This window comes from Pseudomonas sp. SbOxS1 (genome assembly GCF_013416725.1).
Classification (GTDB): domain Bacteria; phylum Pseudomonadota; class Gammaproteobacteria; order Pseudomonadales; family Pseudomonadaceae; genus Aquipseudomonas.
On the sequence record NZ_JAAVXC010000004.1, the window covers coordinates 681,891 to 739,561 of the forward strand.

At 61.6% G+C, this 57,671-nt stretch carries 51 protein-coding genes (2 of these 51 cut by a window edge); 22 read left to right on the top strand and 29 right to left on the bottom strand.

Annotation, left to right across the window (positions count from 1 at the left end):
- Positions 1 to 2,205 carry the 3' portion of a [protein-PII] uridylyltransferase gene (locus tag HFK74_RS09475; RefSeq protein ID WP_180203261.1) on the top strand. Its footprint begins 498 nt before the window's first position, so 2,205 of the gene's 2,703 nt are visible here — the last part of the coding sequence; the start codon falls outside the window, past its left edge; it ends in the stop codon at positions 2,203 to 2,205.
- Between the two features lie 211 nt (positions 2,206 to 2,416).
- Positions 2,417 to 3,616 carry a succinyldiaminopimelate transaminase gene (gene dapC, locus HFK74_RS09480; RefSeq protein ID WP_180203262.1) on the top strand — a complete coding sequence of 400 codons (1,200 nt, stop codon included), beginning with the start codon at positions 2,417 to 2,419 and terminating at the stop codon, positions 3,614 to 3,616.
- Positions 3,617 to 3,623: 7 nt separating this feature from the next.
- On the opposite strand, the gene HFK74_RS09485 is transcribed toward dapC, so the two are convergent.
- The gene (locus tag HFK74_RS09485) at positions 3,624 to 5,255 is read right to left on the bottom strand and encodes a Na+/H+ antiporter (protein WP_180203263.1); all 1,632 of its coding nucleotides are present in this window, start codon (positions 5,253 to 5,255) and stop codon (positions 3,624 to 3,626) included.
- A 216-nt stretch (positions 5,256 to 5,471) separates the two neighbouring features.
- On the opposite strand from HFK74_RS09485, the gene HFK74_RS09490 reads away from it, so the two are divergent.
- The 4 genes from HFK74_RS09490 (at position 5,472) to HFK74_RS09505 (ending at position 8,658) form a co-directional block, all read left to right on the top strand.
- A complete protein-coding gene (locus HFK74_RS09490) occupies positions 5,472 to 5,834 on the top strand; it encodes an ArsC family reductase (protein ID WP_180203264.1) in 363 nt (120 codons plus the stop codon).
- Between the two features lie 32 nt (positions 5,835 to 5,866).
- Positions 5,867 to 6,901, top strand: coding sequence for a 2,3,4,5-tetrahydropyridine-2,6-dicarboxylate N-succinyltransferase (gene dapD, locus HFK74_RS09495; protein WP_180203265.1), 1,035 nt, complete (start codon positions 5,867 to 5,869; stop codon positions 6,899 to 6,901).
- A gap of 150 nt (positions 6,902 to 7,051) precedes the next feature.
- Positions 7,052 to 8,257, top strand: a complete 1,206-nt coding sequence (locus tag HFK74_RS09500) for an aminotransferase class V-fold PLP-dependent enzyme (protein ID WP_180203266.1) — start codon at positions 7,052 to 7,054, stop codon at positions 8,255 to 8,257.
- The gene (locus HFK74_RS09505; RefSeq protein ID WP_180203267.1) at positions 8,254 to 8,658 is read left to right on the top strand and encodes a SufE family protein; all 405 of its coding nucleotides are present in this window, start codon (positions 8,254 to 8,256) and stop codon (positions 8,656 to 8,658) included. Before HFK74_RS09500 ends, HFK74_RS09505 begins: the two co-directional genes overlap by 4 nt.
- Positions 8,659 to 8,747: 89 nt before the next feature.
- On the opposite strand, the gene tcdA is transcribed toward HFK74_RS09505, so the two are convergent.
- Positions 8,748 to 9,566: a tRNA cyclic N6-threonylcarbamoyladenosine(37) synthase TcdA gene (gene tcdA / locus HFK74_RS09510; protein WP_180203268.1), complete on the bottom strand. Its 819-nt coding sequence runs from the start codon at positions 9,564 to 9,566 to the stop codon at positions 8,748 to 8,750.
- A gap of 210 nt (positions 9,567 to 9,776) precedes the next feature.
- On the opposite strand from tcdA, the gene HFK74_RS09515 reads away from it, so the two are divergent.
- The 4 genes from HFK74_RS09515 (at position 9,777) to HFK74_RS09530 (ending at position 15,004) form a co-directional block, all read left to right on the top strand.
- On the top strand, positions 9,777 to 12,368 hold the full coding sequence (locus tag HFK74_RS09515) for a glycosyltransferase (protein WP_180203269.1): 2,592 nt from the start codon (positions 9,777 to 9,779) through the stop codon (positions 12,366 to 12,368).
- Between the two features lie 213 nt (positions 12,369 to 12,581).
- On the top strand, positions 12,582 to 13,733 hold the full coding sequence (gene dapE / locus HFK74_RS09520; RefSeq protein ID WP_160106794.1) for a succinyl-diaminopimelate desuccinylase: 1,152 nt from the start codon (positions 12,582 to 12,584) through the stop codon (positions 13,731 to 13,733).
- Positions 13,733 to 14,542, top strand: a complete 810-nt coding sequence (locus HFK74_RS09525; protein WP_180203270.1) for a putative RNA methyltransferase — start codon at positions 13,733 to 13,735, stop codon at positions 14,540 to 14,542. The genes dapE and HFK74_RS09525 overlap by 1 nt, the downstream gene beginning before the upstream one ends.
- A gap of 84 nt (positions 14,543 to 14,626) precedes the next feature.
- Positions 14,627 to 15,004, top strand: coding sequence for a hypothetical protein (locus HFK74_RS09530; RefSeq protein ID WP_090316897.1), 378 nt, complete (start codon positions 14,627 to 14,629; stop codon positions 15,002 to 15,004).
- Between the two features lie 135 nt (positions 15,005 to 15,139).
- Here HFK74_RS09530 and HFK74_RS09535 read toward each other — a convergent pair whose 3' ends face one another.
- Complete coding sequence (locus HFK74_RS09535) at positions 15,140 to 15,349, bottom strand: cold-shock protein (protein WP_008035470.1); 210 nt, start codon at positions 15,347 to 15,349, stop codon at positions 15,140 to 15,142.
- Positions 15,350 to 15,513: 164 nt separating this feature from the next.
- Between HFK74_RS09535 and plsB the strand changes: the two genes are divergently transcribed.
- From plsB to HFK74_RS09550, 3 genes are read left to right on the top strand one after another with little or no spacing between them, the layout of a single operon-like run.
- Positions 15,514 to 18,018 (top strand): glycerol-3-phosphate 1-O-acyltransferase PlsB, encoded by a 2,505-nt coding sequence (plsB, locus tag HFK74_RS09540; protein ID WP_180203271.1) that lies wholly within the window; start codon positions 15,514 to 15,516, stop codon positions 18,016 to 18,018.
- A 51-nt stretch (positions 18,019 to 18,069) separates the two neighbouring features.
- On the top strand, positions 18,070 to 18,468 hold the full coding sequence (locus tag HFK74_RS09545; protein ID WP_008058778.1) for a YbaY family lipoprotein: 399 nt from the start codon (positions 18,070 to 18,072) through the stop codon (positions 18,466 to 18,468).
- A 22-nt stretch (positions 18,469 to 18,490) separates the two neighbouring features.
- Positions 18,491 to 19,180, top strand: coding sequence for a DUF4197 domain-containing protein (locus HFK74_RS09550; RefSeq protein WP_008058776.1), 690 nt, complete (start codon positions 18,491 to 18,493; stop codon positions 19,178 to 19,180).
- Positions 19,181 to 19,246: 66 nt separating this feature from the next.
- On the opposite strand, the gene HFK74_RS09555 is transcribed toward HFK74_RS09550, so the two are convergent.
- The 3 genes from HFK74_RS09555 to HFK74_RS09565 form a co-directional block, all read right to left on the bottom strand.
- Complete coding sequence (locus HFK74_RS09555) at positions 19,247 to 19,528, bottom strand: DUF6124 family protein (protein WP_180203272.1); 282 nt, start codon at positions 19,526 to 19,528, stop codon at positions 19,247 to 19,249.
- Positions 19,529 to 20,374: 846 nt separating this feature from the next.
- Positions 20,375 to 23,440: an efflux RND transporter permease subunit gene (locus HFK74_RS09560; protein WP_180203273.1), complete on the bottom strand. Its 3,066-nt coding sequence runs from the start codon at positions 23,438 to 23,440 to the stop codon at positions 20,375 to 20,377.
- Between the two features lie 6 nt (positions 23,441 to 23,446).
- Positions 23,447 to 24,547, bottom strand: coding sequence for an efflux RND transporter periplasmic adaptor subunit (locus HFK74_RS09565; RefSeq protein WP_180203274.1), 1,101 nt, complete (start codon positions 24,545 to 24,547; stop codon positions 23,447 to 23,449).
- 93 nt (positions 24,548 to 24,640) lie between these two features.
- On the opposite strand from HFK74_RS09565, the gene HFK74_RS09570 reads away from it, so the two are divergent.
- Entirely contained in the window at positions 24,641 to 25,279 is a 639-nt protein-coding gene (locus tag HFK74_RS09570) for a TetR/AcrR family transcriptional regulator (protein ID WP_180203275.1), read from the top strand.
- A 129-nt stretch (positions 25,280 to 25,408) separates the two neighbouring features.
- On the opposite strand, the gene HFK74_RS09575 is transcribed toward HFK74_RS09570, so the two are convergent.
- Positions 25,409 to 26,188: a class I SAM-dependent methyltransferase gene (locus HFK74_RS09575; RefSeq protein WP_177325073.1), complete on the bottom strand. Its 780-nt coding sequence runs from the start codon at positions 26,186 to 26,188 to the stop codon at positions 25,409 to 25,411.
- 96 nt (positions 26,189 to 26,284) lie between these two features.
- Here HFK74_RS09575 and HFK74_RS09580 point away from each other — a divergent pair, with 96 nt between their 5' ends.
- A complete protein-coding gene (locus tag HFK74_RS09580) occupies positions 26,285 to 26,905 on the top strand; it encodes an energy transducer TonB (protein WP_180203276.1) in 621 nt (206 codons plus the stop codon).
- A gap of 3 nt (positions 26,906 to 26,908) precedes the next feature.
- On the opposite strand, the gene HFK74_RS09585 is transcribed toward HFK74_RS09580, so the two are convergent.
- The 7 genes from HFK74_RS09585 to ppc form a co-directional block, all read right to left on the bottom strand.
- Positions 26,909 to 27,604, bottom strand: coding sequence for an extensin family protein (locus HFK74_RS09585; RefSeq protein WP_180203277.1), 696 nt, complete (start codon positions 27,602 to 27,604; stop codon positions 26,909 to 26,911).
- A gap of 2 nt (positions 27,605 to 27,606) precedes the next feature.
- A complete protein-coding gene (locus HFK74_RS09590; protein WP_180203278.1) occupies positions 27,607 to 28,428 on the bottom strand; it encodes an oxaloacetate decarboxylase in 822 nt (273 codons plus the stop codon).
- A gap of 32 nt (positions 28,429 to 28,460) precedes the next feature.
- On the bottom strand, positions 28,461 to 29,321 hold the full coding sequence (locus tag HFK74_RS09595; RefSeq protein WP_180203320.1) for a DUF72 domain-containing protein: 861 nt from the start codon (positions 29,319 to 29,321) through the stop codon (positions 28,461 to 28,463).
- The gene (locus HFK74_RS09600) at positions 29,318 to 29,623 is read right to left on the bottom strand and encodes a hypothetical protein (protein WP_180203279.1); all 306 of its coding nucleotides are present in this window, start codon (positions 29,621 to 29,623) and stop codon (positions 29,318 to 29,320) included. Before HFK74_RS09600 ends, HFK74_RS09595 begins: the two co-directional genes overlap by 4 nt.
- 259 nt (positions 29,624 to 29,882) lie before the next feature.
- A complete protein-coding gene (gene tsaB, locus HFK74_RS09605; protein WP_008058754.1) occupies positions 29,883 to 30,557 on the bottom strand; it encodes a tRNA (adenosine(37)-N6)-threonylcarbamoyltransferase complex dimerization subunit type 1 TsaB in 675 nt (224 codons plus the stop codon).
- An 87-nt stretch (positions 30,558 to 30,644) separates the two neighbouring features.
- On the bottom strand, positions 30,645 to 31,292 hold the full coding sequence (gene adk, locus HFK74_RS09610; RefSeq protein WP_008058753.1) for an adenylate kinase: 648 nt from the start codon (positions 31,290 to 31,292) through the stop codon (positions 30,645 to 30,647).
- A gap of 288 nt (positions 31,293 to 31,580) precedes the next feature.
- A complete protein-coding gene (gene ppc / locus HFK74_RS09615; RefSeq protein ID WP_180203280.1) occupies positions 31,581 to 34,211 on the bottom strand; it encodes a phosphoenolpyruvate carboxylase in 2,631 nt (876 codons plus the stop codon).
- Between the two features lie 200 nt (positions 34,212 to 34,411).
- Here ppc and HFK74_RS09620 point away from each other — a divergent pair, with 200 nt between their 5' ends.
- The 3 genes from HFK74_RS09620 to HFK74_RS09630 all read left to right on the top strand — a co-directional run bounded on the left by HFK74_RS09620 (position 34,412) and on the right by HFK74_RS09630 (position 36,325).
- Entirely contained in the window at positions 34,412 to 34,756 is a 345-nt protein-coding gene (locus tag HFK74_RS09620; RefSeq protein WP_008058751.1) for a hypothetical protein, read from the top strand.
- A 318-nt stretch (positions 34,757 to 35,074) separates the two neighbouring features.
- Entirely contained in the window at positions 35,075 to 35,482 is a 408-nt protein-coding gene (locus HFK74_RS09625) for a DUF4398 domain-containing protein (protein ID WP_180203281.1), read from the top strand.
- A gap of 45 nt (positions 35,483 to 35,527) precedes the next feature.
- A complete protein-coding gene (locus HFK74_RS09630; RefSeq protein ID WP_180203282.1) occupies positions 35,528 to 36,325 on the top strand; it encodes an OmpA family protein in 798 nt (265 codons plus the stop codon).
- Between the two features lie 120 nt (positions 36,326 to 36,445).
- On the opposite strand, the gene HFK74_RS09635 is transcribed toward HFK74_RS09630, so the two are convergent.
- The 15 genes from HFK74_RS09635 to HFK74_RS09705 all read right to left on the bottom strand — a co-directional run bounded on the left by HFK74_RS09635 (position 36,446) and on the right by HFK74_RS09705 (position 52,838).
- Positions 36,446 to 36,775, bottom strand: coding sequence for a hypothetical protein (locus tag HFK74_RS09635; protein ID WP_180203283.1), 330 nt, complete (start codon positions 36,773 to 36,775; stop codon positions 36,446 to 36,448).
- Complete coding sequence (locus tag HFK74_RS09640; RefSeq protein WP_180203284.1) at positions 36,772 to 37,686, bottom strand: alpha/beta hydrolase; 915 nt, start codon at positions 37,684 to 37,686, stop codon at positions 36,772 to 36,774. The genes HFK74_RS09635 and HFK74_RS09640 overlap by 4 nt, the downstream gene beginning before the upstream one ends.
- Positions 37,687 to 37,814: 128 nt before the next feature.
- Complete coding sequence (locus HFK74_RS09645; protein WP_008058745.1) at positions 37,815 to 39,092, bottom strand: flavohemoglobin expression-modulating QEGLA motif protein; 1,278 nt, start codon at positions 39,090 to 39,092, stop codon at positions 37,815 to 37,817.
- A gap of 26 nt (positions 39,093 to 39,118) precedes the next feature.
- Positions 39,119 to 39,673 (bottom strand): hypothetical protein, encoded by a 555-nt coding sequence (locus HFK74_RS09650; RefSeq protein ID WP_180203285.1) that lies wholly within the window; start codon positions 39,671 to 39,673, stop codon positions 39,119 to 39,121.
- 158 nt (positions 39,674 to 39,831) lie between these two features.
- Positions 39,832 to 40,548 carry a TetR family transcriptional regulator gene (locus HFK74_RS09655; RefSeq protein ID WP_180203286.1) on the bottom strand — a complete coding sequence of 239 codons (717 nt, stop codon included), beginning with the start codon at positions 40,546 to 40,548 and terminating at the stop codon, positions 39,832 to 39,834.
- 99 nt (positions 40,549 to 40,647) lie between these two features.
- The gene (gene lysS, locus HFK74_RS09660; RefSeq protein ID WP_180203287.1) at positions 40,648 to 42,150 is read right to left on the bottom strand and encodes a lysine--tRNA ligase; all 1,503 of its coding nucleotides are present in this window, start codon (positions 42,148 to 42,150) and stop codon (positions 40,648 to 40,650) included.
- A 76-nt stretch (positions 42,151 to 42,226) separates the two neighbouring features.
- A protein-coding gene (gene prfB, locus HFK74_RS09665; protein WP_157295629.1) for a peptide chain release factor 2 occupies positions 42,227 to 43,322 on the bottom strand; the annotation gives its coding sequence in 2 pieces (ribosomal slippage) (positions 42,227 to 43,249 and positions 43,251 to 43,322; 1,095 coding nt in all).
- A 92-nt stretch (positions 43,323 to 43,414) separates the two neighbouring features.
- The gene (locus HFK74_RS09670) at positions 43,415 to 44,416 is read right to left on the bottom strand and encodes a PleD family two-component system response regulator (protein ID WP_180203288.1); all 1,002 of its coding nucleotides are present in this window, start codon (positions 44,414 to 44,416) and stop codon (positions 43,415 to 43,417) included.
- 46 nt (positions 44,417 to 44,462) lie between these two features.
- Complete coding sequence (locus tag HFK74_RS09675) at positions 44,463 to 45,473, bottom strand: chemotaxis response regulator protein-glutamate methylesterase (protein WP_180203289.1); 1,011 nt, start codon at positions 45,471 to 45,473, stop codon at positions 44,463 to 44,465.
- Positions 45,470 to 47,755 carry a hybrid sensor histidine kinase/response regulator gene (locus tag HFK74_RS09680; protein WP_180203290.1) on the bottom strand — a complete coding sequence of 762 codons (2,286 nt, stop codon included), beginning with the start codon at positions 47,753 to 47,755 and terminating at the stop codon, positions 45,470 to 45,472. Before HFK74_RS09680 ends, HFK74_RS09675 begins: the two co-directional genes overlap by 4 nt.
- Entirely contained in the window at positions 47,752 to 48,435 is a 684-nt protein-coding gene (locus HFK74_RS09685) for a chemotaxis protein CheW (RefSeq protein WP_180203291.1), read from the bottom strand. Before HFK74_RS09685 ends, HFK74_RS09680 begins: the two co-directional genes overlap by 4 nt.
- On the bottom strand, positions 48,432 to 49,703 hold the full coding sequence (locus HFK74_RS09690; protein ID WP_180203292.1) for a protein-glutamate O-methyltransferase CheR: 1,272 nt from the start codon (positions 49,701 to 49,703) through the stop codon (positions 48,432 to 48,434). The genes HFK74_RS09685 and HFK74_RS09690 overlap by 4 nt, the downstream gene beginning before the upstream one ends.
- Positions 49,700 to 50,236 (bottom strand): chemotaxis protein CheW, encoded by a 537-nt coding sequence (locus HFK74_RS09695; RefSeq protein ID WP_180203293.1) that lies wholly within the window; start codon positions 50,234 to 50,236, stop codon positions 49,700 to 49,702. Before HFK74_RS09695 ends, HFK74_RS09690 begins: the two co-directional genes overlap by 4 nt.
- Positions 50,236 to 51,858 (bottom strand): methyl-accepting chemotaxis protein, encoded by a 1,623-nt coding sequence (locus HFK74_RS09700; RefSeq protein ID WP_180203294.1) that lies wholly within the window; start codon positions 51,856 to 51,858, stop codon positions 50,236 to 50,238. The genes HFK74_RS09695 and HFK74_RS09700 overlap by 1 nt, the downstream gene beginning before the upstream one ends.
- A gap of 296 nt (positions 51,859 to 52,154) precedes the next feature.
- Positions 52,155 to 52,838, bottom strand: a complete 684-nt coding sequence (locus HFK74_RS09705) for a tellurite resistance TerB family protein (protein ID WP_180203295.1) — start codon at positions 52,836 to 52,838, stop codon at positions 52,155 to 52,157.
- 640 nt (positions 52,839 to 53,478) lie between these two features.
- Between HFK74_RS09705 and HFK74_RS09710 the strand changes: the two genes are divergently transcribed.
- The 4 genes from HFK74_RS09710 to HFK74_RS09725 form a co-directional block, all read left to right on the top strand.
- Entirely contained in the window at positions 53,479 to 54,393 is a 915-nt protein-coding gene (locus HFK74_RS09710; RefSeq protein ID WP_020799666.1) for a LysR family transcriptional regulator, read from the top strand.
- A 131-nt stretch (positions 54,394 to 54,524) separates the two neighbouring features.
- Complete coding sequence (locus HFK74_RS09715) at positions 54,525 to 55,982, top strand: gamma-aminobutyraldehyde dehydrogenase (RefSeq protein ID WP_180203296.1); 1,458 nt, start codon at positions 54,525 to 54,527, stop codon at positions 55,980 to 55,982.
- An 83-nt stretch (positions 55,983 to 56,065) separates the two neighbouring features.
- Positions 56,066 to 57,217, top strand: a complete 1,152-nt coding sequence (gene ydcS / locus HFK74_RS09720; protein ID WP_180203297.1) for a putative ABC transporter substrate-binding protein YdcS — start codon at positions 56,066 to 56,068, stop codon at positions 57,215 to 57,217.
- 192 nt (positions 57,218 to 57,409) lie between these two features.
- Positions 57,410 to 57,671 carry the 5' portion of an ABC transporter ATP-binding protein gene (locus HFK74_RS09725; protein ID WP_180203298.1) on the top strand. The gene runs 776 nt beyond the window's last position, so the window shows 262 of its 1,038 coding nt (coding positions 1-262); the start codon lies at positions 57,410 to 57,412; the stop codon falls past the right edge of the window.

The following is a 57,671-nucleotide window of genomic DNA, read 5'->3' on the forward strand; positions in this document are numbered from 1 at the left end:
CGCCAGCGCATGCTGGATGTCACCAGCACCGCGCACATGTGGCCGAGCAAGGACTTTTTCCTGGCCAAGCGCGCCGAGCAGAAAGCCCGGCACCACAAGTACAACGACACCGAGTACAACCTGGAACCCAACGTCAAGGGCTCGCCCGGCGGCCTGCGGGATATCCAGACGATTCTCTGGGTAGCCCGTCGCGAGTACGGCACCCTGAACCTGCGGGCTCTGGCCGGCGAAGGCTTCCTGGTCGAAAGCGAGAACGCCCTGCTGGCCTCCTCCCAGGAGTTCCTGTGGAAGGTGCGTTACGCGCTGCACATGCTCGCCGGACGCTCCGAAGACCGCCTGCTGTTCGATCACCAGCGCACCATTGCCGGGCTGCTGGGATTCCAGGGCGACGACGCCAAGCAAGCCGTCGAAAACTTCATGCAGCAGTATTTCCGCGTGGTAATGAGCATTGCCCAGCTCAGCGACCTGATCATCCAGCACTTCGAGGAAGTCATCCTCGCGCCGGAGGATGCCGCGCCGCCACAACCGGTCAACTCGCGATTCCAGTTGCACGACGGCTACATCGAGGCGCGCAACGACAACGTGTTCCGCCGCACGCCGTTCGCCATGCTCGAGATCTTCGTGCTGATGGCCCAGCAACCGGAAATCAAGGGGGTGCGGGCCGATACCATTCGTCTGCTGCGCGAGAATCGGCACCTGATCAACGACGACTTCCGCAACGACATACGCAACACCAGCCTGTTCATCGAGCTGTTCAAATGCAAGATCGGCATCCACCGCAACCTGCGCCGGATGAACCGCTACGGCATTCTCGGGCGTTATCTGCCGGAATTCGGCTTCATCGTCGGCCAGATGCAGCACGACCTGTTCCACATCTATACGGTGGACGCCCACACCCTGAACCTGATCAAGCACCTGCGTAAGCTGCAGTACACCCAGGTCTCGGAAAAATTCCCGCTGGCCAGCAAGCTCATGGCCAAGCTGCCCAAGCCTGAACTGATCTACCTGGCGGGCCTGTACCACGACATTGGCAAGGGCCGGCATGGCGATCACTCGGAAATCGGCGCGGTCGATGCCGAGGCCTTTTGCCAACGCCATCAACTGCCGGTGTGGGACAGCCGCCTGATCGTCTGGCTGGTGCAAAACCACCTGGTGATGTCGACCACGGCCCAGCGCAAGGATTTGTCCGACCCGCAGGTGATCCATGATTTCGCCCAGACCGTGGGCGATGAAACCCGCCTCGACTACCTGTACGTGCTGACGGTCGCCGACATCAATGCCACCAACCCGACCCTGTGGAACTCCTGGCGGGCCAGCCTGCTGCGCCAGCTCTACACCGAAACCAAGCGCGCCCTGCGTCGCGGCCTGGAAAACCCGGTGGACCGCGAAGAGCAGATCCGCCAGACCCAGAGCGCCGCGCTGGACATCCTGGTGCGCGGTGGTACCGATCCGGACGACGTCGAGCAATTGTGGGCGCAACTGGGGGATGACTATTTCCTGCGCCACACCGCCGGCGACGTCGCCTGGCACAGCGATGCGATCCTCCAGCAGCCAGCCGACGGCGGACCGCTGGTGCTGATCAAGGAAACCACCCAACGCGAGTTCGAGGGCGGCACGCAGATCTTCATCTACGCACCGGACCAGCACGATTTCTTCGCCGTGACCGTGGCCGCGATGGACCAGCTCAACCTGAACATCCATGACGCCCGGGTCATCACCTCCAGCAGCCAGTTCACCCTCGACACCTACATTGTGCTCGACACCGACGGCGACTCGATCGGCGACAATCCGGCGCGGGTCAAGCAGATCCGTGACGGCCTTACCGAAGCCCTGCGCAATCCGGACGACTACCCGACCATCATCCAGCGTCGAGTGCCGCGCCAGCTCAAGCACTTCGCCTTTGCGCCACAGGTGACGATCCACAACGACGCCCAGCGTCCGGTGACCGTGCTGGAACTGACCGCCCCCGATCGCCCTGGCCTGCTGGCACGGGTCGGGACGATCTTCCTGGAGTTCGACCTGTCGCTGCAGAACGCTAAGATCGCCACCCTTGGCGAGCGCGTGGAAGACGTGTTCTTCATCACCGACGCGAACAACCAGCCGCTGTCGGACCCGTTGCTGTGCAGTCGCTTGCAGGACGCAATCGTCGAACAATTGAGCGTCAACCAGGAACCCGATATCAAACTGTCGCGCATCAGTATCTGAATCTACCAATATCCCCCTGTTGGAGCGGATGACTGTGGCGAGGGGATTTAGCGAAACGTCGCACCGCCCCGTTGGGTCGCGAAGCGGCCCCAAAACTAGCCAACCGCATGCTCCAGATACATCTGGCTGGCTGGTTTTACGACTGCTTCGCAGCCGAACGGGGATAAATCCCCTCGCCACAGAGCTCGCTCCCACATTGAAAGAGGCCCCCATGAACAACGCTCTGTCCCAGCTCCAGCCCTACCCGTTCGAGAAACTCCGCGCCCTGCTCGGCAGCGTCACGCCCAACCCGGACAAGCGCCCTATCGCGCTGTCGATCGGCGAACCGAAACACCGTTCGCCGAGCTTCGTCGCCGAAGCGCTGGCCAGTAATCTGGAAAAGATGGCGGTGTACCCGACCACACTCGGTATCCCGGAGCTGCGCGAGGCCATCGCTGCCTGGTGTGAACGTCGTTTCAACGTTCCGAACGGCTGGATCGACCCGGCGCGCAACGTGCTGCCGGTCAACGGTACCCGTGAAGCGCTGTTCGCGTTCACCCAGACCGTGGTCAACCGTGGCGACGACGCACTGGTGGTCAGCCCGAACCCCTTCTATCAAATCTACGAAGGCGCCGCGTTCCTCGCCGGAGCCAAGCCGCACTACCTGCCGTGCCTCGATGAAAACGGCTTCAACCCGGATTTCGATGCCGTTTCCCCGGACATCTGGAAACGCTGCCAGATCCTGTTCCTGTGCTCGCCGGGTAACCCGACCGGCGCGCTGATTCCGGTCGAGACCCTGAAAAAGCTGATCGCCCTGGCCGATGAATACGACTTCGTGATCGCGGCGGACGAGTGCTACAGCGAACTGTACTTCGACGAACAAACCCCACCGCCAGGCCTGCTCAGCGCCTGCGCGGAACTGGGCCGCAAGGACTTCAAGCGCTGCGTGGTATTCCACAGCCTGTCCAAGCGCTCCAACCTGCCGGGCCTGCGTTCCGGTTTTGTTGCCGGTGACGCGGACATCCTCAAGGGCTTCCTGCTCTATCGCACCTACCACGGCTGCGCGATGCCGGTTCAGACCCAACTGGCCAGCGTTGCTGCGTGGAATGACGAAGTGCATGTACGTGCCAACCGTGCGCTGTATCGCGAGAAGTTCGACGCCGTACTGGAAATCCTCAGCCCGGTCCTGGACGTACAACGCCCCGATGGCAGTTTCTACCTGTGGCCGAATGTGGCTGGCGACGACGCAGCCTTTTGCCGCGACCTGTTCGAGCAGGAGCATGTGACCGTGGTGCCGGGCTCCTACCTGTCGCGGGATGTCGATGGCGTCAATCCGGGTGCCGGGCGTGTGCGCATGGCGCTGGTAGCGCCATTGGCCGAGTGTGTGGAAGCGGCCGAGCGGATTCGCGATTTCATCCAGCGTCGCGGGTAACCGCCCGTCACTTCACCTGACCGAGCTTGGCTTCACTCAAGTCAAGCTCCCCCAGGACCTCGCGCAACACGTCATCGCCGATCTGGTGCTGACGACTCAGGCTGTACAACTCCAGGCGCTGCGCCCGCAGCGCCTTCAAGCGCAAACGCCGCTCCAGCAAATCCATCTGAAACGCCAGTGCCTGGGCTTCGGCCGAGTCATTAAATACCTCCAGCTGATGCCGATACTCGGACATGATCCGCGCCTTGAGTTCTGCCGCCAGCGCCGCTTGAGCGGCGTCTTGCGGGTTGACCTCTTCGGTTTCAAGGGCATGAATGGCCGCTTCGGCGGTCTTGCGCCAGGCCTCGTGCACCTCATTGCGGCGTTTGTCGTCCGGGCTTTTCTCGACGCCACGCAGCAGCAGGGGCAAGGCCACGCATGCGGCGATCAACGACAGCAGGATCACCCCGGCAGCAATGAAGATCAGCAGGTCACGCTCGGGAAACGCGTCGGCCCCCATCAGCATCGGCACCGACATCACACCGGCCAGCGTCACCGCCCCGCGCACGCCACCCACGGTCAGCAACCAGCAGGAACGCGCACTCGGCACCCGGGTGATCTCGTCCTTGCCGCGCCAGCGCCGCAACAGAATGGACAGGCGCCAGATGCTCTGCACCCAGACGAACCGCAGCACCAGCAGCACCAGGAAAATCGCCAGCACATCGACGCAGCGATAGAGCAGCGTCGGCCACAGCGAGGCCTCATGACTGGCCACGGCCTTGATGATGTCCGGCAACTGCAAGCCCAGCAGCAGGAAAATCAAGCCATTGAAGGCAAATTCAAGCAATGACCAGACACTGCGATTGAGCAGCCGCGTATTGGTCTGGCGCGGCAGCAGATCGAGCCAGCTTTGCATCATCCCCGCCGCTACCGCCGACAGGATGCCCGACGCCCCCACGCGCTCGGCGAGCACATAGGCGGCAAACGGCAGCAACAACATGAAGACGACGTGGGTGGCCGGGTCATCCCAGCCACGGGCAATCATCCACGAGCGCAGGCGTCCCACCAGCCAGCTCAAGGCCACGCCAATGGCCAGGCCACCGACCGCCACCAGGACAAAGGTGACACTGGCGTTGGCCAGCGAAAACGCCCCGGTCACAGCGGCCACCAGGGCGAACTTGAATGTCACCAGGCCCGAGGCATCGTTCATCAAGGCCTCGCCCTGCAGGATGTGCATCAAGGGCGTTGGCAAGCGATTCTGGGAGATCGCCGACACCGCCACGGCGTCCGTGGGCGACAGCACCGCAGCCAGCGCAAACGCCACCGGCAGCGGGATACTCGGCAGCAACCAGTGAATGAAATACCCGGCACCGACCACGGTAAACAGCACCAAACCCACGGCCAGGGTCAGGATCGGTCCGCGCAGGCGCCAGAACTCTCGCTTGGGCATGCGCCAACCGTCGGAAAACAACAAGGGCGGCAGGAACAGGAACAGAAACAATTCCGGGTCCAGCGCCACATGCAGGCCGAGGGTCGGCCACGCGAGCAAGGCACCCGCGGCAATTTGCACCAACGGCAATGGCAACGGAATCACCCGCCCGAGCAAGCGCGAAACGCCCACCAGCATCAACAGGATCAGAACGGTGTAGGCGGTTTGCATAAAACGTGTTTCCCGGACAATCGACAGCATTGAAGTGCCATATTAGACGCTTAGACTGAGCGTGACCCTTGCACCAATGTCGCACGCCGCCACGCCAGGGGCTCTGGTGTCATGCCATGGCACAAAGACAAACCTGACCACAGCCGCCGCGAAACCGTCCGGTCATGGCATAATCCGGCACCTTTTATTTCCGACACCTGTAAAGGGGGCGATTCCTTGACCGTTTCAAGTAAAACGTTGCACCTTTTCGGCATCAAAGCCTGCGACACCATGAAAAAGGCGCGCACCTGGCTCGATGAACACGCTGTCAGCTATGACTTTCATGATTACAAGGCGGTCGGTATCGACCGTGAACACCTGACCCAATGGTGCAACGAGCACGGCTGGGAAGTGGTGTTGAACCGTGCAGGCACGACCTTTCGCAAGCTCGACGACGAACGCAAAGCCGATCTCGACCAGTCGAAAGCCATCGAACTGATGCTCGCACAACCTTCGATGATCAAGCGCCCGGTGCTCGATCTCGGTGACCGAACCCTGATTGGCTTCAAGCCAGATATCTACGCGGCCGCGCTCAATTAAGCAGCCCGTTTCAATTTGCTAGAGGTATCAACATGTCCACTACCCCGTTCAGCCTGGCCTTTGGTGTCGGCACTCAAAACCGTCAAGGCGCCTGGCTGGAAGTGTTCTACGCACAGCCACTGCTCAACCCGTCGGCCGAACTGGTCGCTGCCATTGCGCCGATCCTGGGCTACACCGAAGGCAACCAGGCCATCACCTTCACCACCGCGCAAGCTTCGCAACTGGCTGAAGCGGTAAAAGGCGTCGACGCTGCCCAGGCGGCCCTGCTGACCCGCCTGGCCGAAAGCCACAAGCCGCTGGTCGCCACCATCCTGGCCGAAGACGCGCAACTGACCTCCACGCCTGAGGCCTACCTCAAGCTGCACCTGCTGTCCCATCGCCTGGTCAAGCCACACGGCCTGAACCTGGCTGGCGTGTTCCCGCTGCTGCCAAACGTAGCCTGGACCAGCCAAGGCGCCATCGACCTGTCCGAACTGGCCGAACATCAACTCGAAGCCCGCCTGCGCGGCGAGCTGCTGGAAGTGTTCTCGGTGGACAAGTTCCCGAAAATGACCGACTACGTGGTACCGGCTGGCGTGCGTATCGCTGACGCCGCGCGCCTGCGCCTGGGCGCCTACGTGGGCGAAGGCACCACCGTGATGCACGAAGGCTTCATCAACTTCAACGCCGGCACCGAAGGCCCGGGCATGATCGAAGGCCGCGTCTCTGCTGGCGTATTCGTCGGCAAGGGTTCGGACCTGGGCGGCGGTTGCTCGACCATGGGCACCCTGTCGGGTGGTGGCAACATCGTGATCAAGGTTGGCGAAGGCTGCCTGATCGGCGCCAACGCCGGTATCGGCATCCCGTTGGGCGACCGCAACACCGTTGAGTCGGGCCTGTACGTGACGGCCGGCACCAAGGTGGCGCTGCTGGACGAGAACAACGAGCTGGTCAAAGTCGTGAAGGCCCGTGAACTGGCTGGCCAGACCGACCTGCTGTTCCGTCGCAATTCGCAAACCGGTGCCGTGGAATGCAAAACCCACAAATCGGCCATCGAACTGAACGAAGCGCTGCACGCTCACAACTAAGCGTCGCACGATCACCTCTAATCCCGTAGGAGCGAGGCTTGCCCGCGAAGCTTTTGGCGGCTTCAAGGGCCCCTTCGCGAGCAAGCTTCGCTCCTACAGGGTCAGCAGGGTCAGGCGTACACCCGCCCATGTTCACCAGGGCCGAACAGCATGATGATTCTCTCCCCGTGGCGCGCCGATTTCCCGGCCATCGCCGCCCTGCAACGGCAAGGCCAGACCTATCTGGACAACGCCGCCACCACGCAAAAACCTCAAGCGCTCCTCGATGCCCTGGCGCATTACTACGCCAATGGCGCGGCCAACGTGCATCGGGCGCAACACCTGCCCGGCGCCCACGCCACCCAGGCGTTCGAGGACAGCCGCCGCAAAGCCGCGCAGTGGCTCAACGCCAGTGACAGTGGGCAGATCATCTTCACCCACGGCGCGACCTCTGCGCTGAACCTCCTGGCCTATGGCCTGGAACCTCTTTTCAATCCAGGCGATGAAATTGTCATCAGCGCCCTGGAACACCACGCCAACCTGCTGCCATGGCAACAACTGGCGCACCGTCGCAACCTGAAACTGGTGATCCTGCCACTGGATGCCGACGGCGTGATCGACCTCCAGGCCGCCACGAATTTGATCGGCCCGCGCACGCGGCTGCTGGCGGTCAGCCAGTTGTCCAACGTGATCGGCGCCTGGCAACCGCTGCCTGCGCTGCTGGCAATGGCCAAGGCGCACAACGCGTTGACCGTGATCGACGGCGCCCAGGGCGTGGTCCATGGCCGGCATGACGTGCAGGCACTGGGGTGCGATTTTTACGTTTTTTCCAGCCACAAGCTCTATGGTCCCGATGGCCTGGGTGTGTTGTTCGGACGCAACGAAGCCCTGCAACAACTACGCCCCTGGCAATTCGGCGGTGAGATGGTGTTGGACGCCAACTACCACGACGCACGCTTTCGCCCGGCCCCGCTGGGTTTCGAGGCGGGTACACCGCCGGTTTCCAGCGTCATTGGCCTGGGGGCAACCCTGGATTACCTTGCCGGGCTCGACCAGCAGGCCGTATCCGCCCACGAATCGGCGCTGCATGACTGCTTGCTCAAGGGCCTCGATGCGCGCAACGGCATCCGCCTGCTGGGCAAGCCGCAAGTGGCCCTGGCGAGTTTTACCATCGAGGGTGTACATAACTCGGATCTGGCGCACCTGCTGACCGAACAAGGCATTGCGGTGCGCGCCGGTCATCACTGCGCCATGCCGCTGCTGAAAAGCCTGCACCTGGCCGGAGCGATCCGGGTGTCGTTGGCGCTGTACAACGATTCCGAAGACCTGGAGCGGTTCTTTGAAGCGCTGGATCAGGCGCTGGAGCTACTGCGATGAACCTTCCCGCTGAAGCCGTGGCCGCGCTGCAAGCCTTTCAAGATCTGCCGGGCTGGGAACAACGGGCGCGCCTGCTGATGCAGTGGGGCGAACGCCTGCCGACACTGAGCGAAGTGGAAATGTGTGACACCAACCGCGTGCATGGCTGTGAAAGCCAGGTGTGGCTGGTGGGCGAGTTGAAGGATGGCCACTGGCTGTTCAAGGCCAACAGTGATGCACGCTTGATTCGCGGCTTGGTGGCGTTGCTGTTGGCGCGGGTCAACGGGTTGTCGGCGGCTGAGCTGAAGCAGGTGGATTTGGCAGACTGGTTCAATCAGCTGGGGTTGGGTCGCCAGTTGTCGCAGTCGCGCAGCAATGGCCTCAATGCCGTATTACAACGAATGAATGAGTTGGCGGGTTGATCGCCTTCGCGAGCAGGCTCGCTCCCACATTGGAATGCATTCCCCTGTGGGAGCGAGCCTGCTCGCGATGAGGCCATCAGCAACAACCCTCAAACCTGAGGTTTAACCCGCTCCGCCGGCCGCCGCACCCCCGCCACAATCTTGTCCACCGCCTTGGTCGCCGCGACCATGCCAAAGGTCGCCGTCACCATCATCACCGCGCCAAAGCCACCGGCGCAGTCAAGCTTCACACCATCGCCGACAAAACTCTTCTGCAAACAAATGCTGCCATCGGGTTTCGGGTAGCGCAGTTGCTCGGTGGAGAACACGCACGGCACGCTGTAATGACGGGTCACGGTGCGCGAGAAGCCGTAGTCGCGGCGCAAGGTGGAGCGCACTTTCGAAGCCAGCGGATCATTGAACGTGCGGTTGAGGTCGCAGACCTGGATCAGCGTCGGGTCGATCTGCCCGCCCGCGCCGCCGGTGGTGATGATCTGGATCTTGCGCCGCTTGCACCAGGCAATCAGCGCCGCCTTGGCGTTGACGCTGTCGATGCAGTCGATCACGCAATCGATGTTCGGGGTGATGTATTCGGCCATGGTCTCGCGGGTGACGAAATCCGGCACCGCGTGCACTGTGCAATCCGGGTTGATCCCGCGCAGGCGCTCGGCCATCACTTCGACCTTGGGTTTGCCGACGGTGCTGTCCAGCGCGTGCAACTGACGGTTGGCGTTGCTGACGCAAACATCGTCCAGGTCGAACAGGGAAATCTCGCCAACACCGCAACGGGCCATGGCTTCCGCCGCCCAGGAGCCGACGCCACCGACGCCGACAATCGCCACGTGCGCCGCGCGCAAGCGTTCAAGGCCCTCGATGCCATACAAACGGGCGATGCCTGCAAACCGCGGATCTTCTGTACTCATGACCATCACCTCAAAAACCGGCGCGCAGTATAGGGCTTCGCGGCACTAAATTTTAGGCTTCAAGCGGTAAGTGTAAGAACTTATGTGAAATCAAATTGCCCAATGTCGGGTAATTCCCTGTCCGCTATAGGCTCAGAGAATGCCTAGTGTAGGATTCGCGCCCCTTGGCGGTCCGACCGTTCCTTCGTTCCACAGTCTTTGGAACCCGAAATAACTATGTCATCGCGTAAATTTGGACTCAACCTGGTGGTGGTGCTCGCCATCGCTGCCTTGTTTACCGGCTTCTGGGCGTTGATCAATCGCCCGGTGACCGCTCCCAACTGGCCTGAGCAGATCTCCGGCTTCTCGTACTCGCCATTCCAGCAGGGTCAATTCCCTCAGAAGGAACAGTATCCGACCGACGATCAGATGCGTCGCGACCTGGAGATCATGAGCAAGCTGACGGACAACATCCGTACTTACTCGGTCGACGGCACGCTGGAGAACATCCCCAAATTGGCGGAAGAGTTCGGCCTGCGGGTGACACTGGGGATCTGGATCAGCCCGGACCAGGAACGCAACGAACGGGAAATCACCCGCGCCATCGAAATTGCCAATTCTTCGCGCAGCGTCGTGCGCGTCGTTGTAGGCAACGAAGCGATTTTCCGTAAGGAAATCACCGCTGCCGAACTGAGCGTGATCCTTGATCGCGTCCGCGCAGCAGTGAAGGTGCCGGTGACCACATCCGAACAGTGGCACGTATGGGAAGAACACCCGGAACTGGCCAAGCACGTCGACCTGATCGCCGCCCACGTGCTGCCCTACTGGGAATTCATCCCGATGGACAAGGCCGGGCAGTTCGTCCTCGACCGCGCCCGGGACCTGAAAAAGATGTTCCCGAAAAAACCGCTGCTGCTGTCCGAAGTGGGCTGGCCGAGCAATGGCCGTATGCGCGGGGGCGCCGATGCGTCGCCAGCAGACCAGGCGATCTATCTGCGCACCCTGGTCAACAAGCTCAACCGCCAGGGCTTCAACTATTTCGTGATCGAAGCCTTCGACCAGCCGTGGAAGGCCAGTGACGAAGGTTCGGTAGGCGCTTACTGGGGTGTGTTCAACGCCGCGCGCCAGCAGAAATTCAACTTCGAAGGCCCGGTGGTCGCCATTCCGCAATGGCGCGTGCTGGCCATCGGTTCGGTGGTATTGGCGCTGCTGTCGCTGACCCTGCTGATGATCGACGGCTCGGCCCTGCGCCAGCGTGGCCGCACCTTCCTGACCTTTATCGCGTTCCTCTGCGGTTCGGTGCTGGTGTGGATCGGCTATGACTACAGCCAGCAATACAGCACCTGGTTCAGCCTGACGGTGGGGTTCCTGCTCGCCCTCGGCGCGCTCGGGGTGTTCATCGTGTTGCTGACCGAGGCCCATGAACTGGCCGAAGCGGTGTGGATCCACAAGCGGCGCCGGGAATTCCTGCCGGTGGTCGGCGATTCCAGCTATCGCCCGAAAGTCTCGATCCATGTGCCGTGCTACAACGAGCCACCGGAGATGGTCAAACAGACCCTCAACGCCCTGGCCAACCTCGATTATCCGGACTTCGAAGTCCTGATTATCGACAACAACACCAAGGACCCGGCGGTCTGGGAACCGGTGCGCGACTACTGCGAAACCCTCGGCCCGCGCTTCAAGTTCTTCCACGTCGCGCCGTTGGCCGGCTTCAAGGGCGGCGCGCTGAACTACCTGATCCCGCACACCGCCAAGGATGCCGAAGTGATCGCGGTGATCGACTCCGATTACTGCGTGCACCCCCACTGGCTCAAGCACATGGTGCCGCACTTTGCCGATCCGAAGATCGCCGTGGTGCAGTCGCCGCAGGATTACCGCGACCAGAACGAAAGCACCTTCAAGAAGCTCTGCTACGCGGAATACAAGGGCTTCTTCCATATCGGCATGGTTACCCGTAACGACCGTGACGCGATCATCCAGCACGGCACCATGACCATGACCCGGCGCTCGGTACTCGAAGAACTGGGCTGGGCCGACTGGTGCATCTGCGAAGACGCCGAACTGGGCCTGCGGGTGTTCGAAAAAGGCCTGTCGGCGGCGTACTACCACGACAGCTACGGCAAGGGCCTGATGCCCGATACCTTCATCGACTTCAAGAAACAGCGGTTCCGCTGGGCCTATGGCGCGATCCAGATCATCAAGCGTCACACCGGCAGCCTGCTGCGCGGCAAGGACACCGAGCTGACCCGCGGCCAGCGCTACCACTTCCTCGCGGGCTGGTTGCCGTGGGTCGCGGATGGCATGAACATATTCTTCACCGTCGGCGCGCTGTTATGGTCGGCGGCGATGATCATCGTGCCGCAGCGGGTCGATCCGCCGCTGCTGATTTTCGCGATCCCGCCGTTGGCGCTGTTCGTGTTCAAGGTCGGCAAGATCATCTTCCTCTACCGTCGCGCCGTCGGCGTGAACCTCAAGGATGCGTTCTGCGCGGCGCTGGCGGGACTCGCGTTGTCGCACACCATTGCCAAAGCGGTGCTGTACGGTTTCTTCACCAGCAGCATTCCGTTCTTCCGCACACCGAAGCACGCCGATAACCACGGCTTCTGGGTGGCGATTTCGGAGGCCCGCGAAGAGGTGTTCATCATGCTGTTGCTGTGGGGTGCGGCGCTGGGGATCTTCCTGGTGAACGGTATGCCGAGCAACGACATGCGCTTCTGGGTGACCATGTTGCTGGTGCAGTCGCTGCCGTACCTGGCGGCGCTGATCATGGCGTTCCTTTCGTCGCTGCCCAAACCGGCCGCCGAAACCGAAACGGTGCCAGCGGTCTAAATCTTCACCGATGCACTAAACGGCGGCCAATGGTCGCCGTTTTGCTTTAAGATAACCGCCATTTTGCAGGGCCTCGCCCCATTGGCCTGCCCCAATACCTGTGGGAGCGAGCCTGCTCGCGATGAGGCCGTCACATTCAACATTTATGTTGACTGAGATTGCGCCTTCGCGAGCAGGCTCGCTCCCACATATACAGCTTCCGGAGTTTTTTCCATGACGGCCCACGCCGACCTTTCGCCGACCCTTCAACTCGCCATCGACCTGATCCGCCGTCCGTCCGTGACGCCGGTCGACGCCGATTGCCAGAAGCAGATGATGCAGCGCCTGGGCGATGCCGGTTTCATGCTGGAACCGATGCGCATCGAAGATGTGGATAACTTCTGGGCCACCCACGGCAAACACGATGGCCCGGTGCTGTGCTTCGCCGGTCACACCGACGTGGTGCCGACAGGTCCCGTGACCGCCTGGCAGATCGACCCGTTCAACGCGGTGATCGACGAACACGGCATGCTCTGCGGCCGTGGCGCGGCCGACATGAAAGGCAGCCTGGCCTCCATGACCGTAGCCGCCGAACGCTTCGTCGCCGACTACCCGGATCACAAGGGCAAGGTCGCGTTCCTGATCACCAGCGACGAAGAAGGCCCGGCGCACCACGGCACCAAGGCCGTGATTGAACGCCTCGTCGCGCGCAAGGAGCGTCTGGACTGGTGCATCGTCGGCGAACCGTCGAGCACCACCCTGGTCGGTGACGTGGTCAAAAATGGCCGTCGCGGCTCCCTTGGCGCCAAGCTGACCGTGCGCGGCGTGCAGGGCCACGTGGCCTATCCGCACCTGGCGAAGAACCCGATCCACCTCGCCGCTCCAGCCCTGGCGGAACTTGCCGCCGAGCATTGGGATCACGGCAACGATTTCTTCCCGCCGACCAGCTTCCAGATTTCCAACGTCAACTCCGGCACCGGCGCGACCAACGTCATCCCGGGCGACCTGGTTGCCGTGTTCAACTTCCGCTTCTCCACCGAGTCGACCGTCGAAGGCCTGCAAAAGCGCGTCGCCGACATCCTCGACAAGCATGGCCTGGACTGGCACATCGACTGGGCGCTGTCCGGCCTGCCGTTCCTCACCGAACCGGGTGCGCTGCTCGACGCCGTGTCGTCGAGCATCAAGGACATCACCGGTCGTGAAACCAAGGCCTCAACCAGTGGCGGCACCTCCGACGGTCGTTTCATCGCGACCATGGGCACGCAAGTGGTCGAGCTGGGTCCGGTCAACGCGACCATCCACCAGGTCAACGAGCGCGTGCTGGCGGCCGACCTCGATGTGTTGACCGAGATCTACTACCAGACCCTCGTCAAGTTGCTCGCCTGATGCTCGCTTGCCCGATCTGCAGCGAACCGCTCAACGCGGTGGACAACGGCGTGGCCTGCCCCGCCGGGCATCGTTTCGACCGTGCGCGCCAGGGTTACCTGAACCTGTTGCCGGTACAGCACAAGAACAGCCGCGACCCTGGGGATAACCAGGCGATGGTCGAAGCCCGCCGCGACTTCCTCAACGCCGGCCATTACGCGCCGGTGGCCAAGCGCCTGGCGCAGCTGGCGGCAGGTTACGCGCCACAGCGCTGGGTCGATATCGGTTGTGGCGAGGGCTATTACACCGCGCAAATCGCCGACGCCTTGCCGGACGCCGACGGCTACGCCTTGGACATTTCCCGGGAAGCGGTCAAGCGCGCCTGCAAACGCAACCCCAAGCTCACCTGGTTGATCGCCAGCATGGCCCGCGTGCCGCTGGCGTCGGGCAGCTGTCAGTTCCTGGCCAGCGTTTTCAGCCCGCTGGATTGGGAAGAAGCCAAGCGCCTGCTCAGCCCCGGCGGCGGCCTGATGAAAGTCGGACCGACCAGCGGCCACCTGATGGAGCTACGTGAGCGGCTGTACGACGAAGTCCGCGAGTACATCGACGACAAGCACCTGGATCTGGTGCCCGAAGGCATGGCACTGGCGCACAGCGAAACCCTGACATTCAAACTGACGCTTGCCAGTGGCCAGGACCGGGCGAACCTGCTGGCCATGACCCCCCACGGCTGGCGCGCCAGTGCCGAACGCCGGGCAGCGGTCATCGAGCAGGCCGAGCCTTTCGAGGTCACCGTGTCGATGCGCTACGATTATTTCGTACTTCAATAACTTCAACCCTTTTTGGCCTTGGGCAATGGCCCGAGGCCGGCTAAATCCGCGAATGGATTTTTCAGACACGCAGTGAGGACATCCATGCGCCAGCCCGATATCGAGATTTACCTGAAAGACGCCGACGTCGACCACAAGGCCATCTCGGCCTGGCTCGGCACGGCATTGGGCCCGTGCACCGACTGGGTGCAGAAAGGCCAGACCTACAAGTGCAAGGCCGGCAACGTGCCCGTGACCTGGTTGCCCAAGGCCGTAGGAAAGTGGAACAGCCTGTACCTGGAAAGCGACCAGACGCCGTGGGAAGACGACATCGCCTGCGCCCGCGCCGCCTTTGCCGCGCTGAACGTCGAAGTACGTTGCGCACCGGGTAGCTGGGTCGAGGAAGAGGGTGAGGAAACGGCAGATCGCTGGATTCGCATCAGTGCCGATGGTGAAGAAGAAATCACCTGGAAAACTGCTTAAAAGCTATACGCAAAACCTGTGGGAGCGAGCCTGCTCGCGATTGCGGTGGATCAGTCAACATTGATGTCGACTGACACGGCCTCATCGCGAGCAGGCTCGCTCCCACAGTGTTTTTGTGTGGTCTGAAGAATGGGTTTACAGCCCCACCACATCCTCAGCCTGCAACCCCTTCTCGCCGGTCACCACCCCGTACTCGACCTGCTGGCCTTCGGTCAGCGAGCGGTGCCCCTCACCGCGAATCGCGCGGTAGTGCACGAACACGTCCACCCCGTCCTCGCGTTGAATGAAGCCGTAGCCCTTGGCGTCGTTGAACCACTTCACATTGCCGGTTTCACGCGTTGCCATCTCAGTACCCCCTTGTTTTTATTTTGAGCGGCCGAGTATATGACAGGCACAGAAACTCTCAACTACAGATTGGTTGACTGCTTTTTTGCCGATTTTCGATGAATCCGGCACACTAACGCCCACCCGAGCAATTGCTCGGTTTTATCCACTCAAGCAGATGCCGTATGACCCGCTCCCCGCTCCGCCGTCTTGTGTTTGGCGCCCTGCGCCGACTGTTGTACCTCTGGGTTCGCTCGGAGACGATCAACCAGTCGTCGTTCACCCTCAACCTCGACCGCAGTCGTCCGGTGTTCTACGTCCTGCAAAATCCTTCGCTGACCGACCTCGCCGTGGTCGACACCGAATGCACCAAGGCCGGCCTGCCGCGTCCGGTGCTGCCCGTCTCGGTGGGCAACCTGCTGGAGCCGGCCGCGTTCTTCTACCTGACACCGGACCCGGACTGGCTCGGCCGCCAGGACAAGCGCGGCGCACCGCCCACCTTGACCCGCCTGGTCAGCGCCCTGAGCCAGAACGCCGCCGAAGACGCGCAGATCATTCCAGTCAGCGTGTTCTGGGGCCAGTCGCCGGACAGCGAAAACAGCCCGTGGAAACTACTGTTCGCCGATAGCTGGGCAGTCACCGGGCGCCTGCGCCGCCTGCTCAGCATCATCGTGCTAGGGCGCAAGACCCGCGTGCAATTCTCCGCCCCCATCCACCTGCGCGAACTGATCGAGCACAACAAGGGTCACGAGCGCACCGTGCGCATGGCCCAACGCATCCTGCGGGTGCATTTCCGCAACCTGAAGGCGGCGGTGATCGGCCCGGACATTTCCCACCGGCGCAACCTGGTCAAGGGCCTGGTCAACCAGCCACTGGTCAAGCAAGCGATCCTCGACGAAGCCGAGCGCGAGAACATCTCCCCGGAAAAAGCCAAGGCCCAGGCCCTGCGCTACGGTAACGAGATCGCCTCGGACTACACCTACACCGCGATCCGCTTCATGGAAGTAGTGCTGAGCTGGTTCTGGAACAAGATCTACGACGGCATCAAGGTCAACAACATCGAAGGCGTGCAGAAGGTGGCCCCGGGTTACGAAGTGATCTACGTACCCTGCCACCGCAGCCACATCGACTACCTGCTGCTGTCCTACCTGCTGTTTCGCAATGGCCTGACCCCGCCGCACATCGCCGCCGGGATCAACCTCAACATGCCCGGGATCGGCGGCCTGCTGCGGCGCGGCGGCGCGTTTTTCATGCGCCGTACCTTCAAGGGCAACCCGCTGTACACCTCGGTGTTCAACGAATACCTGCACACTCTGTTCACCAAGGGCTTCCCGGTGGAGTACTTCGTCGAAGGCGGCCGTTCGCGCACCGGGCGCATGCTGCAACCAAAGACCGGGATGCTGGCGATCACCTTGCGCAGCTTCCTGCGTTCGTCGCGCGTGCCCATCGTCTTCGTGCCGGTGTACATCGGCTACGAGCGCGTGCTGGAAGGCCGGACCTACCTGGGCGAACTGCGTGGCGCGAGCAAGAAGAAAGAATCGATCTTCGACATCTTCAAGGTCATCGGTGCGCTCAAGCAGCGCTTCGGTCAAGTCGCCGTGAACTTCGGTGAGCCGATCAAACTGGCGCAGTTCCTCGACAGTGAGCAGCCGGACTGGAGCGAACAGGAACTGGGGCCGCAGTTCAAACCGGCTTGGCTGAACGAAACCACCAACCGCCTCGGTGAAAAAGTCGCGCAGCACCTGAACGAAGCGGCGGCGATCAACCCGGTCAACCTGGTCGCGTTGGCGTTGCTGTCTACCAGTCGCCTGGCCCTGGACGATCGCGCCATGGCGCGGGTGCTTGATCTGTATCTGGCACTGTTGCGCAAGGTCCCGTATTCGCCACACACCACCCTGCCGGAAGGTGATGGCCGAGCGTTGATCGAGCACGTGAAGGACATGGACCTGCTGTCCGAACAGAGCGATGCGCTGGGCAAGATCCTGTATCTGGACGAGCAGAACGCCGTCCTGATGACCTACTACCGCAACAACGTGCTGCACATCTTCGCCCTGCCGGCACTACTGGCGAGTTTCTTCCAGAGCGCCTCGCGCATGAGCCGCGAACAGATCCTGCGCTACACCCGCGCGCTGTACCCCTACCTGCAAGCGGAGCTGTTCATTCGCTGGTCGCTGGACGAGCTGGACGCGGTGATCGACCAATGGCTGCAAGCATTCGTCGAGCAAGGCCTGCTGCGTTTCGAGAACGACGTCTACCTGCGTCCGGCGCCGAGTTCACGGCATTTCGTGCTGTTGACGCTGCTGTCGAAAAGCATCGCCCAGACCTTGCAGCGCTTCTACATGACCGTTTCCCTGCTGCTCAACAGCGGCCAGAACAGCATCAGCGCCGAAGAACTGGAAGACCTGTGCACGGTCATGGCCCAGCGCCTGTCGATCCTGCATGGCCTGAACGCCCCGGAATTCTTCGACAAGAGCCTGTTCCGCCACTTCATCCAGACCCTGCTCGACCTTGAAGTGCTCAAGCGCGATGAGGCAGGCAAGCTGGGTTATCACGAGCTACTCGGCGAACTGGCAGAAGGCGCGGCCAAGCGGGTATTGCCGGCGGAGATTCGTCTGTCGATCCGCCAGGTGGCGTTGCACCGCAGTGAAGATGCCGCCGACCAACCCGCAACGCCCGAACAAACCGTCTAGATTGATCAAGGCGCCAGTCGGTTCTGGCGCCCTCGATACGGAGATCTCCCGATGAAAAAACTATCCCTGATCGCTGCCGCCGTACTGCTTACAGCCTGCCAGCACCCGACTCCGGCGCCCAAGGCTTCCCTCGATGGAGAAGTGTTCTACCTGCAACGCATCGCGCTGCCACCGACGGCAATCCTCAGCGTCAGCCTGCAAGACATCTCACTCGCCGACGCCCCGGCGAAGGTCATTGACGAACAACGTGGCCCGGTCAAAGGCCAGGTGCCCCTGCCGTTCCACCTGAGCTACGACCCGCTGAAGATCGAGCCCAATCACCGTTACTCGATCAACGCACGCATCGAAGTCGATGGCAAACTGCTGTTCATCACCACCGAGAATCACGCCGTGCGCCTGGACGGGTCCGATCCACAGCCCGTGAAGGTCCGCGTTGACGCGGCCCGTTAAGTCTTTGAAAAAGGAAGTTGCCATGCTCCGCCCTACCCTACGTTTTGCCGGCCTGTGCGCAGGCTTGATGATCTCTGCCAGCGCACTGGCGCTGTCCCTGAGCGACCTGTCGCAGAAAGACGCCACCGGCGGACTCAAGGACGCCCTGACCCAAGGCGCGCAACTGGCCGTCAAACAACTCGGCACCCCGGGCGGCTTCAGCAACAACCCGGACGTGAAGATCGAACTGCCGGGCAAACTGGGCAAAGTGGCCAGCAAAATGAAACAGTTCGGCATGGGTGATCAGGTCGATCAACTGGAAGCCAGCATGAACAAAGCGGCGGAAACCGCCGTGGTCCAGGCCCAGCCGATCCTCGTCGACGCCGTGAAGAAGATGACGGTCGACGATGCCAAGGGCATCCTCAGTGGCGGCAATGACTCGGCCACCCAGTACCTGAACAAGACCAGTCGCGAACAGATCCGCGCCAAGTTCCTGCCAATCGTCAAGCAAGCCACCGACCAGGTCGGCCTGGCCCAGCAGTACAACTCGTTCGCCGGGCAAGCGGCGACCATGGGCGTGATCGATGCGAAGAGTGCCAACGTCGAAAACTATGTGACCGAACAGGCATTGAACGGCTTGTTCGAGATGATCGGCAAACAGGAAGAAACCATCCGCCAGAACCCGGCGGCGGCGGCGACCAGTTTGGCGAAGAAGGTGTTTGGTACTTTGTAATTTTTAGCTGACGCCAACACCACAAAAGCCCGCTGAGCCTGTGAAGGTCAGCGGGCTTTTCGTTATCTATTGCTGCGGATCAAGGTGATCCAGCACCTCGCTCACCGATAGCTGCGCCAGGACAATCATCTGTTGAATTCCAAGCACCAGATTGCACGTCGGACCAGTCAGGCAGGACGACAATTCCGTCGCCATCACATTCGCCGAAGTGAGGGTTTCAAAGGCATGGACTAGAAGGGTTTCGGAGTTTACGCCAGGGCGGATGGTGAAAATTGGGCAGAGACGGCTATAGGTTTTCTCCAGCAGTTCGGGATTTGCTTCGGGGGGATTTGGGCTGTGTTTGATCATTGTGAAGCTCCTAACAAAAGTCGGAGCGGCCAGCATCACTTGCAGATGATGGGTGGCAGCTGTATGCGGGTCTGCAAGACCGAGTCGTTAGGCAACCTCGGCAGACTCGAAGGTCTCCCGCACACAGCCACCATAAATCGGTGGTCGCTAAAAAGTGCCACGATTATAGGTGCGCCTGTAGGCGCCTAACAAACTATCGGCGGGCTTGCAGTCCCGATCGCTGAATTGGCAGCGACGGACAAAGGCTAGAGATCGAGGTTCTGAGGGACAACCTGAAAAGCGTGACGGATGTTTCCGATGGATTTGAGGGATCCTGCTCGACATGGATTGGCTGTCAGGCCGCCTTCGCGGGCAAGCCTCGCTCCTACAGTGGATCCAGTACATCCGCCAGATGCAGGTCGGCTGTCAGGCCGCCATCGCGAGCAGGCTCGCTCCTACAGTGATCGGCGTACATCCACCCGCTCTTCACCACTCATCAGGCCGAGCGTTAGCTCGCCTTCCGCTTTTGATCTTGATCTGCCCGCCCCTTCGGGAGGCTGAGTGGAGGTGTTCATCCGGGGAGTGGCGCGCAGCGCCGTTCGACGCAGTCGAACACGCTGCATGTAGGTGCAGCGAAGCCAACCGGAGGGCAGTGTCCCCGGATGGATACCGGAGCGAAGGAACGCCGAGCCTTAGCGAGGGGCCGGACGCTGGGGCGAGCGTTTTTTTGCTTACTTTTTTTTGGCGCTTGTAAAAAAAGTGAGTCGCCGTAAGGGCGAAACCGCCAGCCGCCGTTACCGCAGCAACGGATATGTACTCGGTCAATCAAGAACCTGGTCAGCCCAAAGGCCGCCAAGTCCAACGAACTCAGGCCGATTCTTTCTTAACCCTGAACCAAGCCGCATACAACGCAGGCAGGAACAACAACGTCAACGCCGTCGCCACAATCAGCCCCCCCATGATCGCCACCGCCATCGGCCCGAAGAACACACTGCGCGACAACGGAATCATCGCCAGCACCGCCGCCAGCGCCGTCAACACAATCGGCCGGAACCGTCGCACCGTGGCCTCGATGATGGCCTGCCAGGGTTTCAACCCGGCCGCGATATCCTGCTCGATCTGATCCACCAGGATCACCGAGTTGCGCATGATCATCCCGGACAGGGCAATGGTCCCCAACATGGCGACAAAGCCAAATGGTTGGCGGAATACCATCAGGAACAGCGTCACCCCGATCAACCCCAAGGGCGCCGTCAGGAACACCATCGCCGTGCGGGAGAAACTGCGCAACTGCAGCATCAGCAACGTCAACACCACCACGATGAACAACGGCACGCCAGCCTTCACCGAGTTCTGCCCGCGAGCCGAATCCTCGACCGTACCACCGACATCCAGCAAATAGCCGTCAGGCAGTTCAGCGCGGATCGGATCAAGGGTCGGCATGATCTGCTGCACCAGGGTCGCCGGTTGTTCCTTGCCATAGATGTCGGCGCGAACCGTCACGTTGGGCAGGCGATTGCGGTGCCAGATCACGCCCTCTTCAAAGCCGTATTCCAGGGTCGCGATCTGCGACAGGGCGACGCTGCGACCGTTGTCGGTCGGCACCGCCAGGCTTGGCAGCAGCGACAGCTCGGTGCGCTCATGCAAGGTGCCGCGCAACAGGATCTCGATCAACTCATTGTCTTCGCGGTACTGGCTGACGCTGGAACCGGTCAGCGAGCTCTGCAAAAACTTCGACAGGTTCGCCGTGCTCACCCCCAGTGCCCGCGCACGGTCCTGGTCGATGTTCAGATAGACGACCTTGCTCGGCTCCTCCCAATCCAGGTGGACGTTGACCACATGGGGGTTTTCGCGAACTTTGGCCGCCACTTTGCGGGCCAGTGCGCGGACTTCCTCGATGTGCTCGCCAGTCACCCGGAACTGCACCGGATAGCCAACCGGCGGGCCGTTTTCCAGACGCGTGACCCGCGAGCGCAAGGCCGGGAACTGTTCGTTGAGGGTCGTGATCAACCAGGTGCGCAGGGATTCGCGCTCTTCGATGGTTTTCGCCAGGACGACGAACTGGGCGAAGCTCGCCGCCGGCAATTGCTGATCCAGGGGCAGGTAAAAACGCGGCGAGCCGGTACCGACGTAGGCCACGTAGTTGTCGATTCCGGCCTTGTCCTTGAGCAACGCTTCGAGGCGCTTGACCTCCTCGGCCGTATTGCTCAGGGACGCGCCTTCGGCCAGCTTCAGGTCGACCATCAACTCCAGCCGGCCCGACGCCGGGAAAAATTGCTGGGGCACAAAACGGAACAGCACGATGGAAGCAATAAACAGCACCACCGTCGCTGTGATCACGGTTTTACGCCAGCGCACACACCACTCCACCAGACGCCTGACGCGCTGGTAAAACGGCGTGCCATAGGGGTCGGGTTGGTCAGCGCCGTGTTTGGCCGCGTGCATCTTCGCCAGGTCCGGCAGGAGTTTTTCCCCCAGATAAGGCACGAAGAGCACCGCCGCCACCCAGGACGCCAGCAGTGCAATGGTCACCACTTCGAAGATCGAACGGGTGTATTCACCGGTGCCCGATTGCGCGGTCGCGATCGGCAGGAAGCCGGCGGCGGTGATCAGCGTGCCGGTGAGCATCGGGAAGGCGGTGCTGGTCCAGGCATAGCTTGCCGCCTTGATGCGGTCGAAGCCCTGCTCCATCTTGATCGCCATCATTTCCACGGCGATGATGGCGTCGTCCACCAGCAAGCCCAGCGCCAGCACCAGGGCGCCGAGGGAGATCTTGTGCAGGCCTATCCCCAGGTAATACATGCAGGCGAAGGTCATCGCCAGCACCAGCGGAATGGCCAGGGCTACGACCATGCCGGTGCGCACGCCGAGGGAGAAAAAACTCACCAGCAACACGATGGCCAGCGCTTCGACCAACACCTGGACGAACTCGCCAACCCCGGTTTTCACGGCGGCCGGTTGGTCGGAGACCTTGCGCAGCTGCATACCAGCCGGGAGATTCTTCTGGATGCGGGCAAACTCGATTTCCAGGGCCTTGCCCAGCACCAGAATGTCGCCACCGTCCTTCATGGCCACGGCCAGGCCGATGGCGTCTTCACCCATGAAGCGCATGCGCGGTGCCGGAGGATCGTTGAAACCGCGGCGCACATCGGCGACATCGGAGATGCGGAACGTACGATCGCCGACGCGGATCGGGAAGTTCTTGATCTCATCGACCGTCTGGAAATTCCCCGAGACCCGTAGCTGCAATCGCTCACTGGTGGTTTCGAAGAAGCCGGCGGTGGACACCGCATTCTGTTCTTCAAGGGCTTGCTGCACCGCCGCCAACGGCAATCCGAGGGTGGCGAGCTTGACGTTGGACAGCTCGATCCAGATCTTTTCGTCCTGCAAACCGAGCAGGTCGACCTTGCCCACATCCTTGACCCGCTGCAGCTGGATCTGGATGCGGTCGGCGTAGTCCTTGAGCACGGCGTAGTCGAAACCCTCGCCGGTCAGGGCGTAGATATTGCCGAAGGTGGTACCGAATTCATCGTTGAAGAAGGGTCCCTGAATGCCCGGCGGCAAGGTGTGGCGGATGTCGCTGACCTTCTTGCGCACCTGATACCAGAGTTCCGGTATATCCACCGAGTGCATGGAGTCACGGGCGATGAATGTCACCTGGGATTCACCCGGGCGGGAGAACGACACGATGCGCTCGTACTCGCCGGTTTCCATCAGCTTCTTTTCAATGCGTTCGGTGACCTGGCGCGAGACTTCCTGTGCGGTCGCCCCTGGCCAGTTGGTACGGATCACCATGGCCTTGAAGGTGAACGGCGGGTCCTCGCTTTGCCCCAGCTTGGTGTAGGACAGAGCGCCGACGATCGCCAGCAAGAGCATCAGGAACAGGACGATCTGGCGATTGCGCAGCGCCCAGGCGGAAAGATTGAAACCCATCGGGGATTACTCCTTGTCCGCCAGATTGACCACGCGGTTGGAGCGATCCACCGGGCGCACGGGCTGCCCGTCGAGAAGCACATGGACGCCGGCGGCCACCACCCAGTCGCTGGCATTGAGGCCTTCGAGGACCGGGACGGTTTTCTCACCGAAGGCGCCGACCCGCACCGGGGTCTTCTTCAAGGTGTTGTTGGCGCTGACCACCCACACGTAGGTCACGCCGTTTTCCGCGGTCAACGCCGACAGTGGCACTGACAACGGAACGGCTTGGGCGCTCTGCACGAAGACACGGGCGCTCTGGCCGAGTTCGACCGGCACCTTGCCCGCATTGAAGGCGATACGCGCAGCGAAAGTGCGCGACTTTGGATCGGCGGCCGGCGACAGTTCGCGGATGTGTCCGGCGAAGCGCTGATCCGGTTGCGTCCAGAGTTCGACCGAAACCGGCTGACCAACCTTGAAGCGGCCGAAGCTTGCCTCCGGCAGGCTGATCAACACTTCACGCTCGCCATCGGTGGCCAGCGTAAACACCGTTTGCCCGGCCGCGACCACTTGCCCGACTTCCACCGCTCGCTTGGCGACTACGCCATCCTGCGGCGCACGCAGCACCGCGTAACTGGCCTGATTGGTGGAGACGTTGAACTCGGCCTTGATCTGTTTAAGACGCGCTTCACCGGACCGGTACAGGTTTTCGTGATTGTCGAACTGCGAGCGGCTGACCAGCTGGCGCTCCATCAGCGTTTTATAGCGATCACGCTCGGCACGCACCATGTTCAGGTTGGCCTCGGCGGCCGCGACCTGGGCGCGGGTGGCCTCCAGTTGCAGGCGCACGTCCTGGGGATCGAGTTCCGCCAGCGGTTGATCGGCCTTGACCCGCTGCCCTTCGTCGACCAGTCGTCGGCTGACTTTCCCGCCAATGCGGAACGCCAGGTCCGGCTCAAAGCGGGCGCGAACTTCACCGGGGTAACTTTCCATCGCCTGGGTCGAAGGCTCTGGCTGGACCACCATGGCCGGTCGAATGCTGACGACAGGCGCCTCTTCGTGACCGCACGCGGTCAATAAAAACGCCAGGGTGACTGGCAACGCGAGGGGCAAGGCATAGCGGAACATGGTGAAGGACCTTTCGCCAATGGTGCTTGGAATAATTATACTGACGAGTATGTTATTAATAGCAAACTCACCAGTCCAGTAATAAAAGCGAATATGCCGAACAATCTTTCAGCACCCAATGGCCCAGGCCGCCCCAAGGATCTGGCCAAGCGCCAGGCGATCCTCGATGCAGCGAAAACGCTGTTTCTGACCAAGGGATATGCCAACACCAGCATGGATGCTGTCGCTGCGCAGGCCGGCGTATCGAAGCTCACGGTCTACAGCCACTTCAACGACAAGGAGACGCTGTTCTCCGCTGCCGTGGTGGCCAAGTGCGAGGAGCAATTGCCGGCGCTGTTCTTTGAACTGCCGGAAGGCGTGGCAGTGGAAACCGTGCTGCTGAACATCGCCCGCGGTTTTCACCAATTGATCAACAGCGACGAGTCGGTGAACCTGCACCGGTTGATCATGGCCCTGGGCAGCCAGGACCCGAAACTCTCGCTGATCTTCTTCGAAGCCGGGCCACAGCGCATGCTGCACGGCATGGAGCGGTTGCTGAGCAAGATCGATCAGAGCGGCGCGCTGAGCATCGACAAACCACACAATGCGGCTGAGCACTTCTTCTGCCTGCTCAAGGGCGCGGCGAACTTTCGGTTGTTGTATGGCTGTGGTGAGCCCCTGACCGGGGACGCGGCGGAGAGCCATGTGCGGGAGGTTGTGGGGTTGTTTATGCGGGCTTATCGGCCGGAGTGAGCCAGATGATCGTTCCCACGCTCTGCGTGGGAATGCCTCAAGGGACGCTCCGCGTTCCAGCTCTCGAAGGGGACGCGGAGCGTCCCGGGCTGCATTCCCACGCAGAGCGTGGGAACGATCAGCTTCAACTTACGGCTTGAGCGCTTTCTTCGGATAAATGTCATACCGGCTGGATTTGCCATCCAGCGCATGGCTCGGTTTTGGCCCCTCAATGCACGGCGCCTTGCGCGGACGCTTGACCACCACCCGGTGGCTGGCCAAAGCCAATGCCGCGGCGAGCAATGCCGGCGCATCCGGATCATCCCCTACCAGCGGGCGGAACAGGCGCATTTCCTTCTTCACCAACGCAGTTTTCTCGCGATGGGGGAACATCGGGTCGAGGTAGATCACCTGCGGCGGCTCCCCCTCCCAATTGCGCATCACCTCGATCGAGTTGCCCTTGAGCAGGCGCATGCGCGCCACGATGGGCGCGACGTCGAAATCTTCCGCGCCCCGGGCCAGGCCATCTTCGAGCAAGGCACCGATCAATGGCTGGCGCTCGATCAGGCTCATCTCGCAGCCCAGGCTGGCCAGCACGAACGCATCCTTGCCCAGCCCCGCGGTGGCATCCAGCACACGCGGGCGCACACCTTGGGCAATGCCGACGGCCTTGGCGATCATCTGCCCGCTGCCGCCACCGTACAACCGGCGATGGGCCGCGCCACCCTCGACGAAATCCACCCGCACCGGCCCGGGCGCATCCGGCCCCAGCTGTTGCAGTTGCAAACCCTGGTCACCCACCTGCAACGCGAACTCGCCATCAGCCACTTGCAGCGGCAGACCCAGGCGCTCGGCCCATTGCTCGGCCTGGGGCTCGAAGGCCGCGCTCAGCGCCTCGACATGGATGCGGCAGGCCGCAGGTTGATCAATCATCGGAAAACACGCTCAAAAAATTAATGATCGGCAAAAACGGCCGATAACAAAACTATCGAGCATTTTGCCAGAGCTGAGCGTCGACCGAGAGAAATGTCAGACATTCAACCCACAATCACAGGTTTTATCTCGCCCTACGGCGATTACAACCTGCGAAATACCCAGGTACTGGGCGGCGTCAGTCACATCTGGCAGGATTTCTTTGCCCGTGCACTGGCCGAACAGTCGGGTGAAGTGCTGCCGCAATCGCTGAATTTTCCACCGGTTGATCTGCAAAGCCCGGTCGAACCCACCGTTGGCAGTGACCTGCTGGCGCACATCGTTTCCCAGCGCGAATGCGACGTGAAGGACAACGAAGTTCGCCCGCCCGAGCCGCTGTTCCTGCCAATTGCCGAGTTCGAAATGGACCTGGCCGACAAACCATTCCCGCCGTTCCCCGCCGAAGAAATCGTTGCCCAGCAGCAACAGCAGGACTTCGAGAGCGGCTGGGTGCGCCCGATCGTGCTCGCCGCCGGTCAACCGTTGCCAGAGGCCGCTCCGGCGCCGCAACCGCGCCCGCTGCACCTGCCCATCGCCGAGTTCGAACTCGACCTGCTGGACAAGCCATTCCCGCCGTTCTCGCCCGAAGAGCTGGTGGAGCAGCAGAAACAACTCGATTTCGATAATGGTTGGGCACGTCCGATCATCCTGCAGAACCTGCGTCTGGCCGCATAAGCCTCAACGACAGACCCACCACGGCCCGACATCCAGATGAAAGTGATTGCGGTGGGCGGCGTTGTAGTCCGGGCTCAACACCACGCTGAACAGGCCGCAGGCGCCATCGCGGACCTGCCGCAAAAATCTGCCATCCTGATTATCCTTCGGCCAATCCTTGAGCACGCTGATGGTCCGGCCGTCAGCCAGGCGAAAGCCGGCGATATCCAGGGCATTGGCCGACGCATGCTGGCTGAGCCTGCCATTCTCGCGACTGTAGACATTGCGGCAGGCAAAACTGCCGAGGTGATCGACCCGCGTTACCGCTTGGCTATAAACCGCCTGCGCCGCCGGTTGCAGCGCGTGATGCTCGAACAGGGCAAATGCCACGGCCAGTCGGCAGCTGGCGAGGAAACTGCTGCTCAGGGCCACGTCACTGCCCTGCACACGTAGGGCATTGGTCAGCGGACATTTGGCGTCCGGGCTGTCGGCCTGATGGCTCACGCGCAACCCGGAGCTGCTCAACGCCTGGTCGCACAGCTGCGGATCAGCGCGCAGTCGCATCAGCTTGTAGCGGGTCAGCAGGTTGGGCTGCGCCTTGACGTCCAGCGGCGCCCAGGGATTCCACTGCGGCGGCAGGGAGATCCAGCCGCGCCAGATGCCCCCTCCTGCCGCTGCAATGATCAACAGTACCAGCAGCAGCCAACCGCGAAACCGCACCGTCAGCCTTTGAACAACTGATTGGCCTGGGCGTACGGCATGGAGCGCGACGTGAAACCGAACGTGCCCGCCGTCTTGATCTCTTCGGCGGCGCGATAGAACTCGCCCAGCGCCGCCAGGGCCAGCGCCGAGCCGACACTGATGCGCTTGACGCCCATTTCACTCAATTGCTCGACCGTCAGCTTCAAACCGCCGGACATCAACACGTTGACCGGCTTCGGCGCCACGGCGCGAACCACCGCCAGTACCTCTTCAGCGCTGCGCAACCCCGGCGCATACAACACGTCGGCACCGGCTTCGGCGAACGCCTGCAAGCGGCGGATCGTGTCGGCCAGATCCGGATTGCCATGCAGATAGTTCTCGGCCCGGGCTGTCAGCGTGAACGCGAAAGGCAAGCTGCGAGCAGCAGCGACCGCGGCCTCGATGCGCGCCACGGCATGTTCGAAGCAGTAAATCGGAGCGTCCGGACGGCCCGTGAAGTCTTCGATCGAACCGCCAACAGCACCGGCGTCTGCGGCCGCCAGAATGCTTTGCGCGCATTCGGCGGGATCATCGGCAAAGCCGTTTTCCAGATCGACCGCTACCGGCAGGTCGGTGGCGGCGACAATCGCCCGGACGTTGACCAAGGTGTCGTCCAGCGTCAGGCCGCCATCGGGGCGCCCCTGGGAAAAAGCGTAACCGGCACTGGTGGTCGCCAGCGCCTCGAAACCCAGGCTGGCGAGCATCTTTGCCGAACCTGCATCCCACGGATTGGGAATCACGAAGGCCCCGTCGCGTTCGTGCAAGGCTCTGAACGCTTGGGCTCGAAGGGTTTGCGCATCCATTGGCAGGCTCCTCTGAAGGGAAACGAGTCGCTTCAGAGCAAGCCAAGTTGCTCCGCCGCGGGCTCTCTGTATAGCTCAGGCAGCGCCGGCAAGCCAGGCAGACGCAGCATCAGGCGCGCGTGAAAACGTTGTGCCAGCTTGGCCGCGAGCACATTGTCGGCGGTGTGCAGGAAGATATAGGGCGTACGGCCCTCTTCGATCCACAGGGCGATCTTCTCCACCCACGGCCCCAGAAACGGTTCATTGGCCTCAAGCTGCGGATGGCCGATGAAACGCACCTGCGGGAACTGTGTGAACGCCGCCGGGCGCGGTGGCACTCGGGGTTTCTTCGATTGGGCGTGCAGCACCGAGGGCTCGGTCGATGTACAGCTGAACAATGCACGGGGATCAAGACAGATGCGCTCGACACCCCGATCGAGCAACAGGCGATTGAGCGTCCGCTCGTTCTCGCCCTTGGCAAAGAAGTCGTCATGCCGCACTTCCACCGCCAGTGGCCGCTGCAGCGCATCGATGAAGCCGGCCAGTTCGGGCAAGCGTTGTGGCGTGAACCCCTTGGATAACTGCAGCCACAAAGGCGCTACCCGCTCACCCAGCGGGCCGAGCAAGCGGGTGAAGGTGTCGGCGGCGGTCAGTTGTTCGCGCAGGTCACCGCCGTGGCTAATCTCGCGGGGAAACTTGGCGGTGAAGCGAAAATGTGCGGGCATGACCTCGGCCCAACGCTGCACGGTACTGGCAGCGGGACTGGCGTAGAAGGTCGTATTGCCTTCCACGGCGTTGAACACTTGGGAATAGAGATTCAGAAAATCGGCGGGCCTGGCTGCTGGCGGGTAGAGGTAATCACGCCAGGCGTTTTCGCTCCAGGACGGGCATCCAAGGTAGTAAGGCAACATCAGATGTACAGGTCGAGGCCCAGCACTTGCGCATCCCAATCGACGAAACTGGCGGTGCTCAGGTAACTGGCCAACGCCGTTGCCACGCTTTTGCTCATCGCACGGTGATAAAGCATGTCCTGCTGACGGGCGGGAAGGTTACTCAGCTTTTGCGCAGCGGCTTTGGCGATACGGGCAGCCAGTTGTTCTTCGGTCGCGAATTCCAGCTCGCCTTCGATATCGACGGCCTCGTCTTCCACCCGCTGGCCTTTGCGAGGCTTGCGATTGATGGGGTAGGACTGAGATGAAACGCCGTCTATACGCATAGGTGCATGCTCGGTATCAGTAATGGCAGTCTAGTGGCACACAACCCACATCGCAAACTGCCGAGTGATAACTAGAACACATAAAAGGCAAAAGGTTTAAAAGCTGGGGTTACAAACTGACGATTGGCTGAAGTTCGCCTTTGTGGCGAGGGGATTTAGCGAAACGTCGCACCGCCCCGCTGGGCTGCGAAGCGGCCCCAAAGAAATGGGACTGCTGCGCAGTCCAACGGGGATAAATCCCCTCGCCACAGGAAAATACTTAACGCGCTTTCGGCGTCGCCACTTTATCGCGTAGATAAACCGGCTGCGCCTCATCCGCCACAATCGCCTCGCCACGCTCCCAGGCAAACCGCGCCAGGGTCAGCAGGTCTTCAGCGTGAGGCAACATGCCCGCGTCCTGCCCGCACAGGCTGACGCCAATACGCTCGGCATAGCCCCAACCAGTGCCCGCACCGAACCACTCACCGCTGGCATCGGCCGGCAATGCAGCGACCTCCGGTGGCAACACCGCTTCAGCGCCGACCAGGCGCATCTCCCCTGCCGTTTCGCGGTAGCAGCCCCAATACACCTCGTCCATCCGCGCATCGATGGCCGCCGCGACCTGGCGGGCACCGTGTTCGCGATAGGCGCGTTGGGCCAGCACCGCCAGGTTCGACACCGGCAATACCGGGCGATCGAGTGCAAACGCCAAGCCTTGCACCACGCCGATGGCAATCCGCACGCCGGTGAACGCACCCGGCCCGCGACCGAAGGCGATGGCGTCGACCGCTTGCAGGGTGGTGCCGGCATCGGCGAGCAACTGCTGGATCATCGGCAGCAGCTTCTGTGCATGCAGGCGCGGAATCACCTCGTAATGGCTCGTCACTTTGCCGTCATGCAGCAAGGCAACGGAGCAAGCTTCAGTCGCGGTGTCCAGGGCCAGCAAGGTGCTCATCGATGTTTCCACAAGAGAGATCAGAAAAAAGTCCGTCAGTATAAACAACTACGGCCCGCAAGCGGGCCGTAGAAGATCAAGCTGTTTTCAGCTCAGGGCAGCCATCACCTTGGTGGTGATTGCTTCAACCGAACCAACGCCTTCGATATGGCTGTATTTCGGCTTGCCGTTGGCGGCAGACAGCTTCTGGTAGAAGTCCACCAGCGGTTTGGTCTGCGAGTGGTAGACCGACAGGCGATGACGCACGGTTTCTTCGGTGTCGTCCTTGCGCTGTACCAGCTCTTCGCCGGTGATGTCGTCTTTGCCGGCGATTTTCGGCGGGTTGTAGACGATGTGGTAAACGCGGCCGCTGGCCTCGTGAACACGGCGACCGGCGATACGCTGCACGATCTCTTCGTCTTCAACGGCGATTTCAACCACGGCATCCAGCTCGACACCGGCAGTCACCAGGGCTTCAGCCTGGGGAATGGTGCGCGGGAAACCGTCGAACAGGAAACCGTTGGCGCAGTCGGACTGGGCGATACGGTCCTTGACCAGGGCGATGATCAGGTCGTCGGAGACCAGGCCGCCGGCATCCATGATGCTCTTGGCCTTGATGCCCAGCTCGGTGCCGGCCTTGACCGCGGCACGCAGCATGTCGCCGGTGGAGATTTGCGGAATACCGAATTTTTCGGTGATGAACTTAGCCTGAGTACCTTTACCGGCCCCGGGAGCTCCCAGCAGAATGACGCGCATCGATGTGCTCCTCAATTTTTATATGGATAACGTCAGATTCGCCTCGTGGGGCCAATCTCAAAAATAGGGTCGTGACCGCCCAAACGGCCAAAGGCTGCTCAAGATACACAGCAGGCTGCGCCCACACAAGCCGCCAAAAGTCGGAGAAACCGCTGCCTGTGATGACCGCGCAACCCGGTTCCCCAAGTCGCAACCCCTACATTAACTGTCGCCTGGCAGCACTTTCGCACCTGCCATTGAACCGCATCCGGCGCCCACGCCGGATGCCCAAAAGCACGACAAAAATCCTCAGCCGGTGTTGCGCAAACCGGCGGCAATCCCCGCCACAGACACCAGCAACGCCTGTTCTACCGGGCTGTCCTGCGCCACATCCGGTTGCCGCGATCGTGCCAGCAACTCGGCCTGCAATAGATGAAGCGGGTCGAGGTAAGTGTTGCGCAAACGGATGAATTCAAGGGTGGCCGGGCTATGAGCCAGCAGCTGTGACTGACCGGTCAGCCCGAGAACGATGGCGCATGCCTGCGACAATAGGTCGCGTAAGTGCGCACCCAAAGGTAGCAAGTCCGGTTCGACCAGACGCTCGTCGTAAGACCGGGCAATATCCGCGTCAGCCTTGGCCAGGACCATCTCCAGCATGTCGATGCGGGTGCGGAAAAACGGCCATTGCTCGCGCATCTGCTGCAGCAGTTCGCCTTCACCACGCTCCAGCGCCTTGCTCAGGGCCGCTTCCCAGCCCAGCCATGCCGGCAGCATCAGGCGTGTCTGGGTCCAGCCGAAGATCCACGGGATGGCGCGCAGGCTTTCGATCCCGCCGGCACGACGCTTGGCCGGGCGACTGCCCAGCGGCAGGCGTCCCAGTTCCTGTTCCGGCGTGGACTGGCGGAAATATTCCACGAACTGTGGATTTTCCCGCACCACGGCACGGTAGGCACTGACCCCATCGGCGGCCAGTTCGTCCATCAAGTGGCGCCACTGCGGCGTTGGGGGTGGTGGTGGCAGCAAGGTCGCTTCGAGCACCGCAGCCAGGTACAGATTGAGGTTCTGCTCGGCGATGTCCGGTAGGCCGAATTTGAAACGAATCATTTCTCCCTGCTCGGTGGTGCGGAAACGTCCGGCGACCGAACCCGGCGGCTGCGACAGGATCGCCGCGTGAGCCGGGCCGCCCCCCCGCCCCACGGTGCCACCGCGACCATGGAACAACAGCAGTTCCACGTCATGTGAGCGGCAGATATCCACCAGTTGCTCCTGTGCCCGGTACTGGGCCCAGGCGGCGGCCGTGGTCCCTGCGTCCTTGGCCGAGTCGGAATAACCGATCATGACCTCCTGCGGGCCTTGCAGGCGCGAGCGATAGCCCGGCAGCAACAAGAGCTTCTCGATCACCGGGCCGGCGTTGTCGAGGTCGGCGAGGGTTTCGAACAGCGGCACCACGCGCATCGGCCGCAATACCCCGGACTCCTTGAGCAGCAGTTGCACGGCCAGCACATCGGAAGCGGCACCGGCCATGGAAATCACGTAGGAGCCCAGCGACGCCCCTGGCGCGGCAGCGATTTCCCGGCAGGTCGCCAGCACTTCGGCGGTGTCGGCCGAGGGCTTGTAGTGCGGTGGCAGCAATGGCCTACGGTTGTTCTGTTCGCGCGTCAGGAAGGTAATGCGCTCTTCTTCGCTCCAGTCTTCGTAGCGACCGAGGCCCAGGTAATCGGTGATTTCGGTCATGGCCGCGGTATGGCGCGACGAGTCCTGACGCACATCGAGGCGCACCAGGAACAGGCCGAAGGTTACAGCCCGGCGCAGGCAATCAAGTAACGGACCGTCGGCGATCACGCCCATGCCGCACTCATGCAGCGAGTGGTAGCACAGCTCCAGCGGGTCGAGCAGTTCGCGGTTGTTTTGCAACACATCGGCCGATGCAGGCGTTGGCGTCGACAACGCGGTGTGCGCCCAGTTTCTCGTCGCACGCAGGCGTTCGCGCAGTTGCTTGAGCACCGCGCGATAGGGTTCGGCGCTGTCGCCAGCCTTGGCCTTCAACGCTTCACTGGCCTGCTGCATCGACAACTCGGCAGCGAGGTGATCGACATCGCGCAGGTACAAATCGGCCGCCATCCAGCGCGCCAGCAGCAGCACTTCACGGGTCACCGCCGCCGTCACGTTCGGGTTGCCATCTCGGTCGCCGCCCATCCACGAGGCAAAGCGGATCGGTGCTGCCTGCAGTGGCAAACGCAGGCCGGTGGCGGCGTGCAGGGCCTGATCGGCCTTGCGCAGGTAATTGGGGATCGCTTGCCACAGCGAATGCTCGATCACCGCGAAGCCCCATTTGGCTTCGTCGACCGGCGTCGGGCGCGTGCGGCGGATTTCTTCGGTGTGCCAGGCTTCGGCGATCAGGCGTTGCAACGTCGACTTGATTTGCTCGCGCTCGGCGCCGGTCAGGTCGCGATGGTCCTGGGCCGCCAGTTGCGCGGCGATGGCGTCGTACTTCTGGATCAGCGTGCGGCGCGCGACTTCGGTCGGGTGCGCCGTGAGCACCAGCTCGATTTCCAGCCGTCCCAGCTGACGGGCCAGGGACTCGGCGCCATGACCTTCGGCGCGTAGGCGAGCGAGCAACTCTGGCAGCACCCGCGCCTCGAATGGCGCGGCCTGGGATTCTTCGCGACGGTGAATCAGCTGGTATTGCTCGGCGATGTTGGCCAGGTTGAGAAACTGATTGAACGCCCGCGCCACCGGCAGCAGTTCGTCCTCCGTCAACTGGTTGAGGCTGGCACTCAGCTCGGCGTCCATGGAGCCGCGACGGTCAGCCTTGGCGCCCTTGCGGATCTGCTCGATCTTGTCGAGAAAGCCGTCCCCGTACTGTTCACGAATGGTGTTGCCCAACAACTCACCGAGCAGGTGAACGTCTTCGCGCAAGCGTGCATCAATATCGGTCATCAACAGTTCTCCAGCGAAAAATCCGGTCGACCAGGAGCCTTAAGAGTGCCGCTCCAGACCGGTTCTTACAAGCAAGACGACGAAGGGACTGTAAACCTTTGCCGTTGAAGCTAGTCTCATCAGTAAGCCGTTCAACGGCTGTCGCCGGCGCCTGCCGGACATTCCCCGCCTGCCAGGAGCAGGAGCGCAATGAGGTCATTATGAAAATCCGTGAGCTTGCCAACCACTGGGAAGAAAACGCCAAAGGTCGCCTGACCGACACAGGCTATTCGATTCATCTGGACGTGGAGGCTGCCGCACGGCTTGCGGCGATCATCGAGATGTACCCCAAGCGGCATCCCGAAGAACTGCTGGGCGAACTGATCGGGGCCGCCCTGGAAGAACTGGAAAAAAGCTTCCCCTATGTAAAAGGTACGACCGTCGTGGCCACTGACGAGGAAGGCGATCCGCTGTACGAAGACATCGGCCCTACCCCACGTTTTCTCGCCTTGTCCCGTCGTCACCTGCACGACTTGTCGGCGGCTGACGACAAGCAGAAACACTGATTTCTCCCCCGATCCCTTGTGGGAGCGAGCCTGCTCGCGATGGACTTCAAGACGCCGCGTTCATTCAGCAGTAACGCGTTTTCGTTAACGACCATCGCCAGCAGGCTCGCTCCCACAATCGTCAATTCCTCGCTCTAGCGCCCCCAGTTCACTGCATCCAAGTTTTTTCGGTAGCAGGCTAATTTCTCTGAACTTTCAAAAAACGCCTCGGGTCAACCCAGTAACCACGCCTGGGACGGCCGTTTCAAAACGCCTTGTGAAATACGGTTTCGGCTCCTTGCCCAGGATGGATGTTCACGTTGCTCAGGAGTTAGCCCAATGGAGTTGAAAACGATGAAAACCCGAACTGGCAAATCCTCTTCCCTGCACAGCCTGAAAATGACGGCCCTGGCCATCGGCTCCGGCCTAATGCTGGCCGGTTGCGCCAGTAACCCGCCCACCGAGCAGTTCGCCGTCACCGAGTCAGCAGTCAACAATGCCGTCAGCGCCGGTGGTACCGAGTTTGCCGCGGTGGAAATGAAGGCGGCGCAGGACAAGCTCAAGCAAGCCGAAATCGCCATGCACGACAAAAAGTACGATCAAGCCAAGACCCTGGCTGAACAGGCTGAGTGGGACGCTCGCGTGGCCGAGCGCAAAGCCCAGGCGATGAAAGCCGAACAGTCTGTGAAGGACTCTCAGAAAGGGGTTCAGGAACTGCGTCAGGAAAGCCAGCGCACCGTTCAGTAAAGGCGCGGCACGACGTATTTCTTACTCTATTAAAAGGACGAAACCATGAATTACAAACAAGTGATGATCCCTGCCCTGCTGGCCGCCAGCGTTGCTTTGGCCGCATGCTCCACACCACCGAACGCCAACCTGGAACAGGCCCGCACCAATTATTCCGGCCTGCAAGCCAACCCACAGGCAAGCAAAGTCGCGGCGTTGGAAACCAAGGAAGCCAGCGATTACCTGGACAAGGCCGACAAGGCCTACCTGGACAAGGAAGACCAGGCCAAGGTCGACCAGTTGGCCTACCTGACCAACCAGCGTGTGGAAGTGGCGAAACAGACCATCGCCCTGCGCACCGCCGAAGCCAACCTGAAAAACGCTTCCGCACAACGGGCCCAGGCACGTCTGGACGCCCGCGATGCGCAGATCAAGCAGCTGCAGGACAGCCTCAACGCCCGGCAGACAGATCGCGGCACGCTGGTGACCTTCGGTGATGTGCTGTTCGCCACCGACAAGGCCGAGCTGAAATCCAACGGCCTGATGAACATCAACAAACTGGCGCAGTACCTCCAGGAAAACCCGGACCGCAAAGTGATTGTCGAGGGTTACACCGACAGCACCGGTACCGCGTCGCACAACCAGTCGTTGTCGGAACGTCGCGCCAGCTCCGTGCGCACGGCACTGGTGAAGATGGGCGTCGATCCAACACGCATCGTCGCCCAGGGTTACGGCAAGGAGTATCCGGTCGCGGATAACACCAGCGTTTCGGGTCGGGCCCAGAACCGTCGGGTGGAAGTGACCATTTCCAATGACAACCAGCCGGTGATTCCGCGTTCGGCTGTCAGCGCCAATACCCAGTAAGCCGTCGTTACACAAAACCCTGTGGGAGCCAGCCTGCTGGCGATAGCGGTGTACCAATCAACATCAATGTTGAATGTTCAACCGCCATCGCCAGCAGGCTGGCTCCCACATGATCTCGGTTTATTGCTCAAGCTTCTGCGGGGTTTCCTGGCCCATGCAACGCACGGCCTTTTTCTTGCTGTTGACCAGAACACCGGTCAGGCCTTTCTGCTCAGTATCAAACAGCACCAACACGCCATCAATGCACTGCGCCACTTGCGCCGCCGGTCCCAGGGAGACTTTGTAGTCTTCGCCCGGCACGGTCTTGAGCATGGTGAATTCGTTGAGCAGCAACGCATCCTCTGGCTTGGCGAAGTGCAGGTAGCCGTACCACCACAGGGCCCCGACGGTGCCGAGGATGCTGCAGATACCGGTGATGATCAGCGGGATGGCGTTACGTTCTTCACTCATTGCGGGCTCTCTGGTGGTTCATCTTCAGAATGTTCGGGCGCCGGGTAATTGGGGATTTCACCCAGGCGGCGCAGACCGTTGAAATGCTGCGGGTCATCGAGATAACGCAGCATGACTTTGCGCCAGACCGGGTCGGCGAATGTCTGCACGTGACCGCCACGGGTCAGTTGCAGCACCTTGGGCGGCGGCGCAGCTTGATACAGAAGGATGCCGTTGGAAAGAGGCACGAGCGGATCGTCGATGCTGTGGTAGATCAGCTTCGGCACGCCATTGAGTTGAGGCATGGAGTTGATCGCACTGTCGCCATCGGGCACCAGCCAGGACAGCGGCACCTGGAATGCCCAAAACACCCATGAATTGCTCAGCGCGTAGCGGCCGACACTGCGGTAGCTGGCGGGTACGCCATCGAGCACAACCGCCTTGAGCTGTTTTTGCCGCTCGGGGTGTTGAACGAGGTAGTGGACAGCCATCGAACCGCCAAGGCTTTGGCCCAGCAGGATCAGCGGCTTGCCCTGGACCTCGGGGGCCTGGTCGAGCCATTTGAACGCGGCGTCGATGTCCTGGTAGATCGCCGGCAAGCTCGGCTCGCCCTCGGACAAGCCGTAGCCGCGATAATCCACCAGCAGCACCTGGTAACCCTGTTTAGGCAGCCACCAACTCCCGCCCAAGTGCATGGGCAGGTTGCCGCCGTTGCCGTGCAGGTGCAGCACGGTGCCTTTGACCTCGACGCCTTTTTTAGCCGGCAGCCACCAAGCGTGCAGCTTGAGGCCATCGGCGGTGGTCAGGGTGACATCGCGGTATTCGAGGTGGGCTTTTTCGGGAGTGAACAACTGGCCGGGTTCGGGGTAGAACAGCAGGGAGCTGCAACCGTTCAGGGCCAGGAGAAGGCAGAGGATGCCGAGGAGTCTCATCCGGTGAAACCTCAATGTGGGTGATCGTTCCCATGCGCAGCAAAGGAATGCATAACGTGACGCTCCGCGTCACAGTGGACGCGGAGCGTCCATGGCGGCATTCCACGCAGAGCGTGGGAACGATCTAATCAAAGGATGTTGGAGTAATCCGCCTCGATCCGGTCCAGGCTCAGGTGGTTGAGGAAGTTGGAGAAGCACATCCACGCCGACAACGCGTTCATGTCGCGGAACTGTTCCGGCAGGTACTTGGGCGGTACTACCAGGCCTTCATCCACCAACTGGCGCAAGGTGCGCATGTCTTCCAGGGTGGTCTTGCCGCAGAACAACAGCGGGATCTGCTCCAGCTTGCCTTTGCGCACCGCCAACTGAATGTAGTTGTAAATCATGATGAAGCCCTTGAGGTAGGACAAGTCTTTGGTAAAGGGCAGACCTGTCGGCACCGAGCCGCGGAAAACGCGGCTGGCGTTGCTGTAGCTCTCGGGCATCTCGAAGCCTTGCTCGCGGAAGAACTCGAACACCTGCAGGAAATCCGCGCCCTCCTCAACCATGTGAATGGCCCGCGTGCGGTTGGTCAGCTTGCGCAGGCGGCTCGGGTAGGAGGCAAAGGTGATGATTTCCATCAGGATCGCCAGACCTTCCTGGGTCACCGTCGACGAGGGCGGGCCCTTGGACAGGAAGGTGCAGATAGGCTGGTTCAAACCGTTGAGGGTGGTGCCGACGTGCACCAGGCCTTCATGGACTTCCAGCGCCCGCACGTCACGATCGTTGAACATCGCGTCGGCGCGGATCTTGATGTAGTCGGCGCCCGCCGCCGCATCGGCGACGATGCCGTCGGACTCGAACACCCGAATGGTTTCCTCGGCTTCGCCGAACACCTTGTTCAGGCGGTGTTGCAGCAGGCTGACGGCATCCTTGGCGGTCAACGTCTTCGGTTCATCCTTGAGATCGCCACGACCGTCGATGTTGTTCAGGTATTCGGACAGCATCATGCCCAGGTCGGACAGGGTCGGGTCGCCGGCGTGGAAGGCGTCGGAGGCGGCGCCATACAACTCCTGGGAAATCAGGCCGAAATCCTCGGTGCCGCGCGCTTCGAGCATGCGCACCACCATCCGGTATTCCTTGCACATGCGGCGCATGATCTGCCCGACCGGGTTGAACTGGCCGAGCTGGCGGGTGATGTCACGCTCGATGTTCTGGAATTCCAGCTTGACCTTGCTGGAATCGAAGGCCAGCGGGCGGTTGAGGTAGTAGTCACGGTCTACCGCGGGCATTTCCTTGCCCTTGGCCTTGAGGAAACCCTTGCGGATGTTATCGTCCCACTTCACCGCATCGAGGACGCGAATCGGCGTCTGCGCCAGCACAATGCGATCAGACAAAATGCGTATCGACTGCTGGTAATCGTCCACCCGGAACTCCTGTTGAAACCTGTTGATTATTGGGCCTTGGCCTGGCGCTGGTAGCGAACCGCTTCGACGAATACATCGGAGTTGGCGGGATCGTCGAGGTATGCCGCTACCTGGTCCATGTTGCTGTCGATCAACACACCCTCGCCGTCGTCGGTCTGGATGCCTTCGCCACTGAGAATTTTCTGCCCAAGCGCCTGCCTGATCTGCTCGAGGTCGAGGTTGTACACCACCAGTTCACGCTTGTCGGTGAGTTCGAACCCGGCAATGGTGAAATGCCCACCGAATTGGGCAGGCACTTTCGCCGAGAGGTACCAGCGGCTACCGTGGTGGGACAGGGTGAAGGGGTAGGCTTCACGCTCCCTGGGCCTGGCCTTGAAGTAGCTCACCGCCTGATAGCGATTGTCGCCGATGCGCGTCAGCTCCAGGTTCAGCGGCTCACCCCAGGCGTTGGTGCTGCTCCATTTGCCGAGCAACCCTTTAGGTGCCGGCTCACTGGTGGGCAGCGGCTCCTTGAAGGTCACCAGGCAGCCGCTGAGCAGCAGGAACGACAAGGCGATCACTACGGCACGCCAAACTCTCATTCAACACTCCCTATCGACACACGATCCGCTCAAGTGACCACTGCCCCTGTGGGAGCGAGCCTGCTCGCGATAGCAGTGTGTCAGGCGACATAAATGTCGAATATTAAACCGCTATCGCGAGCAGGCTCACTCCTACAGGGAACATCACCCATAAGGAATTAAACCGAAGCCAGCACCAAGTGCATGTAACGCTTCAATATGCCGAGCATTTCCTCTTCAGCGTCCGGCTCGGCGTCGTTGAGCAGGCCCTGATATTCCATCCGTCCGATTATCGCCGTCAACACTTTGGCATCCTGTTGTGGCTCGCGAGAGCCCAGCACCTGGAACAGCTGGCAGGAGCCCTGCAACAGGATTTGCTGATGGGAGCGCACCAGTTCGGCCAGGCGCGGGTTCAACAGCGCTTCCTGGCGGAACGCCTGCTCGGCCATCAGGTGCTCACGACGGGTGATCAGTTGCCGGTGAACGTAGTCGGTCATCAACCGCGCAATATCGTCCGCCAGTTTTGATCGAGCCTGCGCACTGCCGTCGCCACGGGCGATCATGTCGCGCAGCAGGCCCTCGTTGTTCACCCACAGCTTGGCCATGTAGGCCGCGCTGCGCTCTACGTATTGGGCGAAGGTATCGGTGAGCAGGTCATCGATATCCTTGAAATAGTAAGTGGTCGCCGATAACGGCACTTGCGCCTCGGCAGCCACCGCACGGTGCCGCACAGCCCGCACACCATCACGCACGACGATGCGCATCGCGGCATCGAGAATGTCCTGTCGACGCTGCTCGCTGCCCTGCCGGCTGGCCTTGCGGCCCTGGTACTGAACACTTTCAGCGACCGCAGTGGCGATACCCGCTGCACCTTCTTGAGCCATTGCACGATTCACGACAGGTCTTTCCTCTCAGATGAAAGTAACAAGTTGATACGTTTGTACCAGACAGGCAATAAAAAGCCGCCTGAAAAGGCGGCTTTTTAATTGAAACACTTACGCTTGCGGCCGCATGTGCGGGAACAGGATCACGTCGCGGATCGACGGGGAGTTGGTCAGCAGCATCACCAGGCGGTCGATGCCGATGCCTTCACCCGCCGTCGGCGGCATGCCGTACTCCAGCGCGCGAACGAAGTCGGCGTCGTAGTGCATGGCTTCGTCGTCGCCAGCGTCCTTGTCGGCCACCTGGGCCATGAAACGCTCGGCCTGGTCTTCCGCGTCGTTCAACTCGGAGTAGGCGTTGGCGATTTCGCGACCACCGATGAACAGCTCGAAACGGTCGGTGACGTTCGGGTTCTCGTCGTTGCGACGGGCCAGCGGCGACACTTCGAACGGGTACTGGGTGATGAAGTGCGGCTGTTCCAGCTTGTGCTCGACCAGCTCTTCGAAAATCATCACCTGCAGCTTGCCCAGGCCTTCGAAGCCCAGCACCTTGGCGCCGGCTTTCTTGGCAATGTCACGGGCCTTGTCGATGTCGTTCAGGTCGTCAGCGGTCAGCTCAGGGTTGTACTTGAGGATCGAGTCGAACACCGACAGACGCACGAACGGCTCGCCGAAGTGGAACACCTTGTCGCCGTACGGCACGTCGGTGCTGCCCAGGACCAGCTGCGCCAGCTCGCGGAACAGTTCTTCGGTCAGGTCCATGTTGTCTTCGTAGTCGGCGTAGGCCTGGTAGAACTCCAACATGGTGAATTCAGGGTTGTGACGAGTCGAGACGCCTTCGTTACGGAAGTTGCGGTTGATCTCGAAAACCTTTTCAAAACCACCAACCACCAGACGCTTCAGATACAGCTCAGGCGCAATACGCAGGAACATTTCCATATCCAGCGCGTTGTGGTGGGTTTCGAACGGCTTGGCCGCAGCGCCGCCAGGAATGGTCTGCAGCATCGGCGTTTCCACTTCCAGGAAGTCGCGCTTCATCAGGAAGCTGCGGATGTGCGCAATCACTTGCGAACGCACGCGGAACGTCTGGCGCACGTCTTCGTTGACGATCAGGTCAACGTAGCGCTGGCGGTAGCGCTGCTCGGTGTCAGTCAGGCCGTGGTGCTTGTCCGGCAGCGGGCGCAGGGATTTGGTCAGCAGGCGCACGTTGGTCATTTCAACGTACAGGTCACCTTTGCCGGAACGGGCCAGGGTGCCTTCGGCGGCAATGATGTCGCCCATGTCCCAGGTTTTCACCGCGGCCAGGGTGTCTTCGGACAGGGTCTTGCGGTTGACATAGACCTGGATGCGCCCGGTCATGTCCTGGATCACCATGAACGAGCCACGGTTGAGCATGATGCGACCGGCAACCTTGACCGGAATTGCAGCCTCTGCCAGCTCTTCCTTGGTCTTGTCCGCGTATTGCTTCTGCAAGTCCTGGCAGTAGTTTTCGCGGCGGAAGTCGTTAGGGAAGGCATTGCCCTTGGCGCGCTCGGCAGCAAGCTTTTCCTTGCGCAGGGCGATCAGGGAGTTTTCTTCCTGTTGCAGGGCTTGCGGGTCGAGTTCTAGGTCGCTCATGTCTTTAAATATTCCATCTGGTTCGTTGTCCCCGGCCTGCGGCCGGGGATCGCCGGCAAGCCGGCTCCTACAGTCTTTAGAGGCCTGATTTCAGGCTGGCTTCCAGGTATTCGTCGATATCACCGTCGAGCACCTTGTCGCAGTCGCTGCGTTCGATGTTGGTGCGCAGATCCTTGATCCGCGACGCATCGAGCACGTACGAGCGAATCTGGTGACCCCAGCCGATATCCGACTTGGTGTCTTCCAGCGCTTGCGACGCGGCGTTGCGTTTCTGCATTTCCTGCTCGTACAACTTGGCCCGCAGCATTTTCATGGCGGTGTCCTTGTTCGCGTGCTGGGAACGTTCGTTCTGGCAGCTGACCACGGTGTTGGTCGGTACGTGGGTGATACGTACGGCCGAGTCGGTGGTGTTTACGTGCTGGCCACCGGCACCGGAGGAACGATAGGTGTCGATCCGCAGGTCAGCCGGGTTGATCTCGATTTCCACCTTGTCGTCGATCTCTGGCGAGACGAAAACAGCGGAGAACGAGGTGTGGCGGCGGTTGCCGGAGTCAAACGGGCTCTTGCGCACCAGGCGGTGTACGCCGATCTCGGTACGCAGCCAGCCAAAGGCGTATTCGCCCTTGATGTGCACGGTCGCACCTTTGATACCAGCGACTTCACCGGCTGACAGTTCCATGATGGTCGCGTCAAAACCGCGTTTATCCGCCCAGCGCAGGTACATGCGCAGCAGGATGTTGGCCCAGTCCTGGGCCTCGGTGCCACCGGAACCGGCCTGGATGTCCAGGTAGGCGTTGTTCGGGTCCATTTCATGGCTGAACATGCGACGGAATTCAAGCTTGGCGAGGTTTTCCTCGAGACGGGCCAGCTCGGCGACGACATCGCCCACTGCGCCTTCGTCGTTTTCTTCGACGGCCATGTCCAGCAGGTCGCGGCAATCGGCCAGACCGGTGTTCAGTTCGTCGAGGGTCTCGACGATCTGCGCCAGGGCAGAGCGCTCGCGGCCCAGTTCCTGGGCGTATTCAGGTTTGTTCCAGACACTCGGATCTTCAAGCTCGCGATTGACTTCGGTCAGGCGCTCATGCTTTTGATCGTAGTCAAAGATACCCCCGAATAGTTTCGGAGCGCTCGGACAGGTCCTTGATGGTGTTAAGGATCGGGTTGATTTCCATGGCGGGCAGCACTCGTTGGCGAACTTTTGAAAGCCGGCGAGTATAACGGTAAACGGCCGTAAACGGCAGTCCGCTTGGCCGAAAAGGCCTGCCTACGCGATGCCCACCTGATTGCGCCCATTGTTCTTCGCCAGGTACAACCCCTTGTCCGCCGCCAGGATCAATTCACGGCAACTGCTACCGGCTGTCGGGATGACGGTCGACAGGCCGATGCTGATGGTCAGGCTCGATCCTTCGGTCGGGGCAATATGCGGGATCTTCAGCGCCGCCACGGTCATGCGCAGTTTTTCCGCCACCAGTCGCGCACCGCCCTGCGAGGTGTTGGGCAGTACCAGGGCGAATTCTTCGCCGCCGTAGCGGGCCGGCAGGTCGGAAGGCCGGGAGCTGGCGTCGCGGATTGCCGCGGCGACCTGGCGCAGGGCTTCGTCGCCTTCCAGGTGGCCGAAGGTGTCGTTATAGGTCTTGAAGTAGTCCACATCGATCATCAGCAACGACAATTGGCTCTGCTCACGTAGCGAGCGGCGCCATTCCAGCTCCAGGTATTCATCGAAATGCCGACGGTTCGACAGCCCGGTCAGGCCGTCGGAGTTCATCAGGCGTTGCAGCACCAGGTTGGTGTCGAGCAACTGCTGCTGGCTGACCCGCAAGGCGCGATACGCCGCATCACGCTGCAGCAACGTCATGTAGGAGCGCGAGTGATAGCGAATGCGCGCCACCAGCTCGATGTTGTCCGGCAGCTTGACCAGGTAATCATTGGCCCCGGCCGCGAACGCCGCGCTCTTGATCAGCGGATCTTCCTTGGTCGACAGGACGATGATCGGAATGTCCTTGGTCGCCGGGTGGTTGCGGTATTCGCGCACCAGGCTCAGGCCGTCCAGGCCGGGCATGACCAGGTCCTGCAGGATCACCGTCGGCTTGATGCGCACCGCATGGGCAATGGCCTGGTGCGGGTCGGCGCAAAAGTGGAAGTCGATGTTGTCTTCGTTCGACAAACCGCGTCGTACTGCCTCGCCGATCATGGCCTGATCGTCCACCAACAGCACCATGGCGGCGTTTTCGTCAGTCTTGAAGTCGTCGAGCTGTAAATCATTCATGTGCGTTCACCTGATACTACTTGGGCCAGGATTGCGGTTGAGAGGGTCATTTGGGGAATATCTCCAGCAATCGTGGCGCTATCTTTTCCAGCGGGCGTATTTCCACGGCGGCATCGATGGCCGCTGCCGCCTTCGGCATGCCATACACCGCACTGCTTTGCTGGTCTTGTGCGATGGTCAGGTAGCCCTGCTGGCGCATGAGTTTAAGCCCTTGCGCGCCATCACGCCCCATGCCGGTCAACAAAACGCCGACCGCATCGCCATTCCAGTAACTGGCCACGCTCTCGAAAAACACATCGATAGAGGGCCTGTAGATCTCGTTGACCGGTTCGGCCGTGTAGGCCAGCGTGCCGTTTTTCAACAAACGAATATGGTGGTTGGTGCCCGCCAGCAGCACGGTACCGCTTTGCGGCGGTTCGCCCTCCTGGGCCAGGCGCACCTTCAGGCCGCTGGCGCTGCCGAGCCATTCGGCCATGCCGGCGGCGAATACCTGGTCAACGTGTTGCACCAGCACAATGGCCGGGGAAAAGTCCCGGGGCAGCCCCTTGAGCAGGAGTTCCAGCGCTGCCGGCCCGCCAGCGGACGAACCGATGGCGATCAGGCTCTGGCGTGAGCCCGAGCTGCGCGTCGGGTTCGGTGTCGAGCGCTCCCGATTGCCCTTATCGCCGATCAGCCAACCAATGTTCATGATCTTGCGCAACAGCGGTGCCGCCGCTTCCTGGGCATTGCCCGCGCCGAGGGCCGGCGTGTCGACCACATCCAGGGCGCCATGGCCCATGGCCTCGAACACCCGGTGCACGTTCTGCTGGCGATCGACGGTGACGATGACGATCGCGCAGGGCGTTTCCGCCATGATGCGCCGGGTGGCCTCCACACCGTCCATCACTGGCATGATCAAATCCATCAGGATCAGGTCTGGCGTCTGTTCGGCACACTTTTGCACCGCTTCTTTGCCATTGCCCGCTACCCAGATCACCTGGTGTGCCGGCTCGAAAGCCAATGCCCGGCGCAAGGCCTCCACGGCCATCGGCATGTCGTTGACGATTGCTATCTTCATGCCCGTGCTCCTCCAATGAGCTCAACCACTGCATCGAGCAGGGCGTCGTCGTGAAAACTGGCTTTGGCTAGATAATAGTCGGCCCCGGCGTCCAGTCCACGACGCCGGTCTTCTTCACGATCCTTGTAGGACACCACCATCACCGGCAGCGATTGCAGGCGATTGTCCCGGCGCAACAATGACACCAGCTCGATGCCGTCCATGCGCGGCATGTCGATGTCGGTGATCAGCAGGTCGAAATCCTCCGAGCGCAAGGCGTTCCAGCCGTCCATGCCATCGACCGCCACGGCCACGTCATAACCCCGATTGAGCAACAACTTGCGCTGCAGCTCTCGCACGGTCAGGGAGTCGTCGACCACAAGGACCCGCTTGCGGGGCGCTTCGACGGCCTGGTTGCTGTGGCGCGCAATGCGCTCCAGGCGCCCGGTATTGAGCAATTTGTCGACCGAGCGCAGCATGTCTTCGACGTCGACGATCAACACCACCGAACCGTCGTCGAGCAGCGCCCCGGCGGAAATGTCCTGGACCTTGCCCAGGCGCTCATCCAGGGGCAGCACGACCAAGGTTCGCTCGCCGATAAAGCGCTCGACCGCAACGCCGTAAATTGCGTCGCGCTCACGGATCACCACGACTTTCAAGGTTGACTGGCTGCCCTGGCTCGCCGGACGCTGCAGCAATTGGCTGGCGGCGACCAGCCCGACATGCCGGCCTTCATGCCAGAAATGCTGGCGGCCCTCGACCTGAACGATATCCGCAGGTTCCAGATCGCACATGCGTTCGATGTGGGCCAACGGGAAGGCATAGGCCTCGCCGCCGACGTCCACCACCAGGCTGCGCACCACCGAAAGGGTCAGTGGCACCTCGAGATGGAAGCGACTGCCCTCGCCCGCCGTCTGCTCCAGCACCACCGCGCCACGCAACTGGCGGACCATGTGCTGCACCGCATCCAGGCCGACGCCGCGCCCGGAGACTTCGGTGACCGTGTCGCGCAGGCTGAAGCCGGGCAGGAACAGGAAGGTCAGCAGTTCCTCTTCACTCAATTGCGCGGCGGTATCGGCCGGGGACAATTGGCGTTCAACGATACTGCGACGGACCTTTTCCAGATCGACACCGTTACCGTCATCGCTCAGCTGCAGCACCAGCAACCCGGCCTGATGGGACGCGCGCAGCCGAATCAGGCCCTCCGCCGGTTTGCCCGCCAACAGCCGTTGTTCCGGGGTTTCGATACCGTGATCGACTGCATTGCGCAACAGGTGCGTCAGTGGCGCTTCGAGCTTTTCCAATACGTCGCGATCGACCTGGGTCTTTTCGCCCTCGATCTCCAGCCGCACTTGCTTGCCGAGGCTACGGCCGAGGTCGCGGACCATCCGCACCTGACCCGTCAACACATCGGCGAACGGCCGCATGCGACACGCCAGGGCGGTGTCGTACAACACCTGCGCGCGCTGGCTGGCCTGCCAGGCGAATTCATCCAGTTCGGCGTTTTTTTCCACCAGCAACTGCTGGGACTCCGCCAGGAGCCGGCGTGCATCCTCGAGGGCTTCCCGGGCTTCGAGGCTCAGGGCTTGGTCCTTGAGATGCACGTTGAGATTTTCCAGCGCCCGCAGGCTGTTGCCCTGCATGCGCTTGAGCCGCTGCATGGTGGCCAGGTGCGGTTTGAGCCGCAGGGTTTCCACCAGGGACTTGCTCGACAGATCGAGCAGGCTGTTCAAGCGCTCGGCGGTGACCCGCAGCACGCGCTCGCCGTTTTCGGTGGTGCGCCTGGATTTTTTCGGCGAAACCGCCAGCGGTTCGACGGGCGCCGCCGGCTCCTCGATCGCGGGTGCGGGCGCTTCAAGCTGCAGCGCTGCCATCACCGGTTCGGCGGGTGCCATGCTCGGTACCGCGGCCGCCATCGGATCGAGCAAGCGCCCCATCAATGCGACATACGCTTCGATGTCCGCAGGCCCCGGCGCACTGTTTGGTGTCGCGATGCGCATCAGCAGGTCGGTGCCTTGCAGCAATGCATCAATGTGTTCCGGACGCAGGTACAGGCGACCTTCCTGGGCACTGACCAGGCAATCCTCCATGACATGGGCGACGCTGACGCCGGCATCGACGCCGACGATCCGGGCCGCGCCTTTGAGCGAATGCGCTGCACGCATGCACGATTCGAGATGATCCGCCTGGGTCGGATCACGCTCCAGCGCCAACAGGCCTGTGCTGAGCACCTGGGTCTGGGCCTCGGCTTCCAGGCTGAACAGCTCCAGCAAAGAGGAGTCGCGCATTTGCTCGGGGGTCATGTGAGGCTCCGGGTCACGGCGGACATCAACTGCTCTTCATCCAGCCAGCGCAGGCTGCGACCTTTGAATTGCAGCACGCCACGGGTGTATTTGCCGCTGGCCTGTGCGCCAGAGCGGGACGCCGCCTCGAGGATGCGTTCGTCGATGGCATGAATCCCGTCCACTTCGTCTACCGGTACCACCACCGGACCGCCGTGGGCGGCGATGATCAGCATACGCGGCATGACCCGTACGCCTGCGGCCACGCTGCTGGCGCTATCGAGCCCCAGCAACTCAACCAGAGACAGGCACGCCACCAGCGCGCCCCGCACATTCGCCACCCCGAGCAAAGCCCGGGAGCGTTGATGCGGCAATGAGTGAATGGTTTGCAACGGCGCCACTTCCACCAGGCTGCGAGTGGCCAGGCCCAGCCATTCTTCGCCGAGGCGGAACATCAGCAGCGAACGGGTTTTCACCTCGCTCTCGACGGCAACGGACGCTGACGCGCGGTCTTCCTGCTGCAACGCGTAACGATCCAGCAGCCGCGTGGCGGCCGCCGAATACACCGCGCAATTGCGGCAATGAATGTGTTCGGTCAGCAGCGGGCAGGACTTGTCGCCGTGAATACCAATGCGGTTCCAGCAGTCGTCGATGGCCTGGGCATCGTCATGGGTGACGCTCAAGGAGTCGGAGGCGATCATCGTTTACGCTCACTGTCGGCGGCGCGCTCGCTGCGGGCGGCGCGATCCTGCAATCGTCTGGCGCCTGCCGTATCACCCTGGGATTGCAGCAAGGCGGCCAGGTGCATCAACGCGTCGGCATGTTGCGGTTCAAGGTACAGCGCCTTGCGATAAAAACCCTGGGCTTCGAGGACGCTGCCGGCGACATCGCTGAGCAGTCCCAGCCAATAAAACACCTGGGCCACCGGTTCATGGTGACGTAGATAGTTGTCGCAGGCGGCACGGGCTTCGGCGCTTCTACCTTCGTTGGCCAGCGCGGCGACGTTGGCCAGCAGCGCGGCGGCGTCGGATTTGCTCGGTACAGCCGAGTGCGATGTCGGCGTAACGCTGGCAAACGGGCGCCGTGGAGTCGGCGCCGGCGCGATCCTGCGCACGGGTTGCGGCACCGGCAACGGTGTGGGTACGAATGTCGGTAGCGGCTCGGGCTCTGGCGCGCTATGGCGACTGAAGGCAAAGGATTGTGGGATGCCAATCGAGCGCATGCCCAGGCGCCCCAGCAGGCTACCCTCCGCCGGGCCGATAAACAGTACCCCATCAACATGGGTCAAGCGCTTGAGCACCTCGAAAACCTGTTTTTGCGTCGCCAGGTCGAAGTAGATCAGCAGATTGCGGCAGAACACGAAGTCATAGGGCGGCTCATTGGCAAGCAAGGCCGGATCGAGCAGATTGCCGACCTGCAGGCGCACTTGCTCCAGCACCCGGGCGCTGAGTCGATAGCCGTCATCTTCGGCGCTGAAATGGCGCTCGCGAAACGCGATGTCCTGACCGCGAAACGAATTTTTGCCATACAGCGCTCGCCGGGCTTTTTCCACCGACAACGGGCTGACGTCCATGCCTTCGACCTTGAACTGGTGCGGCTTGAGCCCGGCATCCAGCAGCGCCATGGCAATCGAATAAGGTTCTTCGCCGGTGGAGCACGGCAGGCTCAGGATTCGCAGGGCGCGCATGTTGTTGAGCTCGGCCAGGCGCGTGGTCGCCAGTTTCGCCAGGGTGGCGAAGGATTCCGGGTAACGGAAAAACCAGGTCTCCGGGACGATCACCGCTTCGATCAGCGCCTGCTGCTCGTCGCTGGAACCCTGCAAGGTGCGCCAGTACTCATCGGCCGTCTGCGCCTGGGACGCGGCACTGCGTTGACGCACTGCACGCTCGATGATCGCCGGGCCGACGGACGTCACGTCGAGGCCGATGCGCTCCTTGAGGAAATCGAAAAAACGCTGGTCGCTGCTCATTGCCACTGCTCCAGCGATGCCGGGTCCAGGGGTGGCGTGGGGTACAACAGCGCGCGCACCTGATCGTCCAGCAGATCGGCCACCCGCACCCATTGCAACAAACCCTGGGCATCTTCACGCACGGGCCCCAGGTACGGCGCCTGGGGGTTGTCCAGGCCATAGGGCTGAAAATCGGCCGGATTGCAACGCAAGGTGTCGGTAGCCCGTTCCAGAATCAACCCGAGCAATTGCGCCGGGGTGGTTGCATCCGGGCGGTAATGCACCAGCACCAGCCGGGTGCTGGTGCGCGCCTGCGCGGGCGTGCCAAAGGTCAATGCGCTGAGGTCGATGACCGGCACCACCGCGCCGCGATAGGCCAAAACCCCGGCGACCCAGTGCGGCGCCTGGGCAATCGGCTTCAATGGCAGAAGCGGCAGCACTTCCGCCACCTCGATCGCCTGCAAGGCATACCGCTCGTGACCGATGCGAAACACCAGGAACAACGCATGCGCCGCCTGCTTCACGGCAGTGCGCTTGGCCGTGAGTTCGCTCATCAGACTTTGAATCGCGAGACGCCGCTGCGCAGCCCTACGGCCACCTGGCTCAGCTCGTCGATGGCGAAACTGGCCTGGCGCAGGGATTCGACGGTCTGGCTGCTGGCATCACCCAATTGCACCAGAGCGTGGTTGATCTGCTCGGCACCGGTGGCCTGGGCCTGCATGCCTTCGTTGACCATCAACACCCGCGGCGCCAGCGCCTGGACCTGATGGATGATCTGCGACAACTGTTCGCCGACCTGCTGCACCTCGAACATGCCGCGGCGCACCTCCTCGGAGAACTTGTCCATGCCCATCACACCGGCCGACACTGCCGATTGAATCTCGCGCACCATCTGTTCGATGTCGTAGGTGGCGACGGCGGTCTGGTCTGCCAGGCGCCGGACTTCGGTGGCGACCACGGCAAAACCGCGACCGTATTCGCCGGCCTTTTCGGCTTCGATCGCCGCGTTGAGCGACAACAGGTTGGTCTGGTCGGCGACCTTGACGATGGTCACCACCACCTGGTTGATGTTGCCGGCCTTCTCGTTGAGGATCGCCAGCTTGGCATTGACCAGGTCGGCCGCGCCCATCACCGAATGCATGGTCTCTTCCATGCGCGCCAGGCCCTGCTGCCCGGAGCCGGCGGCCACCGAGGCCTGGTCGGCGGCGGTGGACACTTCGGTCATGGTGCGTACCAGGTCACGGGAGGTGGCGGCAATTTCCCGGGAAGTCGCGCCGATTTCAGTGGTGGTGGCCGCCGTTTCGGTGGCGGTGGCCTGCTGTTGCTTGGACGTCGCGGCGATCTCGGTGACCGATGTGGTCACTTGCACCGACGAGCGCTGGGCCTGGGACACCAGGGAGGTCAGCTCGGTCATCATGTCGTTGAAGCCGGTTTCCACGGCACCGAATTCGTCCTTGCGCTCAAGATTGAGACGCGAGCTCAGGTCGCCCGTGCGCATGATTTCGAGGATGCTCACGATACGATTCATCGGCGCCATGATGGCGCGCATCAACAGCAAGCCGCAGAGGCCGGCGGCCAATACGGCCAACACCAGGGAAATGCCCATGATGATCTTGGCGGTGAGCACCGCATCGTCGATGGCCGCTACATCCTGGTCTGCCACTGCTTTGTTGTGGCGTAGAATATCGCTGAGCTTCATTCGACCCGCTGTCCAGGCAGGGGTCAGCTCTTCGTTGAACATCCTGATGGCTTCGGCGTCCTGATTGCGTTTATGCAACTCGGTAACGGCGAGCAGGATCCGGTGGTAGTCCGCGTGGAATTTTTCAAACGCGGCATACTCGACCTTGTCTTCATCCGTCGTGACCGTCGCGCGATAAAGCTCCATCTGCTCTTGCAGGCGCGCGGAGAAGCCATTGAAGTCCGCCGCATCCTTGGCGGTGAAGCCCTGCCCCTGTTCCAGCCCCAGCATCTCCAGCATCCGCAGATAACTGTCGGACCAGGCGCCGCGAACCATGGAGCTGTAATACAAGCCCGGCAGCGCATCATCACGAACGCTGGCTTCGCTGGTCTCGATCTTCAACAACCGCGAATACGAGACGACCACCATCAGCAACATGATGGCGATAATTACCGCAAAGCTCGCCAAAATGCGTTGGCGCAACGTCCAGTTCTTCACAGTCAGTCCTCGAGGGCATTTCGAAATGCGGGGAGTATAGCCGAGGGCGCTGTTTCATTTATAAGACGGTTGCGCACCACTTCTCATCCCGCGGAAAAAAGCCGGGATGGGCTTTTGGGTGGGGATTTTCCGATATTGCTCGGGAGATGTGCCAGTGGCATTTGGCAGGAAAGGGACCGTGGATTGGCCATTGAGAAATTTGGTGTGGCTGAAATTGCCTTCGCGGGCAAGCCTCGCTCCTACGGGTTCACCGGATCCGTAGGAGCGTGGCTTGCCCGCGAAGGCGGCCTGAAGGCTTACATCGAAGCCTGGCGAACCTGCTTCTCCAGCTCAGCCTTCAACCCCGGTTCCAGCTTGAGTTGCCGCGCCAGTTCATCGAGGTAGGACTTCTCCATGAAGCTCTCCTCATCCACCAGCATCACACTGGCGATATACATTTCGGCAGCCATTTCCGGGGTCCTGGCGGCACGGGCGACATCGCTCGGATCCAGCGGTTTGTTCAGTTCGGCATGCAGCCAGTGTTGCAGCTCCTGATCGTTATCGAGCTTGCTGAACTCGCCTTCGATCAGCTCGCGTTCGCGCGCGTCGATATGCCCGTCGGCCTTGGCCGCGGCCACCAGGGCCTTGAGAATCGCCTGGCTGTGCTGCTCGACTTGCGCCGTCGGCAAGCGATCAAGGGTTTGCGGTTCGGTCCTCGGTGCGGTGCCCTGCTGGGCCTGCCAGTTGCCGTAGGCCTTGTAGGCAATGACGCCTAGCGCCGCGAGCCCGCCGTAAATGGCGACCTTGCCCCCGACCTTGCGCGCCTTCTTGTTACCCAGCAGAAGGCCCATGGCCCCGGCCGCCAGGGCACCGCCGCCCGCACCGGAGAGCAAGCTGCCGATGCCACTGTTCGTCCCCTTGCTCTGCGTCGCGCCGGTGTTTTTTTGCAACAAATCCTGGCCCGACTTGAGCAGCTGGTCGAGCAATCCACGGGTGATCATTTTCTGCCTCCACAAAAGGGTTCAACCGCACACTAAGGCCATCAGACTAGATCGAAAGTGCCCGGCGACTCCCGGCGGGTTTGCTTCCAGATGTTGCTGGGCGGCAGATTCCCGGTGGTGGTGATGCTCAGGGATAGGCCAGGGTTACCCGATAGTTTCCCGAAGTGATCGGTCTGGATGCAGCGTCCACCAACCTGTACTGCCCGTCATTGACCTGCAATCGGGCGGGGACGGCTGGTGAGTCGAGCGAACTGACCGTCACCACTGGCTCCATGTTTCGTGCACTGATCAGGTCCCCTTGAGAACTCCCCGGACAGCCACCCAATGCAAGTCCTTGGCCGGTAACGGAGACTTTGCATGGTGCCTCCACTATTGCACCCTGGAAATGGATTATCGGCGCAGACGCAAGGCAACTCCCTGCCAGGCCGAGCGACAGCCCCAATGCCAGCGACACTTTCCTGATACTCATCCTGTGCCCTCCCAGCTCAAAGATCGCGAAGTCTCAAGAGTAGTCGGCAAAAAACCGCAAATGATTAGACCTTGGGAGTGCTTGCCCACGATCACGGCTCAGCCACCCTATCGAAAAAAAAGATATACACTCAAAAAAATCTATAAAACCGCTCACGCGAGAACGGCCTCCATGATGACCCTGCGTCAAATCCGGCACTTCATTGCGGTGGCCGAGACCGGCTCGATCTCCGCCGCCGCGCAAACCGCGTTCATTTCCCAGTCCACCCTGACCCTGGCGATCCAGCAGCTCGAGCAGGAAATCGGCGTCGGCCTGTTCAATCGCCACGCCAAGGGCATGACCCTGACTCATCAGGGGCATCAGTTCTTGCGCCAGGCGCATCTGATCCTGGCCACCGTGGACAACGCCAAGCGCAGCCTGCAACAAAGCACCGACCAGGTGGCCGGGCAGTTGATCGTCGGGGTAACCAGCCTGGTGGCCGGTTACTACCTGGCGGACCTGCTCACGCGCTTCCAGCGCGCCTACCCCAACGTCGAAATCCGCGTGATGGAAGACGAACGCCCCTACATCGAACACTTGTTGGTCAGCGGCGAGATCGATGTTGGCGTGTTGATCCTCTCCAACCTCGAAGACCGCCACGCCTTGCAGACCGAAGTGCTGACCCATTCGCCCCATCGACTGTGGCTGCCGGCCCAGCATCCACTGCTGGAACACGACAGCATCAACCTCGCCGACGTGGCCCGCGAGCCGCTGATTCAATTGAACGTCGATGAAATGGACCGCAACGCCCAGCGCATGTGGACGGCCGCCTCCCTGCAACCGCGCATCACTTTGCGCACCGCCTCGACCGAAGCGGTGCGCAGCCTGGTGGCGGCCGGCCTGGGCGTGTCGATCCAGCCCGACATGACGTATCGCCCGTGGTCACTGGAAGGCGACATCATCGAAGCGCGGCCGATTGCCGACCTGAGCCAGACCCTCGATGTCGGCCTGGCTTGGCGCCGCGGTACGGCGCGTCCGGCACTGGTCGACCCGTTCCTGACCGTCGCCCGCGAGCAGCCCCACGGCGGGCGCAAGCCATCTATTTAATCGAACGCCACCTTCAGTATTTAGAATTTGTCGACCTCGGGTCTGCGCACTAGTCTTGTCGTATCTATATAAGACGGCCAGCCCCAGTCACAGGGAGCAGCATGGCCACACAAGAAAAGAGAACCCGAAGAATGGCTGGCGCACAGACCCCATTGTTCACCGCATTGTTGATCGAAGGTGAATTAGTCGCAGGGCAAGGCCGTGTCGAGGCAATCCTCAACCCGGCCACAGGCGAAGTGTTGACGCACATTGCCGAAGCCAGCACCGAACAAGTCGAAACCGCCATCCTCGCCGCGCACCGCGCCTTTGCCGGCTGGTCGCGGACCACGCCGCAGCAGCGCTCGAACCTGTTGCTCGATATCGCCAACGCCATCGAAAATAACGCCAACCTGCTCGCCCGCCTCGAATCCCTGAACTGCGGCAAGCCGTTGCACCTGGCCCGTCAGGACGACCTGAGCGCCACGGTGGATGTGTTCCGCTTTTTCGCGGGCGCCGTGCGCTGCCAGACCGGCCAGCTCAGCGGCGAATACCTGCCGGGCTACACCAGCATGGTGCGGCGCGATCCGATTGGCGTGGTCGCATCGATTGCGCCGTGGAATTACCCGATCATGATGGCGGCATGGAAAATCGCCCCGGCCCTGGCCGCCGGCAACACCCTGGTATTCAAGCCCTCGGAGCACACGCCCCTGTCGATCCTGGCATTGGCCCCGGCGCTGGCCGAAATCCTGCCGCCCGGCGTGATCAACATTGTTTGCGGTGGCGGTGAGGGTGTCGGCAGTCACCTGGTCAGCCATCCCAAGGTGCGCATGGTGTCGCTGACCGGCGATATCGTCACCGGGCAGAAAATCCTCCAGGCGGCGGCCAAGACCCTCAAGCGCACGCACCTCGAACTGGGCGGCAAGGCGCCGGTGATCGTCTGCAACGATGCCGACATTCAAGCGGTGGTCGAAGGCGTGCGCACCTACGGCTATTACAACGCCGGCCAGGACTGCACCGCCGCTTGCCGGGTGTATGCCCAGGCCGGCATTCATGACCGCCTGGTGGCCGAACTCGGCGCGGCGGTCAGCAGCCTGCGTTTCGCCGGAAAACGCGATGCCGACAACGAGATCGGCCCGCTGATCAGCACCCGCCAGCGCGACCGTGTGGCCAGTTTCGTCGAACGCGCCCTCGGCCAGCCACATATCGAACGGGTGACCGGTGCTGCGGTGCACTCCGGAGCCGGTTTCTATTACCAACCGACCCTGCTCGCCGGTTGCAAGCAAGGCGATGAAATCGTCCAGCGCGAAGTGTTCGGGCCGGTGGTCACCGTGACCCGATTCGATCAACTGGAACAGGCGGTGGACTGGGCCAACGACTCGGAATACGGCCTGGCCTCGTCGGTCTGGACGCAGAACCTCGACAAGGCGATGCAGGTTGCCGCGCGGTTGCAGTATGGCTGCACCTGGATCAACAGCCATTTCATGCTGGTCAGCGAGATGCCCCACGGCGGGCTCAAGCGTTCGGGTTACGGCAAGGACCTGTCCAGCGACTCGCTCCAGGACTACAGCGTGGTGCGGCACATCATGGCACGCCACGGGCAACATCTCTGACTACGCTAATAACAAGCCGCTAACGGCATGCTTCACCACGTTCACTACTGCCCCGACCATAATTTGAAGAAGAGGGAAATCCCATGTTCGTGCACAAGACCGCACTGCTCAGTGCAATCACCACAGCGCTGTTGGCCAGTGCCAGTGTCCAGGCTGCCGAGCCGTTGAAGGCTGTCGGCGCCGGCGAAGGCCAGCTGGATATCGTGGCGTGGCCCGGTTACATCGAACGTGGCGAAAGCGACAAGGCCTACGACTGGGTGACTGGTTTCGAGAAAGAAACCGGCTGTAAGGTCAACGTGAAAACCGCAGCGACCTCCGATGAGATGGTCAGCCTGATGGCCAAGGGCGGTTATGACCTGGTGACCGCGTCCGGCGACGCCTCCCTGCGCCTGATCGTCGGCAAGCGCGTGCAGCCGATCAATACGGCGTTGATCCCGAACTGGAAGAACCTCGACCCGCGCCTCAAGGATGCGCCGTGGTACGTGGTCAACAAGCAGACCTACGGCACTCCATACCAGTGGGGACCGAACGTGTTGATGTACAACACCAACGTATTCAAGACCGCGCCCGACAGCTGGGGCGTGTTGTTCAACGCGGAGAACCTGCCGGACGGCAAGCCGAACAAGGGTCGCGTGCAAGCCTATGACGGCCCGATCTACATCGCCGACGCGGCGCTGTACCTGAAATCCACCAAGCCGGAACTGGGCATCCAGAACCCCTACGAACTGACCGAAGCGCAATACAAGGCCGTGCTCGATCTGTTGCGCGCCCAGCAGCCGTTGATTCACCGCTACTGGCACGACACCACCGTGCAGATGAGTGACTTCAAGAACGAAGGTGTGGTGGCTTCCGGGGCCTGGCCGTATCAGGTCAACGGCCTGGTCAACGAGAAACAGCCGATCGCCTCGACCATCCCGAAAGAAGGCGCTACCGGGTGGGCCGACACCACCATGCTGCACACCGAGGCCAAGCACCCGAACTGTGCCTACAAGTGGATGGACTGGTCGCTGCAACCGAAAGTCCAGGGTGACGTGGCGGCGTGGTTCGGTTCGTTGCCAGCGGTACCGGCAGCGTGCAAGGAGAGCGAATTGCTCGGTGCCGAGGGCTGCAAGACCAACGGTTTCGACAACTTCGACAAGATCGCCTTCTGGAAAACCCCGCAGGCCGAAGGCGGCAAGTTCGTGCCGTACAGCCGCTGGACCCAGGACTACATCGCGATCATGGGCGGTCGCTGACACATCCACCGATCGTTCCCACGCTCTGCGTGGGAATGCATCACTGGACGCTCCGCGTCCATTCGCGCAGAGGTGACGCAGAGCGTCACGGGCTGCATTCCCACGCGGAGCGTGGGAACGATCATCAATGAAGATTTCAGAAGTCCAGGCAGGGCCGCTGCGACGGCCTTCGCCTTTTTGGAGCACCGCACCATGACGCTTGCAGTCCAGTTCACCAACGTTTCCCGTCAGTTCGGCGAAGTGAAAGCCGTTGACCGGGTTTCCATCGACATCCAGGACGGCGAGTTTTTCTCCATGCTGGGGCCTTCCGGCTCGGGCAAAACCACCTGCCTGCGCTTGATCGCCGGTTTTGAACAACCGAGCGCGGGCTCCATTCGTATTCATGGCGAGGAGGCCGCCGGCCTGCCGCCGTACCAGCGTGACGTGAACACCGTGTTCCAGGATTACGCGCTGT

Bases quoted from the DNA above. Each gene is read 5' to 3' on its own strand.
- dapC (WP_180203262.1), top strand. From the start codon at position 2,417: ATGAACAACGCTCTGTCCCAGCTCCAGCCCTACCCGTTCGAGAAACTC.
- HFK74_RS09485 (WP_180203263.1), bottom strand. From the start codon at position 5,255: ATGCAAACCGCCTACACCGTTCTGATCCTGTTGATGCTGGTGGGCGTT.
- dapD (WP_180203265.1), top strand. From the start codon at position 5,867: ATGTCCACTACCCCGTTCAGCCTGGCCTTTGGTGTCGGCACTCAAAAC.
- HFK74_RS09500 (WP_180203266.1), top strand. From the start codon at position 7,052: ATGATGATTCTCTCCCCGTGGCGCGCCGATTTCCCGGCCATCGCCGCC.
- HFK74_RS09505 (WP_180203267.1), top strand. From the start codon at position 8,254: ATGAACCTTCCCGCTGAAGCCGTGGCCGCGCTGCAAGCCTTTCAAGAT.
- tcdA (WP_180203268.1), bottom strand. From the start codon at position 9,566: ATGGTCATGAGTACAGAAGATCCGCGGTTTGCAGGCATCGCCCGTTTG.
- HFK74_RS09515 (WP_180203269.1), top strand. From the start codon at position 9,777: ATGTCATCGCGTAAATTTGGACTCAACCTGGTGGTGGTGCTCGCCATC.
- dapE (WP_160106794.1), top strand. From the start codon at position 12,582: ATGACGGCCCACGCCGACCTTTCGCCGACCCTTCAACTCGCCATCGAC.
- HFK74_RS09525 (WP_180203270.1), top strand. From the start codon at position 13,733: ATGCTCGCTTGCCCGATCTGCAGCGAACCGCTCAACGCGGTGGACAAC.
- HFK74_RS09530 (WP_090316897.1), top strand. From the start codon at position 14,627: ATGCGCCAGCCCGATATCGAGATTTACCTGAAAGACGCCGACGTCGAC.
- HFK74_RS09535 (WP_008035470.1), bottom strand. From the start codon at position 15,349: ATGGCAACGCGTGAAACCGGCAATGTGAAGTGGTTCAACGACGCCAAG.
- plsB (WP_180203271.1), top strand. From the start codon at position 15,514: ATGACCCGCTCCCCGCTCCGCCGTCTTGTGTTTGGCGCCCTGCGCCGA.
- HFK74_RS09545 (WP_008058778.1), top strand. From the start codon at position 18,070: ATGAAAAAACTATCCCTGATCGCTGCCGCCGTACTGCTTACAGCCTGC.
- HFK74_RS09550 (WP_008058776.1), top strand. From the start codon at position 18,491: ATGCTCCGCCCTACCCTACGTTTTGCCGGCCTGTGCGCAGGCTTGATG.
- HFK74_RS09555 (WP_180203272.1), bottom strand. From the start codon at position 19,528: ATGATCAAACACAGCCCAAATCCCCCCGAAGCAAATCCCGAACTGCTG.
- HFK74_RS09560 (WP_180203273.1), bottom strand. From the start codon at position 23,440: ATGGGTTTCAATCTTTCCGCCTGGGCGCTGCGCAATCGCCAGATCGTC.
- HFK74_RS09565 (WP_180203274.1), bottom strand. From the start codon at position 24,547: ATGTTCCGCTATGCCTTGCCCCTCGCGTTGCCAGTCACCCTGGCGTTT.
- HFK74_RS09570 (WP_180203275.1), top strand. From the start codon at position 24,641: ATGCCGAACAATCTTTCAGCACCCAATGGCCCAGGCCGCCCCAAGGAT.
- HFK74_RS09580 (WP_180203276.1), top strand. From the start codon at position 26,285: ATGTCAGACATTCAACCCACAATCACAGGTTTTATCTCGCCCTACGGC.
- HFK74_RS09590 (WP_180203278.1), bottom strand. From the start codon at position 28,428: ATGGATGCGCAAACCCTTCGAGCCCAAGCGTTCAGAGCCTTGCACGAA.
- HFK74_RS09600 (WP_180203279.1), bottom strand. From the start codon at position 29,623: ATGCGTATAGACGGCGTTTCATCTCAGTCCTACCCCATCAATCGCAAG.
- tsaB (WP_008058754.1), bottom strand. From the start codon at position 30,557: ATGAGCACCTTGCTGGCCCTGGACACCGCGACTGAAGCTTGCTCCGTT.
- adk (WP_008058753.1), bottom strand. From the start codon at position 31,292: ATGCGCGTCATTCTGCTGGGAGCTCCCGGGGCCGGTAAAGGTACTCAG.
- ppc (WP_180203280.1), bottom strand. From the start codon at position 34,211: ATGACCGATATTGATGCACGCTTGCGCGAAGACGTTCACCTGCTCGGT.
- HFK74_RS09620 (WP_008058751.1), top strand. From the start codon at position 34,412: ATGAAAATCCGTGAGCTTGCCAACCACTGGGAAGAAAACGCCAAAGGT.
- HFK74_RS09625 (WP_180203281.1), top strand. From the start codon at position 35,075: ATGGAGTTGAAAACGATGAAAACCCGAACTGGCAAATCCTCTTCCCTG.
- HFK74_RS09630 (WP_180203282.1), top strand. From the start codon at position 35,528: ATGAATTACAAACAAGTGATGATCCCTGCCCTGCTGGCCGCCAGCGTT.
- HFK74_RS09635 (WP_180203283.1), bottom strand. From the start codon at position 36,775: ATGAGTGAAGAACGTAACGCCATCCCGCTGATCATCACCGGTATCTGC.
- HFK74_RS09640 (WP_180203284.1), bottom strand. From the start codon at position 37,686: ATGAGACTCCTCGGCATCCTCTGCCTTCTCCTGGCCCTGAACGGTTGC.
- HFK74_RS09650 (WP_180203285.1), bottom strand. From the start codon at position 39,673: ATGAGAGTTTGGCGTGCCGTAGTGATCGCCTTGTCGTTCCTGCTGCTC.
- lysS (WP_180203287.1), bottom strand. From the start codon at position 42,150: ATGAGCGACCTAGAACTCGACCCGCAAGCCCTGCAACAGGAAGAAAAC.
- HFK74_RS09670 (WP_180203288.1), bottom strand. From the start codon at position 44,416: ATGAATGATTTACAGCTCGACGACTTCAAGACTGACGAAAACGCCGCC.
- HFK74_RS09675 (WP_180203289.1), bottom strand. From the start codon at position 45,473: ATGAAGATAGCAATCGTCAACGACATGCCGATGGCCGTGGAGGCCTTG.
- HFK74_RS09680 (WP_180203290.1), bottom strand. From the start codon at position 47,755: ATGACCCCCGAGCAAATGCGCGACTCCTCTTTGCTGGAGCTGTTCAGC.
- HFK74_RS09685 (WP_180203291.1), bottom strand. From the start codon at position 48,435: ATGATCGCCTCCGACTCCTTGAGCGTCACCCATGACGATGCCCAGGCC.
- HFK74_RS09690 (WP_180203292.1), bottom strand. From the start codon at position 49,703: ATGAGCAGCGACCAGCGTTTTTTCGATTTCCTCAAGGAGCGCATCGGC.
- HFK74_RS09695 (WP_180203293.1), bottom strand. From the start codon at position 50,236: ATGAGCGAACTCACGGCCAAGCGCACTGCCGTGAAGCAGGCGGCGCAT.
- HFK74_RS09705 (WP_180203295.1), bottom strand. From the start codon at position 52,838: ATGATCACCCGTGGATTGCTCGACCAGCTGCTCAAGTCGGGCCAGGAT.
- HFK74_RS09710 (WP_020799666.1), top strand. From the start codon at position 53,479: ATGATGACCCTGCGTCAAATCCGGCACTTCATTGCGGTGGCCGAGACC.
- HFK74_RS09715 (WP_180203296.1), top strand. From the start codon at position 54,525: ATGGCTGGCGCACAGACCCCATTGTTCACCGCATTGTTGATCGAAGGT.
- ydcS (WP_180203297.1), top strand. From the start codon at position 56,066: ATGTTCGTGCACAAGACCGCACTGCTCAGTGCAATCACCACAGCGCTG.